Here is a 52,700-nt window from a genome sequence, read left to right as displayed (position 1 = left end):
AGCGTCAGCTTGCGCTCTGCGAGGAACTCTTCGAGCTCGGCGTCGACGATCGGGCATTTGCCCGCATTCACCATGTCGACCCGCTCTTGCGAGACATCGACGGCGGTGACCTCGTTGTTCTGCGCAAGCAGCACGGCATTCGACAGGCCCACGTAGCCCAGGCCGGCAACGGCGATCTTCATCTCGGTATTCCTCTCAAGTGCCTTGGCCCGGTGTAGAACCCTTTGAAGACCGCCTCAAGACACGGCGGACGTCATCCGGATCGAGGGGCCCCGTAAGAGCGCCCTGCCCAATTCCTGTGCATCGGGTCAGGGTGCGCCGCGTCGTTCCGCCCATTTTCGACAAAATCCCAGAAAGGCCATCTCCGGATTGCGCGGGCAATCGGTCGCCCAGTCGCGCCATTCGGCCTCGATCATCCGCACGTCCCAGCCCGGCGCGGCGGCGCGCGCCATGTCATAGACATCCGGGTCCAGCGCCGGGATGCTGATTGCCTCGGCGTAATCCGGCCCCACCGTGCCGCGCGAGCGCGCCACCAGATGATCCTTTTCATCGTCGATGCGAATTTCGTAATCGGGCATGTGGCCGAATTTCTCGTCCTCGTCGGCGATCGCCGCCACGAGGCGGCGGAATTCGCGCAAGGTCGAGCCCGATCCACATTTCTTCTGCAGCACCGCAAGGCTGACCCGCCATTCGCGCTGCCGCCCGCAATGCTTACGCGCCAGTTCGTAGATGCGCCGTTCCAGCGGCTTGCGCAGGCGGAAATATTCGCGCGACAGCGTCAGCACCTCTTGGGCGCGGATGGCGTTGAACACCCAGTCCGACAGCTTGACTTCGACCTCCTGCATGCGCCCGTCGCGGGTTTCGCGCACGATCTTGGCGCGTTCGATCAGGCCGAAGGTCTCGAAGACCTCCTGCCCGCCGGTGCTGATATTGGTCGAGATCCGCGTGCCCGCGAGCCGTTCCATCGCCGCCTTCAGCAGGGTGTAGCCGCGCCCGGTGGTCATGCGGTTGGTGGCCTTGAGCAGGTCGGCGGCCTGAAAGCGGATCACCTGCTGCGGCTCCTTGCCCTCGTTCATGCCCTTGATCAGCGCCGAGATGCAGTAGATCAGCACGTCCCGGTCATGCACCGTGGCCAGCCCGTCGATGGATGGCTTGATCTCGACGGTGATGCCGTTGTGCTCGTATTTGCGCGGCCTCGTGTCCGGCTTGGTGCTGAGCGAGAAGATCGGGTGTTCCATCGAGCCAATGTCGCCCTTGGGCGCGGCATCGAGGATGTCGCAGACGAAGAAGTCGCCCTGCGGGTGGCGGTCCGGCAGCAGCGGCGATGCAATCGTCATTCTCGGGCCCTCGCTTCGACACTTCACACACGTTCGACCGTACAACGACACTTCACACACGTCCAGCTTGGAAACGACACTTCGCACACAGTCGCTTCGACACTTCACACACGCAATCGGCTCCGAAATGGCAAAGCCAAAGGCGGAACGACCAGAGTTTTAGGACAGCGGAGTCGGTTTTCCCGCATGAGTTGCGAATCGAAGTAGAATCACCACTTTGCACACGGCGAATCACCACTTTACACACGCAGAATCACCACTTTACACACGGGGGGTGTCTGCAAGTTGTTGAAAGATAAATTAAAAACAGGCCTCAAAACGGGCGTAACACCTTATTTAACCCATATATAACACCCCTCGCGCCGCCGAATGGTCTGTCGCAGGGCAAATCCCCTGCCCCGCAAGGCTGTGAAACGACTCGGAAAACGACGGATGCCGCGCCCGGCAGGGAACGCGGCATCGCAGGCGCAGACGAGATCGCCGGTCAGCCCCGGCGCTTGCCGCGCGCCTCGAGATCCGCCGCCAGAAGCGTCACCGCGTGTTCCAGCGTCTCGCCGAGACCCCAGCCGTGGGCGTCGGCGACGGCACAGAAGGCCTCGATGGTCTCGGGTCTGGCCTTGATGTTGAACTGCGCGTTGCGTCCGGTGCGGCGGCGGCGCTGCGGGCGCGGTGCGGGCTTGGATTCTGTGTTGGGGTCTGTGTCCGGTTTCGGGGCCGCCTTGCGTCTGGAACCCCCCTCCCCTGCCCCCGGCTCGCGGGAGCGGAAGCCCGTCGCTTCGGCCAGCTGGCGCGAGGCTGCCTGGGTTTCGGGGGCCGGTTTCGGGCGGGGTTGGCGCGGCGCGCTCCATTCTGCCGGATCGAAACGGTCGAGCTCGTCGTCAAACCCCCCTGCGAAACCGAGATTGGCGCGGCCCGGTGCCTTGTCTGCCTGTCCGCTCATCAGCCCACCTCCGCCATGCGGACGGCCTTGAGCCGCGCCAGCACCTCGCCGGCAAAGGCGCGGGCGTTGGCCTGCGCTTTTGCAACATTGCTGACCAGCGCCGGATCGAGCGCCCCGAGCGTGCCGCCATAGTCGAACAGGTCGCGAAAGGCGGCGCGCTCGACGATGGGCGTGGCGAAAACCTCGATCCCGGCCTGCGACAGCTGGGCCTGCACGTTCTTCATCGCCCGCGAGGTGACCGCGGCAGAGGTGCGCGTCAGCGCCACCGCATGCGGGATGCTGCGGCGCGCCATGCGTTCCTGGTTGCGGATCAGGCGAATGGTCTTGGCGCCGCCCTTGGCATCCATCGACGAGCCTTGCAGCGGGATGACCACGAGATCGGACATGCCGATGGCATTGGCGACCATCAGGCTGGCGGTGCCCTCAAGATCGACGATGACGAATTGCGCGTCCTGCGCCGCCTCGTCGATGCGCTCGACGATGCTGTCCTCGGTGATGTCGCCAAGGATGGTGATGCCCTCGGGCTTGCCCGGCAGCCCGCCCCATTGCGAGATCCAGCGTTCGGGATCGGCATCGATGACACAGACCTGCGCCCCGCGTTCGGCAAGCTCGAGCGCGAGAAGAAGCGCGGTGGTGGTCTTGCCTGCCCCGCCCTTGGGGTTGGCGAAGGAAATGACCGGCATGAGAACTGCTCCCTCATGGATGTGGTTTTTATGATTGTGGACCAAGGATAGCCGATCCGGACCGATGCGTCATGAGCTATCGGTTAGCTATCTGGTAGCTGTGATCTTGCCGCACGCTATCCAAATGATAGCCGATAGCTAACGGCTTGCTAGAAGATATCCGATAGCTATCGGCTACTATTTGACTACCTGACAGATACTATTTGGATAGCTGTCAGGTAGTATATCTTCTGCACAGTTTCAGGCCGGGCACGGTGGATTGGACCGCGCTTCGAAGAGAGGATCTTCGGGCTGATTTAGATGTTGCCATTACACCTCAGAGGGTATTTTTCCGCAAAAGCAACTGGTTTAAGGAGCACAACCCGCTTGTTCGAGCCTGTGTCTGACGGTAGTAACGTTTTCCAAACACACTCGCAGTAGAGACAATCCCGCGGTCCCGGTCGGGTGTCTTGAAAATCGAATACCCCGGGGGAAGACACTGTAAAATGACATCCCCCCGCATCAATACACGTCTCTGCCTAGTTGCATATTGCATGATGCATCCCTCCAGAGCCCTCCCGATGCGCAAACCGATCTGCGCCTGCTGATGCCCCGCCGCGTTCTCATCGTCGTCGAAAACCTGCCCTTGCCGCTTGACCGGCGTGTCTGGCTCGAGGCGTCAACGCTGGTTCAGGCCGGCTACGAGGTCTCGGTGATCTGCCCGCAGGGGCGCGGCTGGGATGCGCCCTACGAAGAGATCGACGGGGTGCATATCTACCGTCACCCCGAGCTGCCCGAGGCCCATTCCGGGGCAATCGCCTATGCCCGCGAATATCTTCTGGCGATCCGCTACTGGTTCCGGCTGGCGCGGGTGATCCGGCGCGAGCGTGGTTTCGATGTGATCCACGGCTGCAACCCGCCGGACCTGATCTTCCTTCTGGCGCTGCGCTACAAGATGTCCGGCGTCCGGTACCTGTTCGACCACCACGATGTCTGCCCCGAACTGTTCGAGGCCAAGTTCGGTCGCCGCGGGCTGCTGTGGCGGGTGATGCTGTTGTTCGAACGGCTGACCTTTGCCGTGGCTGACGTGTCGATTTCGACCAACGAGAGCTTTCGCCAGATCGCCATCAACCGCGGTCGCATGTCTCCAGAGGACGTGTTCACCGTGCGCTCGGCGCCGCGCATCGACAAGTTCCAGCCGGGGCCGGGCGACACCAGCATCCGGCAGGGCGCAAAGACGGTGCTGGGCTATGTCGGCGTGATCGGCCAGCAAGAGGGCATGGACCTGCTGGTCGAGGCGCTGGACATTCTTGGTCGTGAGATGGGCCATGACGACGTGCGGCTGGTGATCGTGGGCTTCGGGCCGCATGTGGCCACGGTTCAGGCGGATGTCGCGGCGCGCGGGCTGAGCGAGCGGGTGACCTTTGCCGGGGCGCGCTATGGCGAGGAGCTGCTGGCGATCCTCAATGAAATCGACATCGGCGTCGCGCCCGATCCCAAGAACGCGATGAACGACATCTCGACCATGAACAAGGTCATGGAATACATGACCCTGGAAAAGCCGCTGGTGCAGTTCGATCTGACCGAGGGGCGCGCCAGTGCCGCCGATGCGGCGCTGTATGCCGAGGCCAATGATCCGCGCGATTTCGCCCGCCAGATCGCCCGGCTGATCGAAGACCCGGAGATGGCCGCCGAACTGGGCCGCAAGGGCCGGGACCGAGTGCTGGAATCGCTGTCGTGGAGCGCATCGGCCCCGCATTTGCTGGCTGCGTATGACCGTGTCTTCGGCAAGTTGCATCCCGGCAAGACCGGCACCGTGCCGCAGAAGTCGTCGGACCCGCACGCATCGACTCCCTGAAGCCGACTGTCAAGGGGGCTGTTGTGCGAATGCCTGTTTTTTAGGAATCTCCTAGTAGTTGTGCGCAGGAGATTGTCCCTTCTGTGTCTACAATGCTGCAGATGCAGAATATCCTCGATTTGGGTTGATTTGGATCGGGCGGCTCCGCTAGCTCTCGTCATGGGTGTATTCCTGGACGACAGTTCGGGTGGCACCATGGCCGGGCGAATTTCACCAGGCTGAGGACGGCACAAAAGGCGGACGAAACTTGGAAATCTGGAATATTTTCCTAGTGTTATACGCGATTGTGACATTTTCGGCGTTGTTCCTGACCTTTCGGGAGCATCGCAGCAGGGGTGCGAAAAGTTTGCTGCATCTGTTTGGGGGATATCTGCTGTGCACGGTGTGGCCGGCAGTGGTGGCGGTCATGGTGATCTGTTACCGCTCGAAGCCTCAGGACAGCTGAAGCCGCGATTTCCCCCGTGTTGACGATTTTGGGTTTTTGCCCGCAACAACCTTGCATTGCAGGAGTGTACTGGCATGGCGATGGAATGCGACACGCCGGGGCTCGCCCCGGCGACCACAGATCTACGGCGCGGCGGCATTTACCGCAGGGGCGGAAAACGGGCGCTGGATCTTTGCCTCGTGCTGCTGGCGGCTCCGGCAATTCTGATTGTGCTGCTGCCGCTGATGATCGCGGTGGCCTGCGATGGCGGCTCGCCGTTCTACACGCAGTTGCGGGTCGGGCAGGGAGGGCGGCTGTATCGGATGTGGAAACTGCGCTCGATGCAGCCCGATGCCGATCGGCTGCTGGCCGAGCATCTTGCCGCCAATGCCGAGGCGCGGGCGGAATGGGAACATAGCCAGAAGCTGAGCCATGATCCGCGCATCACCGCGGTCGGGCGGATCATCCGCAAGACCTCGATGGATGAATTGCCGCAGCTGTGGAACGTGCTGCGCGGCGACATGAGCCTTGTCGGCCCGCGCCCGATGATGGACAGCCAGCGCGCGCTGTATCAGGGGCGCGCCTATTACCGCCTGCGCCCCGGCGTCACCGGCCTGTGGCAGGTCGCGGCCCGCAATCAAAGCAGCTTTGCCGCCCGCGCCAGTTTCGACACGCTGTACCACCGGCGCCTGTCGCTGCGTCAGGATCTGGCGTTGCTGGCCGCGACGGTGGCGGTGGTGTGCCGCTGCACGGGGCGCTAGGGCAGGGGCCTTAGCACCGTAAGCGCCAGCGCAGCGGCAACAAAGCCGCCCAGATGGGTTTCCCAGGCCAGCCCGCCCGCCTCGAACCAGGTGGCGACAAGGTTCAGCGCCAGCACCGCAGCGCTGCGGCTGGCGCACATGCGCAGGATGCGGGCGCGGGGCTGGCCGTCGCGCGCCATCTGGTGGGCTTCGGCGGCGATCCATGCGGCAACCATCCCGAGGATCGCGCCCGAGGCGCCCACCATCGGGCGCGGGCTCGTGGCCAGCAGGCCAAAGGCCAGCCCGCCGCCAAGCGCCGAGATCGCCAGCAGGGCCGCCAGCCGCGCCGCGCCAAAGCTGCGCCCGAGCTGCTCGCCCAGCCAGCCGAACACCAGCAAATTGCCAAGCAGATGCTGCCAGCCGGCGTGCAGGCACGGGTAGGTCACGAACATCGCCAGCGGCTGCATGGGATAATTGGCCTGCCAGCCGTGCAGCAGCCCGGCCCAGAACCCGCCGTATTGATAGGCCAGAGGACGCCACAGCGGGCTGCCCCACAGCCCGGCATCCGCCCCCGACAGCGTTGCCTCGACCAGCACGAAGACGGCAGCAAGGCCGATCCAGACCCCGCGCGCCGCGCGCATGCTGGCCGGGCCTGTCGCGGGGGGGCGGCGGGTCATGTCATTCGGGGATGTAGCGCGGCAAGCCCGGCAGCAGCTCGGCCATGAAGCCCTGCAGGCGGGCCTCGGCCGAGGCGTCGGACTCGCCGCGGGCCATGGGGGTGACAAACCGCACCAGCGCGCCATCGGCCCGCCCGCGTGTCAGCCCGTCCCAGACCACGCTGGCCTTGACCGCGTAATCATTGGTCATCCGCTGGCCGCGCTGTTCGAACCAGTAATAGACCATCTGTTTCGTCAGCCCCTTCTGGATCACCGCGCGGTTGACCATGAAATCGCCATAGGGGGTGTCCGGCATGCTCACCGGCACCGTGTCCAGAGAGAACATCTCCCAGCCGCCGACCGGCAGGCAGACCTCGGGGGAATGGATGCCCGCGCCTTCGGTCTGGGTGGTATAATAGGCGGCGAAGAAATTCACCGGCTGCGCCACGTCTGGCGACGAATAGGTGACGTTGATGTAATCAGAGGCCTTGAGCACATCGCGCGTTTCCTGATCGAGCGACGAGAACAGCCCCTGCCAATCCCCGATGGCGCGGGGGAAATGGACAAAGTTTTCCCGCACGATGCGCTCGCGCTCGGGGGTGGGGGCCAGCAGCCAGCTGCCCGCGATGGCCACCGACAGCAGCGTTGCCGCCACCAGCCCCTTGCTCAGCGGGATGCGCAGCACGCGGGCGGCCTCTCCGCCAAGCCCGTCGAAATCCAGATCGATGGTGTCGGCCAGCGTCTTGGGGTTGCGCGTGGTGTGTTGCAGGATCACCGCCAGCAGGAACAGCAGCGCCACGCAGGCGCCAAAGATCACCCAGCCCTCAAAGACATGAAGGAAGCCTTCGGCCTGTGCGATGCCGAAATGATTGACCAGAATGCCGATCACCCCGATGCGAAAGGCGTTCATGAACACCGTCAGCGGCGCCGCCGTGAGGAACAGCAGCGCCTTGTGCCAGAACGGGCCGCGATACAGGATTGCCGTCAGGTAGCTGAAGCTCAGGATCGGGAACAGGTAGCGCAGCCCGGAACACGCCTCGGCCACCTGCAGCTTGTAGACCCCAAGGTCGATCACGTTGCCCTCAAGGAACACCGGGATCTGGGCAAGGCGAATGAACCACACCCCCAGTTCAGAGCTGATCAGCTGCAACGCGATGGTCATGTGCCAGTAGAGGAACTGCGGCAGCGGCAGCATGAACACCAGATGCAGCACCGGCAGCTGGTGTTTGCGCCCGCGCTGCCAGCCCATCACCGTCAGCACCAGTCCGCCCACCCAGAGGATGAAGCCATAGGTCACCACGTCGGGGATGCGCACCAGATTGCCGAGAATGCCGATGCCCAGCCCCAGCGCGATCACCACAAGCCCCGGCCAGCGTGTCACCGGCGCCGCCGCATCACGCGGCGGCGCGTGGCGCAATTCGCGCAGGAACAGGTAGAGCGAGATCAGCGGGATCAGCGGCCCGTGGCTGTATTCCGGCGTCGACCAGGCCGAGGCCAGCGATTGAAAGCCCAGCCAGAACACCGGCAGCGACGCGATGACAAGCAAGGCAAAGGTGGCAAGCCCGGCAGGGTTGAGGCCTCGGGCGGGCAGGGCCCCGAAGGTGGTGGCAGAGCTGGGCACGGCAAAACCTCTGTCGTCTCGAAAAGGGGATGGTGTCGGGCGTGGGTCAGCCGATACAGGCCGGATTTCAGGGGAGTTTAGCCGCTTGCGCCCTCTGGTGCGAGGGGGCAAACGCCCTGTGCGCCGCAACTTGGGTCACGGTCTCGCGGGGTGGGCGCCTCTGCGCGCTTGTCGGTCAGTAGCGCACCGAGAACGCCCGGCCGATGCTGAGATACAGGCTGTCGGATTGCGCCCAGTCCTCGTCGTCCTCGCGGCGGTGGGTGTGGCGGTAGCCGGCACCAAGGGTCCAGTCCTGATCCAGAGCATGGCTGATGCCGGCATCAAAGCTGCCCTGGCTGGTGGTGCTGTCGCTGTCCTCGACCACGTTGCGCACATAGCCAATCCCAAGGGTCAGATCTGTCAGCGGCGTCAGCTGGCGGGACAGCGAGGCCGAGGCATTGGTAAACCGGGTTTCCTCATCGTCGCTGTTGGCCGCGAACCCATGGCGTAGCGAGGTTTCGATGCGGCTGTTCGGCAGATCCCGGGACCATGACAGCCCCCCGGTCAGGCCGATGTTGCCGCTGGTGGGACGGGTGAGGCCAAGATTGACCTCCAGCGCGCCTTGCGGCAGGGCCTGCGACCAGCCCAGACCCACCGAACTGCGGGTGCCTTCTTCGATCCGGGTCACGCCGAATGTGCCGCTCAGCGTGCCATGTGCCTGCTGCGAGGCCAGCGCGCTGGACAGCGTCCAGGTGTCGCGTGTGGCGCTGCCGTCTTCCTTGAACTGGCTGTAGCCCAGCCCGCCCGACAGCGTGACAGCAGGGGTCAGCGCCAGCGACCAGCTGCCGCGCAGCCCGTAGCTGTCGCTGTCGCTGTCGTCATAGCTGGACCCGGCGTCGGTATAGCGGATGGACCGGGCGTTGACAGAGACCCCCAGCTCGGTCGGCCCGCCCACGCCAAAGCTCAGCCCGGCGTGGGCGCCAAGCCGGGTTCGGGTGCCGAAGCTGTAGTCGTCGTAGATGTCGATGACCGGGCTGTCGGTGTCGTCAGTGTTGTCGATGTCGTCGGTTTCGCTCACCGATTGCAGGTACGAGATATCCGATTCCACAAAGGTGATCCCGGCGTTCAGGCTGTTGGTGCCGACGCTGCGGGCATAGCTCAGGCTGGCCGAGGGCGATTTGAGGCCGAAGGACACATCATCCTCGGCATCCGGGGCTTCGACATGGCGCAGGCTGCCCCCCAGCGTCAGGGTCAGCTCGTCGGTGTGGGTGGCGCTCGACAGGCTGAACCCGAGGTTGGTGTTGCTGCTGAAGGCGCTCTGGTCTTCTTCGCCCGGGTTCAGATCGGGGTTGGTCAGGCTTTGCACACGCTGCGACAGGGTGAATTGCATCAACACGCCGCCCGTGTCCTGCGCGGCCAGCGGCAGCCCAAAGGCCAGCGACAGGGCGGCAAGTGCTGTCGCGTTTCGCCAAAGACGCGGGTGTTTCATGCCAGGGGCCTATTCGAACAGGCGGCGTTGGGGCACCACGATCACGTCGCCATCGACCAGACGCACCAGCCCGTTGGGGCTGCGCCCGGCCTGAATGTCCTTGTAGTTCAGCTTGTAGATGGTTTCGGTCCCGGTGGCGGGATCGGTGCGGCGCAGCTGGATGCGCTTGAGCGCGGCAAAGTTGGTGAACCCGCCGGCCTGCGCGAACAGTTGCAGCACCGTCGTATCGGGCCTGACCGCGATCATGCCGGGGGCGTTCGCCTCGCCAAGCACATAGACAGTCAGCGGTTCGAAGCCTTGTTCAGGGGTCTCGGCCAGCGCGTTGATGCCGACATAGACGGTGGGCGCAAGGGCAAAGCTGCCGGCCAGCGCCGTGGCAATGCTGCGCTGCACCTCGGTGACGGTCCGCCCGGCGGCGGGGATCGGGCCGGCCATCGGCACCGACACGCGCCCGTCCGGCAGCACCAGCAGGTTGCGGTTCAGGCTTTCGTCTTCAAGCACCTCGACGCGCAGCGTGTCGCCGGGGCGGATGGCGTAATTGCCCTGCTGGGCCTTGGCCGGGGCGGCCAGCGCCAGCGCCGAAAGGCTCAGTACGATCAGGGCGCGAACTATCGGCATCTGGAAATCTTTCTTGTTCGAGTGGCTTGGGCGCGAGACTAAAGCAGAATGAGTGTCCTGCCGATGAGGCCAATATGTCAGGCCTTCTGCCCGTGCCCGCTGTGCCACAGGGCAGCGGGCACGGGCAGAGCAGGGCGGGGGGCTAGAGCTGTTCCAGCGCCTCCATCGCGCGGGTCTTCCACACGGCGTCGGTGTCTTTGGCCATGTCCAGCGCGCGTTGCAAGCTATCCCGCGCGTCCTCGGTGCGCCCGGCGGCGGCCAGCGCGACCCCAAGATGGGCGATGACGCTGGCTTCTTCGGGCATGGCCTCTGCGGCCGGTTGCAGATGTTCTAGGCCTGCTTGGGTATCGCCGCGCAGGAACAGGATCCAGCCCAGCGTGTCGCGAAACGCCGGCACTTGGGTGCCGGTCAGCCGCCGGGCGATGGCATAGGCGCGGTCCAGATCCTCGGGGGTGTCACGGTAGTTCGACAGCATCGAGGCGAGGTTGTTGGCAACCACCACATCCGAGCTTTGTTCTTCGTAAAGCTGTTCGTAAAGCGCGATCGCCTTCTCATACTGTTCGGTTTGCTCAAGACGATTTGCCTCGAGAAGCCGCAGGCGGCGCGAGCCGGGCAGCACCTTGATGCTGTCCGTGACCAGCGTCTCGGCTTCGGCGCTGCGGTCGGTGGCGCGCAGCAGCGCCTGCAATTGCAGGATCGCCGGTTCGATGTCGGGCTGGCGCGACAGCAGATCGCGGTAGATGGTTTCGGCCCGGGTCAGATCGCCCTGCAAGGCGAAGATATTGGCGTTCAGCAGCTGCAGCGGGATGCTGTCGGGGGTTTTGGCCAGTTCCGCGTCGATGAAGCCGAGGGCTTCGTCGAAACGCCCGGTGATGACCTGCGTGCGCACCAGCTGGATCACCGCGCCAAGATTGCCGCCATTCTCGGCATCGATCTGGGCGCGCAGATAATCGAGCCCCTCGTCGATGCGGTTCTGCCCCAGAAGGATGCCGCTTTGATAGACGCGGGACAGCTCGACCGCCTGCGGCGTGGCAATGTCGCGCAGCGCGTCGATCACGCCTTGCGCCTGCGGCCATTTTTGCTGGCGCAGATAGATATCGCCCAGCAGGCGCAGCACCTCGATGTTCTGCGGGGCGCGCTGGCGGGCGCTGGTCAGCACGGTTTCGGCCTGTTGCAGCCGGTTGCGCGCGATCAGAAAGCGCGCATAGGTCACGGATTCCTGCGCGCCGTTTTCCGAGACCTGCACCGCCATCGACAGGCGTTCCTGTGCCAGCGCCTCTGACCCGTCGCGCAAAAAGGCATCGGCCATCAGCATCAGGATCGAACTGTCGCGCGGGGCCTGATCCAATGCGGTGCGCAGATCGATCACCGCATCGCCCGGGCGGTCATCGGCCACCAGCCATGCGGCGCGCATTTTCAGGGCATCGACGTTGCCGTGATCTTCGGCAAGCACCTGTTCAACCTGCTCGCGCGCGCCGACAGGGTTGCCGGTGACGGCCAGCATCCGTGCCAGAATGATGCGGATGCGGTGGGTCTGGTCATTGGCCTCGGCCCCGTCCAGCACCGCGCGAATGGCGGCGATGGCGCTGTCGCGGCTGCCACTGTCAAAGTCAATCGAGGCGCGCATGGCGCGGTACAGATCTGCCGGGGCGCTCTCGCCCGCAGCCTCGATCAGCCTGTCCAGTTCGGCGGCGGCGGCCTCGGAGCCTTGGGTGCGGCGCAGCAGGTCGACCACGGTCAGATTGCCGGTGGTATCCTCGTCTGGCGCGCCCGCTTCCGAGCGCAAAAAGCCTTCGGCCCCGTCGAAATCCTGCGTGTTGAGATACCAGCGGATCAGGTCGGCGCGGATCGCCTCGTTTTCGGGGAACAGCTCGTAGAGCTTGCGCAGCTGGTCCCCCAGGGCCTCGGCGCGGTTCAGTTGCGCCAGAAGCTGGCCGCGCAACATGTTGAATTCGCCGGAATTTGGGGTGTATTCCAGCACCTTGTCGACCTGTGTCAGCGCCGCCTCGGCGTCGTTTTCCATCAGCAGCGCGTCGATCACCACCCGGCGGGCCGCCGACTGAGAGGGGTCTTCATCCAGCACCGCCTTGGCAGCGGCCACGGCAGTGGCCTGCGCTTCGGGGTCGCGCGCCAGCGTGGCGCTGCGGTACTGCAGCGCGGTGGCAATGGCGCGGGTGCCGATGCGGGTGGGATCAAGCGCGATGGCGGCTTCGCCGTGGCGCGTGGCCTCGTCCCAGTTGCGCCGCTCCAGAGCCATGCCGGCCAGCGCCTCGCGCGCTTCGACGATGTCGGGGTATTGTTCGATCAGGCGCAGATACTGACCATAGGCCTCGGTGGTGTTGCCCCGCTCCTGTTGCAGCCGGGCATAAAGCATGCGGGCGTCTTTATGGTGACCATCATGGATGAACACGTTGCGCAGCTCGATCAGCGAGCGCTCGACATCTTGCTGTTCAAGATAGGTCAGGGCGGATTGGTAAAACTCTTCGGCCTTTTCCTCTTCGCTCTGGCAACCTGCAAGCAGGAGCATGGACAAGCCAAGAACTGGGATCAGGCGAACTATTTTGGTCATGAGCAATCTTGAAATATGGGCCCCAGAGAATGGGCGGCGGACTAAAGTGTCGGAGAAGAGCGGGGCTTTGTCTTCTGCCGTCCGCAATGTGATTTACAGGAGTTATCGCAGGTGTGTCGAGCCAAGCCTAGGCCGCCGCAGGCTATTTTCTAGGCGGATCTGTCAGAAGATGCCTGCACTGCAGTACATTGTGGCATAACGATTTCGCGACCAAGAGACAAAGATGGCTCTGGTTCGTGATGAGTACGGGTGTCGCGTTGCCTCGGTGATGACCACCCGCTAAGAAGACGCCGCGAGGCATCACGCCCGCCGCAAACCTTCGCGGACGGGCTGATCATGGTGCATCCGAACCTCAGGTGACGTGATGAGCGATTTGCAGCATTATCTTCAGCATTTCAGCCTGAAGACCCGGCCTTTTTCGTTGGCGCCAGATCCGGGCTGCATGTACTGGTCACCGGCGCACCGCCGCGCCTGGGCGATGCTGGAATACGGGGTGATGACCTGTGCGCCGGTGACGCTGATCACCGGCGATGTGGGCGCGGGAAAGACCACCTTGCTGCGTCATCTGATCGAAACGGCGGGAGCGGATCTGACCATCGGCCTTGTGAGCAATGCCCATGGCAGCCGCGGGGAGCTGCTGCAATGGGTGCTGCAGGCGCTCGGGCTGGCGATCGGAGAGGGCGAAGGCTACGTCACCCAGTTTGACCGGCTGCAAAGCTTCCTGATCGCTGAATACGCCGCCGGGCGCCGGGTGGTGCTGATTTTCGACGAAGCGCAAAACCTCAGCCGCGAGGCGCTCGAAGAGTTGCGGATGCTGACCAACATCAATTCGGGGCCGGACGAGCTGTTGCAGCTGATCCTCGCCGGTCAGCCCGAGCTGCGCGACATGGTGCGCCGCCCCGACATGACGCAATTCGCCCAGCGGGTGGTGGCGTCGGCCCATCTTGGCCCGATGCCGCCCGACGAGGTGCGCGCCTACATTCGCCACCGCGCCGAGCTGGCCGGGGGCGAGGCCGCGCTGTTTGATGACGCGGCAATCGACCTGATCGCCAAGGCCACCCAAGGTGTGCCGCGACTGGTCAATCAACTATCTGAAATGGCGCTGCTTTATGCCTTTACGGATGGGGTGAATGCGGTCACCCGTGACAACGTGCAAACGATTTTGGACGATGACATGTTCTTTGGCGGGGAAACCCTGCCGCCGCAGCCGCTGGTCGAATCCGGCGCGGCGCGGGGTGACGGCGAGAAGTGGGCGGATTGATGGACCTGAGTTTCTACTTGCGCCGCTTTGTACGGCGCTTGCACTGGCTGGTTTTGTTTGTCTTGCTCGGGGCCTCGCTGGGGCTGTATTTCGCGATAACGCTTCCACCGGTTTATGGGTCCAGCGCCCGGCTGATTGTCGAGGCCGAGCAGATCCCCGACGATCTTGCGGCCTCGACGGTGCGCACCTCGGCTGGCGAGCAGATCTCGATCATCGAACAGCGCATCCTGACCCGCGAAGTGCTGCTTGAGCTTGCCAACCGGATGGCCATCTACACCGGAGAGGACGCGCAGCTTCCGGCTTCGGCAAAGGTTGCAGATCTGCGCGACAGGATCTCGATCGAGCTGACCGGGGGCGGGCGCAACGCCTTGCTGGTCAATGTCAGATTTCGCGATTCCGATGCCCAACGGGTGGCGCGGGTCACCAATGAGATCGTCACGCTGATCCTGAGCGAGAACGTGCGGATGCGGACCACCGTGTCCGGACAGACGCTGGAATTCTTCACCCAGGAAGTCGACCGGCTGGAGCAGGAGATTTCGAGCCTGTCGGCGCGGATGCTGTCGTTTCAGGAACAGAACCTTGATGCCTTGCCCGACAGTCTGGATTTCCGCCGCTCGCAGCAGGCCGGCTTGCAGGAACGGCTGATACAGCTCGGCCGCGACGAGCAAAGCCTCGAGGAGCGCCGCACCCGGCTGGTCGAACTGTTCGAGAACACCGGCAGGGTGCCGGATGTCGAAGTCAGCGGGGCGCTCAGCGCCGACATGCAGCAGCTGATGCAGCTGCGGCGCGATTACGCCAGCGCGCGGGTGGTGCTGGCCGAAACCAACCCACGGCTTGAGCTGATGCAGGCGCGGATCGCGGCGCTGGAAAAAACGGTGGCGGAACAGCAGGCCGCCGCCGACCGGCTGAGCGAAAACGCCCCTGAAGGCAGCGCGGCACCCAGTGCCTTCGAGATCCAGCTTGCCGATATCGAAAGCCAGCTCGCCGATATCCAGAGCCGCCGCCAGGAGCTTAGATCCCGGATGGAAGAGCTGGCCGACAGCATCGCGCGCACGCCGGGAAATTCCGTCACCTTGGATGCAATGCAGCGCGACTATGACAACCTGCAGGCCCAGTACAACCGGGCGGTGTCAAACCAGTCGCGGGCCGAAACCGGCGACATGATCGAGGCTCTGTCCAAGGGGCAGCGCATCAGTCTTGTCGAGCCGGCCATCGCTCCGCGCAACCCGATGAGCCCGAACCGAAAGGTTCTGGCCGCAGGCGGCGTGGCGGGCGGGCTGCTGCTGGGAATGGGGCTGATCGCAGTGATCGAGCTGTTGAACAGCACCGTGCGGCGCCCGTCCGAGATCACTGCGAAACTTGGCATCGAGGCCTTGGCGACGGTGCCCTACATCCATACCGCTGATCAACTCCGCAATCAGCGCAAGCGCCGCAAGCTGCTTGTGGGGGCCGTCCTGGCGGGCGTGCTGCTGCTGGGCGGCGGGCTATGGTTGGTCGACAGCCAGATCATGCCGCTTGGCGAGGCGGTCGAGATGGCCATCGCCCGTGCCCGCAACGCGCTTGGCGCACCGCAATCCTGAAGGAGCCCGCATGGAACGTATCCAGGCCGCGATTGCCAAGGCGCGCGCTTCGCGCAATGCGTCGCCCCCCGTCATATCCCGCCGCCAGCTGGTCGGCGCCGCTTTCTGGGAAGCGCTGCCCCGCCATACGCCGGACCGCGCGCTGATGGAGCGCATGCGGCTTTGCGGCGGCGAAAGCAATCTCAAGACAGGCGATTTTGCCGCCTTTGATGTGCTGCGCACGCGGGTTTTGAAACTGATGCGGGCCAATGGCTGGAAACGGCTGGCGATCACCTCGCCGACGGCTGGCTGCGGCAAGAGCACCACGGCGCTCAATCTTGGATTCAGCATGACCCGGCGCGAAGATGTCTCGGCGATCCTGATCGAAGCGGACCTGCGCCGCCCGAGCCTGGCGAGCAAGATCGGGCTGAAACAGCCTCAGGATGTCTGCGCGGTGCTGCGCGGCGACGCGGATCTGTCGGCCAACGCCTGTCGGCTGAATGACCGCTTTGCCGTGGCGAGCAGTGACGGGCCGCGCCAGAACCCGTCGGACCTGCTGCAATCGCCGCGTTGCGCAGAGGCGCTGGACAGGATCGAGAAAACCTATGCGCCGACGCTCATGCTGTTTGATACGCCGCCGTTGCAGGTCGCAGACGACACCATCAGCTTTCTGCAGCATGTGGATTGCGTCATCCTTGTCGCGGCGGCGGAACACACGACGATCAAGGAAATAGATGCGTCTGAGCGCGAAATTTCATCTTATACCAATGTGTTAGGCGTCGTTCTTAACAAGTGCAATTACCCCGAGGAAGAATACGGGTACGCCGATTACCCCTGAGGCGCTGCGCTTAGTCGGCTGCGGGGCGGCCCCCCCATGAAAACCGCAACGCATGAAAAAGGGGCCATTCGGCCCCTTTCCTGTATCCGGGTGGCTGAGAGGTTCAGGCGGCCTTGCGGAACCGGCGACGCGCGGCCATGCCGCCAAGCGCGCCGAGCAGCAGCATGCCACCTGCGGGCAGCGGCACCGGCGAGATGATTTCCTGATACCCGATTTCACTGGCCTGGAACGACACCGAACCTTCGGGATCGTTGCCGTCATAGACGCCCAGAAGGTAGCTGCCAGCGCTCAAATTATAAGCGGCGGTAACCGTGTCGGGCATGATCTTTTCGTAGGGAATGCTCGCATCGTTGGAGATCAGGTTACAGCTGCCGCGGATGGCTTCAGCGGTCCGTGTCTTGCCGCACCAGGTGACGTCGTTGGTCAGGCGGGTCGATGTGGTCTGGTTGATCAGAACATACCCGGACAGTTCATCTGTATTGGTGCCACCGGAATAATCCGAAAGATACAGGCTGAACGCGCTGTCGGAGGTGATCGTGACATACCCGGTGTAAGGGATGTCTGCCCAGTTGAATGTCACGTTGGCGAATTGCCCGTAGTTGCTGACACTGCCGCCACCGGTCGCGGTGTAGTTTGCAAAATCAAGCGTTGTCAGTGCCTGCGCGCTGCCAGCCGCGATCGCGGCTGCGGCCGCAATTGCAATAAGACCTGTCTTCATAAGGGTCGAACTCTCAAAAAATTGCCTGAACGACGTCAAGCGGTACTGGTTACAGCGACCAACCTAGCACAGGTCACGATCCCTCAGGCCAGCGTTTGTTGACGCCGGCCCCGGAATTTTCAAATTTCGGTGTGAACTCGCCGATACCGCCAGAGTATTGATCGGATATGCGTCAAATTCGAGCAGTTCATCGGGTGGACCGTCGATCTTCGGGTTTTTAGCAGGGCTTTTCCCGATTTCGGACAGGCTTGCCTGCCTGGGTCAGCATCCAGAACCCCCGTGCGATTCGCAATCTGAACAGGGTCGCCGCGGCGCGGGCCTTTTCGCGGGGGCTGCGCAGGCGGGGGGATCGCAAGACCTTTGGCAGATGGGCCAGCGCCGACAACGGCATCGCCAGCGCGCGCAGCGCCCAAAGGCTGCGGGCCCGCAGGCCGCGCCCCTGCAATCCCCAGGCCTCGTCGGTCAGCCGGCGCCATTTGCGCGCCAGCGCTGGCCAGTTCGACCGCGAGGGATGCGCCACATGCAGCCCATCGTCATAGACCAGCGGTGCGCCCGCCGCCGTGGCCCTGCGGCACCAGTCCAGATCCTCGGACAGGCCGGGCCTGAACCCACCCACACGCTCAAAGACCGCGCGCGGGGCGAGCAGATTGGCGGTCACCGAAAACCCCTTGCGTTCGATGTAGGCGCGGTTGTCGAAGGCAAAGACCGCCTCGAAGGCTTCTGCCCCCGAGCGCGGCGGCGGGGTTTCGTCAAAGACCGACACCCGCCCGCCGACCAGCGCGCCGGGATGGGCGCGCGCCGCGTCAAGGGCGCGTTGCAGCCAGCCCGGATCGGGCAGGCAGTCGCAATCCAGAAACACCAGCAGCGGCGCGCTGGTTTCGGCGACGCCGCGATTGCGGGCATGGGCCGCCCCCGCGGCAGGTTCGACCACAAAGCGCAGGGCGGCAAAGCGCGTCCTCAGCGCCTCGGGCAGCGGCTCTGCCGGCGCGTTGTCCACCACCACCGCCTCGATCTCGGGGCCAAGCTGGGGGGCGAGCGCCGCAAGGCAGCGCTCCAGCCGCACAAGGTCGGCGTGGTGGGGGATGATGATCGCGGCGCTTGGCGTCATCGCGCCGGAATCCGGGCGATCAGGGCGCGCAGGGCGGTCTCGTAGCTGTCCAGCCGGGCCAGCCCGCGCGGCAGCGCCGTCGCCACGTCTTGCGCAAGGGTCTCGCGGGCATCCCAGCCTTGGGTGACGGCGGCAAACACCGCATCGGCGCTGCTGCCGGTGCAATCCACCGTGCGATCATAGCCCAGCGTGCCGAACAGCCCGGCGAACTTGCGGCTATAGGCCATGGGCACCACCGGCACCCCCGAGGAAAACGCGGCGATGCAGGCGTGCATCCGCGCCCCGGCAAAGAAATCCATCCCCGCGATGTAGCTTTTCGCCTCGGAGGGCGAGGCAAAGGCGGGGGCCAGCACCACATCGGGAAATTCCCCGGCAAGGGCGGCGCTGGCGCGCTGGTCGTCTTCGACCTGCATCGGGCCTTCGGCGACGATGACATGGGGCACGAGGTGCAGCTCGATGCCGGGCAGGGTCTGGGTGAAATGGCGGATCAGGCGGCGGATCAGATCGGGGTAATCGCCCCCGCCCAGCTTGTCGCCATCGGCATAGCCCCCCGCCATCAGCAATCCCGACACGTTCAGCCCGACCCGCAGCGGCGCGCCCTCGGGGCGGGGGGCGGGGGGCGTGTAGGGCAGGCGCAGCGCCACGTCCGAGGCCTCGATAGCCTCGCCGGAAAAGCCCATGTCGCGCAGCGCCTGCGTCGACAGCGCATCGCGCGTCGCCACCACCGCCGAGCGCCGGATCGAGGCCAGCGCCGCGCGCGTTGTCCATCCGCCGGTGAAGGGGCCGATGGTTTGCGGCGCCAGCACCAGCGGCGTGCCCGCCAGATGGGTCAGCGCCTTGAGCAGCAGCATCTTCTTCAGCCGCGCGCTGCCGTAGATGTCGGCAAAGCTGTCCCCGGCGCCGATATCGACCACCATGTCCGACGCCCGCGCCAGCGCAAGATAGCCGCTAGGCCGGGTCATGAAGCGGCGGTCAAGATCGACGATGCGGATGTCATCGCCCGTCACATAGGGGGTGCGGGCATCCTTGAAGTCGACGATGGTGATCTGGGCCGTGCGCCCGGCCTCGCTTGCGAGGCGGCGCAGGATATCGACCTCGGCCACGGTCAGGGCCCCGACCCCAAGATTGTCGGAACGGGTCGAATGCATGATGAGCGTGATGCGCAGAGGGGCCATGGGCGTTCCTTGTCTTGGCCTGTTGTCCGGCCTTTTGGTTGGGCCGCTAGGACGCGCGCGCGCGCAGGGCACGGCGCAGCATCCCGAGGAAATTCTTGGCGTTCCGGCGCAGCGGGTTCTGCCGCGCCGCCGCGACAAGGCGCAGCCCCCGGTAGCGGGGGGCTGGGCGTCCGGCCAGCATCAGCGCTGCCAGCCGCGCCGCCAGCGCCCGGCGCCGTTCGCGCTGGCCGGGCTGGATCGCGGCCAGCGTCGTCGCATCGAAGGGCGCGGCGGCGATGGCCCCGGCGGCAATGGCCTCGCTCAACAGGCGCTGCCCGGTGTCGCTGCGCACCACGATCAGGCTTTGTCCCGGCGCTTCGGAGAACAGCGGATAGCCGTCCGCATCCGCCTCCCACGCATCGGCGCAGGCAATATCGGCGGCGGTGCCGGTGCCATCGGCGCAGACCTTGCAGCGGTGCTGCACGTGTTTGGACAGGATGCCGCCCCAGCTGTCATGGTAGCTCATGGAGCGGGTGCTGCCGTCGTCGAGCTGCGCCGTGGCTTGGCCCGGCCAGCCGTTGCCGCGATAGCGAAAGCTGCGCACCCGGTCCTCGGGGGCGTCCAGCGCGGCCAGCAGGGCGCGCGCCCCGTCCTGCGACGGAACCCCGGCGCAAAAGAACGACAGCAGCACCGGGATGGCGGCGCGCAATTCGGGATCGCGGGCCTGCATCGCGCGCAGGGCCGCGACATCGCAGGGCTTGCCGACAAAGGCAAAGCGCCGCCCGCTGGCGCGGTGATCGGCCAGCGCATCGGGCAGCGCCGCCAGTGGTGCGGACGGCGCATAGCGCGACCCGGCGGCAGCGCGGATGTCGTCGCGGCTGCGGGCCAGCACGGTGTCATTGGCCACCGGCACCTGATCGGATGCGGCGGTTTCGATCACCGCGTCCACGGTGCCGCTTGCCAGCAGATGCGCCAGCAGCCCCGACAGCGCCCCGCCCGAGGCCCCGGCATGGCGCAGCGCGGGATCGCTGGCATGGCCCATGTGCATCTCGATCCACGGGCCCCACAGCGCATCGTCGCGGCGCGCCCCGGCCTCGACCGTCTGGCCAAGGCCGGGGCAGGCGGCGGCGATGGCCGCTTCGGCATCGGGGGGCAGCGGGGCGCTCTGGTCCGGGCGCAGGAAGCCGGGCGGGGTCATGCGCATCGCCACCGCCTTTGGGGCCAGCGCCGCACAGGCACCGCAGCCCGAACACAGGTTGCCGCGCAGGACCTTGTTCAGGGCCGGGCTGGCGGGGGGCTGGGTCATCGCGCGACCCTCACAGGTAATCCTGCACGATGCGCTTGACCACGACCTTGGCGTTCAGGCGGTCGATGTCGGTCACCCGGCCCATGTTGCGCCCGCTCATGGCGCCGTACAGGATCGCGGTTTCGGCAAAGGTGGAATGGCGCGAGCACACCAGATGGGCGGAGCGCGACAGCAGCAGGATGTCGATCAGCGCGTTTTCCGCCTCGGTCTGTTTGGTGACGCCATCGGGGCCGCTGAACATCTCGTGCAGGCGCGCGCCATCGGCGGCCAGATATTTATCGGTGCTGTGCATCCGCTCGCCGTAGCGTTGGGCGAAGCGCTTTTCGATCTCGGCGCTGTCGGTGGCCAGAAAGATCGCCGCATCGGGCTGATCCTTCAGCTTGCGGTCCAGCGCGGCCTCGATGCGGTGGACCGGCACCTTGCGGTCGGTGTAGCGCACATGCACGCCAAGGTGCGGCCGGCCCATGGCGGCGATCTCGGATTCAACTGCGGCGCGCACCCGGGCATTGGGGGTGAAATAGCGGCCAAGGTAGTCTTCGATGATGGCGTTGCGCGTGCGCCCGGCAAAGCGCGGATCGCGCCGCAGATGCGGGGCGAGGCGGGCGAATTTCGGCAGGTAGCACCAGAACACCGCCAGCGCCTCGGGGGCATCCAGCCGCGACAGGTCGGTGCAGAACCGCCGGTAGATCCGGGCGCTGGAATGGGCCGAGGGGTCGTGGCGATGCACCATGCGGGCGGCGGGCACATCAAGGCTGCCTTGCCATGTGGCGGGCGACACGGCGCCCTGCCAGTCGTCGAACGCATCGGGTGCGGCCATGTCGGCGGGGGTGTCGAACAGCAGCGGATAGGCGTTTTCGCCCTCGGGGGCGTAGCTGCCGTCGCGCCAGTCGATCACCGGGCGCCGGCCCGTCAGGTCTGCGAACAGCAGCCCGCAGATCGCCGAAAGCATGCGGTTGCCAAGCCCGCCCTTGGCCTTGATGAGCAAGGTCCTGTCGCTGTGAAGAGCGTCCATGCCGGGCCCAATATCCTGTGCTGCTACGTGCATCAGTCGATTCCGATCTCGTGCTTGATGTCCAGATAGGTGCGCGCGAGATCGGGGCGCGGCGCGGCGAAAAGCCGGTTGATCGCGGACCAGGCGGCCTTCATGCCGCGCAGATCCTCGGCGGCACCGTTGTCGCCGCGCATGGCCCGGATCCGGGCCGCAAGCATCCGCAGCCGGGCGTAGCTGCGGGTCTTGCGCAGGGCCTCGCGGCGCTGCGCCGCTGTCAGGCCGCGATCGGCGCTGTGCTTGGCCATCAGATAGGCAAGATTGGCCAGCCCCATCGCCCCGAGCCCGTAGCGATCGGCCCGCCCCGAGGGAAAGCGGTGGTGATAGACCTGCCCTCGCCGGGTGCCCAGCACGCAGCCGAAATCGGTCACCGCCCAGGACGCGTCGGTATCCTCGAACAGGGAATAGCCGCCGAACACCGGCTCGAACCCGGCGGCGCGCAGCGCCTCGGTGCGGAAGGTCATGCGAAAGCCGGTCATCCATTCCACATGGGTGGAGTCCAGTTCTGCCATCCATGGCAGGTCGGGGGCGCGATCCACCAGAATGCGACCGATGACAAAGCGCGGGTTGATGTCGGGCAGCATCCGGCCCAGCCGGGTGCGCCAGCCGACGGTGCGCGCCTCGCGGGTATGGGCCTGCGACATGGCATAGGCGGCGCCGTCCAGCGCGCCCTCGGGCGGGACCAGCGACACCGCCGGGTTCACCGCGGCGACCTTACGGTCGGTGTCGCGCTCGTAGATGTCCATGATGGCGGCGCTGGTGCCGGGAAAGAACAGCGTGTCGTCGTCGGGAAAGAACACCACGTCGGCGCTCACGTGGCTCAGGGCGCGGTTGCGTTGGCGGGTCAGCCCCTTTTCGGTATGCTCGACGATCACCTCGATGCCCTGCCCTGCGGTGGTGTCCGCCACCACCTGCGCCACCGGGGCGTGGTCGTCCGAACTGTCGATGACGATCAGCTTTTCGGGCCGCCGCGATTGACCCAGCAGCAGCGGGATCGTCAGCGCCAGTGCATCGGGACGGTTGCGGGTGGCGATGGCCACGTCAAAGGTCAGGGCGTGGGTCTGATGGGGCATTCCAAAGTCCTTGAGGAAATACGGTCAGGTCAAAGGGCGTGCAAATCGATGTGTGGGGCGATGCTGTGGCGGCCCCCGATTTTCCCGATGCCGTGATCCGTGTTCCGATCCGTCATGTTTGTCCGTGTGTTAATCGGCCCGGGGCGGGGGCTCCACCGCAAAACCGCATGAGAAGGGACAGAACCGTCTAAACCGGCGGTCTCCGGCGCTGTGTCGCATGATTGGGGGCAAACCGCGTGTAGCGGGGCGGTGCACGCCGGTCGCTGGTGCCCGGCGTCTGGCCAGAGCGGGGGGCGGCGGTGTCATCGGCGGGTTGCCCGGGGCCAGACGTTGAAACGGCGCCTTGATCAGAGCCGGGGGCCTGCACCTCGGTCCGGGCCATCCACATCCCCGCTCCGAACATGAAGAAGACGAAGGAAAAGATGTTTCCCCAGATATGTACGGTCGACAAGGTGAAGCTGAGGCAGACAAAGGTCAGCACCCAGGCCAGGCGCAGCTGCCCCAGTCTCGGATCGGCGCGGAAATCGCGGAAGATGATCCGCAGCAGCGGCACGAAGACGCCAAGGGCCAGACACAGGAACGCCGGGATGCCGTAGCGCACGGCGATGACCAGCCAGAAATTGTCCATACTGCCCGAGATCATGTAGATCGGGCGTTTCCAGTCGTTGAATCCCAGCCCCAGCAACGGGTTTTCCCAGACGTTGATCATGCCCCATTCGAAGATGATGGCACGCCAGTAGGCGGTATGCGCCGACATGGTGGCATAGCTCAGGAACACCCGCATGGGCGAGCGGTTCGACAGCAGGTCGATCGCCACATAGGCCAGTGCCATCATCGCCAGCAGCAGCCACCATTTCCAGCTCAGGCGCTGAAAGATCCACGCCCAGGTCACCAGAGCGATCAGCAGGGCCATGGCCAGCAGCGCGCCGCTGGACAGGGCCAGACAGCCGGTGATGATCATCAGCGCCGCCACCAGAAAGCGCAGCGGCGGGGCCATCTGGCCCTTCATCGCGACAAAGACCATCGACACGGCGACCGAACAGAACAGGCCGAAATGGATCGGGTGGGCAAAGACCGTCTGCACCCGGTCAAGCCCCAGCCGGGTGCCGCCGACGTTCCGTGTCTCGGACCCGAGACCGGGCAGTTTCGACAGTATCTCGCCGAGCAGCAGCCGGCCGGTGGCGGCCTCGATAAACGCGACGGGCATCAGCAGGCACACGATCAGCGCCAGCCAGCGACACAGTTGCAGGAACTGGCCCGACGTGCGCACATAGGCGCGCCCGCACAGATAGCCTCCCAGAAACTCGATCCCCGTCGAGCCGGTGTTTTCGATCGCCATCTCCGGGTTGTTGCGGATCAGCGACAGCATCGTCCACAGGATGAAGAGCGGGAACAGCAGGTCCGGCAGCACGAGCTTGCCGAAATGCCCCAGATACAGCCGCACCAGCAGCGGCACGACGATCACGATCAGCAGCAGCCGCAGGTTGCCCATGCCCAGCGGCCCCAGCTTGAAGAACACCGGCAGCATGATGCACAGCAGATAGGCCACGGCGACACGGCTCAGGCGCGCGCCCGGGACGGCGCTGGCGCTGTCATCGGCGGGGGCGGGCAGGGGCTGCATGGCTCTGGGGGACGTTTCACTCATGGCCATGAGGTTATCCCGCTGTGTCCAGCCAGCTCGCGCCCAGCCCGGCCCCGGCCAAGGGGCCGTCCTGCCGGTAGCGGAAGGACGCCAGATCCTGCGGATTGCCGCCCCGCGCGTTCACGAACAGCTTGTCGTAATGGGTCGACAGGCCCATGCGGCGGTCTTGAATCGGTACGTTATCGGCGATCTCCCAGCCAGCGGCGAGCTGGGGCTTGGGCACCAGATAGGCAAGGTTGCGCAGGATCCGGACCTGTTCCGAGCGTTCCTTGACGGTGATGCGCGGGGTGTAAAGATCGGGATTATCCGCCGCCCCGTCCGAGCGCGCATTGTGGATCAGGGTGTTGTTGCGGATCGTCAGCCCCAGCGTTTCCCCCACGGTGATGCCGTGCAGATGGGCGTTGATGATCACGTTCTCTTCGATCAGCAGGTCGCGGTAGAACATCTCGCGCCCGGCGGCGCCGGTATCGACCTCTTCGTTGCGCATGAAGATCGATTGCGTCAGGGGCCCCAGCCCGGAATTGAGCAGGTTGCGCCGGATCGTCACGCGCTCGGTGGGGGCGGTGGTGCGGCGGGTCCAGAACTGCATCATGTCCGGATGGCCCTTGTCTTCGGGCGCGCGGCGGAAATCATGGATATGGTTGTTTTCCAGCAGCATGTCCGAGACGCGGGCAAAATTCATCCCGTCCAGTCGCATGTCGTGCAGGTCATTGCCGGTGATGGTCAGATCGTGGCAATCGGCGACCACCAGCCCACGGCCAAAGCCGCGGATTTCGCTGTCGCGCAAGGTGATGCCGCGCGCGCTCGTCAGGCTTAGCCCCAGCGCCCAGCCATAGCCATGATAGGCAGTGTCCGCCGGGTCCGAGCGCATGGTATCGCCATCGAACAGGCACCCCGTGACGGTCACGTTCTCGCAGGCCCGCACGGTGAAGGGGCGAAAGGTCATCTTGTGCGAGGCATCGAAGTGATAATCAAAGACAAGCCCGTCCAGAACCACATGGGCGCACTCATCCATCAGCATATAGCCCAGCCGGGCCGGGCTTGCCGGGTCGGCAGAGACCAGCGTGATCGGCTGCCCGGCGCTGCCCTTGGCGCCGCGTGGCTTGAACGCGCCATAGCGGCCCGGCGCAAGGCGCAGCGTGGTGCCGGGGGCGGCGCTCTGGGCGGCCTCCAGCAGCGCGTCGGCATCGGCAACGTCGATCACCGGACCGGATGGGGCGGCGGACAGCGGGGCGGCGCAGATCGCCGCAAGGCCGCCCAGCACGTGGCGGCGGCCCGGATGGCAGGCGGCGGGGCGATGTCCGGGCAGGGCGGATCTGGACATGGCGCTGGACATGGCGGGACAGTCCTCGGTCTGGTCGCGGGCCGGGTCGGCGACAGGGGCAAAGATCATTCTAGGGGCTTTCACCCAGCGTCGCCAGAGAGCGTCGGCGCGCGCAGCAGATCCAGAAGCGGTGCGGTGAGCGCCCCGACCACGGCGCTGCGTCCAAGGCTGTTGAAATGGCAGGTGTCCCAGCGGTAATCATTGCCGAAGTCGTCGGTGTTCAGCCCGGCGATGATCCGCGGGCTGGCCTCGGCCACGGCGCGCTGCACCGCGCGCATCGCCTCGACCCCTTCGGCGCGGCGCGGGCCGATGCATTTCGAGGCCTGAAACATGTAAAGCTGCGCCGACGGTGCTGCCGCCAGCAGCTGCGCGCTCAGCGCGTCCAGCTGCGCGCGCATGGCGGCGTGGCCTTCGGCGGTATCGGGCATCACATTCGCATCGCTTTCCCCCTGATGCCACAGGATCAGCTCTGGCGCGTAGCCCTGTGCCTGCGCCGCCGAGATCCGTTCCAGCAGCGCATCGAGATAGCCCGAGCGCCGGTCCAGCCAGTCCCCCACCTGCGAGCCGCCGACCGCGCCATTGATGAACAGCACCGGCTGGCCCAGATCCTGCGTGAGCGCGGCCCCCAGCAAGGGCCACAGGCTGCCGCCCTTGCCGGTGGCTCCGGGCATCGGGTCCTCGCCGCGCCAGCAGGCGCCGTTGAACCATGCGTAGACCTCTGCATCCGCGGGCAGGCTGGCGGCTTTGGTGTTGGTGTTGGCGGCGTTCGATTGCCCGCCGGTCACCAGCACGCGGGTGGTGGAGGGATCGGGGCAGGCCACGGGGCTGCGCGTGCCCGTCGATCCGGGGCCGGGCAGGCGCAGCCAGAATTTTTCCAGACCAAGGGCCAACCGGGTTTCGCGGCGCAGCTTGATATAGGCGCCGTGGGTCCAGCCGCTCAGCGTGCCATAAGCGGTGCCGGCCAGCGCCGCGCACAGCACCAGAGCCATCACCAGAGGCCAGGAGGGTCGTTTCATTGTGGATCGTCCTTCAGAGAAGCGCCTTGGATCTGCCGTTGCGAGACCACCCGCGCCGGGCTGCCCACCGCGATGGCCATGGCCGGGATGTCGCCGCGCACCACCGAATGGGCGCCGATGATGGCGCCATCCCCGATGCGCGCACCGGGCAGCACGGTGACGCGGGTGCCAAGCCAGACATCATTGCCGATCACCACATCGGCCTCGTCGCTGGCCTGATCGGTGATCGGCGCGCCGTCATTGTAGCGATAGCCCGAGGCGGTGATCATCACCTCGGGGCCCAGCAGCACATCATCGCCAAGGATGACCCGGCCCTTGCCCGGACCGGCCCAGATCACGCAGCGAAAGCCGATGCGCACCCGCGCGCCGATGCGGATGCGTTCGGGATAGGAAAACGCCGCCGTCGGGCTGATCGACGGGTTTGCCCCCAGCCGGATCTGCCGCAGCGGCGCAACATGGGTGTAATTGTAGAAATTCACCATCTTGATCAGATGCGCCCAGGCGCGCGGATCAAGGCTGGCTTTCAGCAGCCGCCACAGCCGCTGGGGGCGGCTCAGGCGCAGCTTGTGGGCGGGGGCGTCTTGCTGGGCGTGGGGGTCTTTGTCGATCATCGGGGCGTCTCTCATGGGTCGGGCTTTGCGTAGCCAGCCAGCCAGTCGGCCCGCGTGGCCCAGACGCTGCGCCATTTCTCGGCCGCAGCCCCGCCGCGCAGCCCCGAGGCCACCCGCCGCAGCGCCGCCCAGAGCCACATCATCGCCAGCCCGAAGGGTTGCTGCCACGCTGGCCAGTGATCGCGGATCAGCGTTGCGCGCGCCTTGGCCACCATGCGCAGCTTGTCGGCGCGCTTGCCCGAGGCCGCGCCCACCAGATGCATGATCTGCGCCTTTGGGATGATCGCGGGGCGATAGCCCAGTGCCCGGGCGCGCAGGCACAGGTCGGCCTCTTCGCCATACATGAAATATTTCAGATCGAACCCGCCCAGCTTGTCCCACAGCGATTTGCGGATCATCAGGAAGCAGCCGACCACGATGTCGACCTCGCGCACATTGTCGCGCGCCCAGGATCCCATGCCCTCGGGGTTGAACGCCGCGCTGCCCCGGAACGCCGCCGTCAGCCCGGTGGCCATGCAGAACGCCGACCATGGTGTGATGCGCATCCAGCAGGAGGCGATGTTCAGGCTGCCATCGGGAAACACCGTGCGCCCGCCGGTGATGCCCGCCTCGGGGCGCGCCTTGGAAAAGGCCAGCAGCGTGTCGATGGCGCCGTCATGCACTTCGGTATCGGGGTTGAGCAGCAGCAGCCAGTCGGTGCGCGCCGCCTGTGCCACCACGTTGTTGGCGCGGGCAAAGCCGAGGTTCTCGGCGCTGGCGATCAGCTCGACCTGCGGAAAGGCCGCGGCCACCGCGTCGGCGGAGCCATCCGATGAGGCATTGTCGAACACCACCACATGGGCGCGCGCGCTGTGGGTGGCGGCAAACAGCGTGCGCAGGCAGGCAAGGGTCAGATCACGGGTGTTGTAGCTGACCACGATGACGGTCAGCTCTGCCGCAGCGCTAGGCGCGCCGGTCAGCGCGACAGGCGCACCGCGCGTGGGATCCGGTGCGACCGGGGGGGCGGGGCGGTTCCGGAAGGCCGATGTCATAGCAGGTGGGGTACTCTTGGGTCGGGGGCGATTTCAGGGAGGGCGGCGGGGCCAGACGCCACGGGGGCCGGGGAAGTCCGGTTTGAACCGCAGCTGTCATATTGCTGTTTTGCCTTGATTATAGACATGCGCCCTGTGTGTGCCCAACACCGCGCCGGGACAAGTACAAATCTGCCGGGGTTCTCTGGCTTTCCGGTGGTAATCTTCCTAAAGGTGCAAAAACCTGCGGAAGTGCGCGCGGGACAGCAATACCTGATCCTGACGCAGTATTGGTGTGATTGGCATTAGGTAATCGGAGAATAGATTCATGGCGACCTCGAGGGATGATAGCGCAAACGGCAAGGCGGAGCGTGTGCTGATCGTCTCGCTCAACTATGCGCCGGAAATGATTGCCATCGGGGTCTATTCCTCGGGCATGGCCGAGTATCTGTCGCGCAACGGGGTCGAAACGGATGTCATCGCGGCGCGCCCCTATTACCCGGCCTGGCGCACCTATGAAGGCTGGCGCCGCCCGTGGTGGACGCGGCGTCGCGGCCCCGAGGGCACCCGCGCGGTGCATTGCCCGATCTACGTGCCAAGCAAGCCGAGCGGGTCGCGCCGCATCCTGCATCACATCAGCTTTGCGCTCAGCGCCCTGCCGGTGCTGCTGTGGAAGGCGCTGGTACACCGCCCCGATGTGATCTTGCTGGTGGCACCGTCGCTGATCTCGGCGCCCGGCGTGCTGGCGGCGGCGCGGCTCAGCGGGGCCGCGACCTGGCTGCATGTTCAGGATTTCGAAGTCGAGGCCGCCTTTGCCACCGGCCTGCTGAATCAGAAAAGCCTGATCGGGCGCCTTGCAGAGCGTTTCGAACACGCGGTGCTGGGCAGTTTCGACCGGGTCAGTTCGATCTCGGGGCCGATGCTGTCGCGCCTGCGCCGCAAGGATGTTGCGGAATGGCGGATCACCGAATTCCGCAACTGGTCGGATATCTCGAAGGTGCAGCCGGTCGAAGGGGTCTCGCCGCTCAAGGCCGAGCTGGGCATCGATACGCCGCATGTGGCGCTGTATTCGGGCAATCTTGCCAACAAGCAGGGGCTTGAGATCCTGCCCGAAATGGCCCGGCACCTGCGCCACCGCACCGACCTGACCATCGCTGTCTGCGGCGATGGGCCGATGCGCGAGGTTCTGCAGGAACAGGCGCAGGATCTGCCGATGATCCGGTTCTTTCCGTTGCAGCCGATCGACCGTCTGAGCGATCTTCTGGGGATGGCCGATCTGCATCTGCTGCCACAGATCGCCGGGGCGGCGGATCTGGTGCTGCCGTCAAAGCTGACCAACATGCTGGCGTCGGGTCGCCCGGTGCTGGCCACCGCCGATCCCGACACCGCGCTGGGGCAAGAGGTCGAGGGCTGTGGCCGGCTTGTGCCGCCCGGCGATGCCGCCGCCCTCGCGCGCGAGCTGGAAACGCTTCTGGATGACGCCCCGGAACGGGTCCGGCTGGGCGCCGCGGCGCGGGCGCGGGCGCTTGAGCGCTGGGACATGACGTCGATTCTGGCCCGCTTCAAGAGCCAGATCAGCGCGGTGATCCGCGACCCGCGCCCCGCCGCCGAAGGGCAGCGGGACCTGAGGACCTGAACCGCGCCTGACGGTCGCCCCTCAGGCGACCGCCAGCCAGTCCGCGCTCTCGTTCATCGAGAAATGCGTGATGTCGGCATCCAGCCCGTCGCCGACGCCCGATCCGATGGTCAGACCCCAATATTGCTCTTCCGTGGTCAGCCCGGTGGCGTAGGTCTCATCGACAACCACGCCATCGACCATCATCGCCAGACTTCCAAGCGAGGAATCATAGCCCAGTTTGACCTCGTGGAAGTCGCCATCGGCCAGCACATCGGAATTGCTCTGCAACGAGACCGTCTCGTCGCCCAGCTCCATCGTGAAGTAGAAATCGTCATCATTGATGCTCAGCGCCATCGAGTCGTAGATCTCGAAGACCGCTTCCCAGTCGCTGTTGTCGTCATCCCGGATGGACACCACGAATTCGAAGGTATCGCGGGAGTGCAGCTCTTCGACGTAGCGCGACACGCTGACCGTCGTGCTGCCATCGAATTCGGCCCAGGTGTCGTCTGCATCGCTGGCATAGGTCAGGGTGCCGGTGCTGACCTCGGGCATGGCGGCTGATGCCACCTCGTTGGTCACGGTGTCGTTGAAATCAAGAAAGATCAGCGCGTCCGCGTCATATCCTGTCGGGGTTGGATCCGAGATGATCGTGCCGTCGGAAATCTCCAGCGAGGTAATGCCCATATCCGGCTCGTCCCCGGCCCAGGGATGGCCGATGGTCAGGCCCCAGGATTGCGCCACCGCGGTCAGCCCGGTCTGTTCGGCCTGGGCGACCACCTCGCCATCCACCGCGATCTGCATCACACCGGCTTCGGAATCATAGCCGATGCTGATCTCATGCGCAGCGCCGTCGGCCAGCGGCATCTCCGGAGTCCGGAGGAGCTGGGTGCCCTCATCGGTGGTCAGGCTGAAGAGCAGCCGCCCGTCGGAACGGACCGAAAGCGACAGCGTCTCGTGCAGATACAAGATCGTGCCTTCGGTCGTGGTGTCGAAATGCTGTGCGGTGAAGGTGATTTCAAACGAGCCGGTGTCGTAAAGATACCCGGTATCCCGGTTCACTTCGACGTCGCCGCCCGCGACCATCACGCCGGTCTCGCCGCTCGGCATGGTCACGATATCCTCTTCGGATATGGTCATGCCCGCGATATCCGCGCTCGAGAAATCGGTCTCGAACAGGGTTTCTATGACCACGACCGAGGCCGTGTTGTCCTCGGCAGTGGCTGCCGCGCTGATCTCCTCGGCGCTGGAGGCTTCGGACTTGATCGAAATGTTCGACAGCGAGGCGTCGACGCTGGCCTTCCAGGGGTTGCCAAAGGTCAGCCCCCAGTATTGCGCGGACTGGGTCGACCCGCTTGCCGCGGTCTCGGCCACGAGCTCGCCATCGGCGTAAAGGCTCAGCATCGCGCCATCGTAGACAAAGCTGAGATCCACGGGGCCGTCATTCAGCAGCCCGCTGGCCGAGCGGACGCTGAACCATGTGTCTCCGTTCGAGAACTTGAACGAGATCGAGCCATCCGTCTGGACGGTGGCTTCGAGCGATTGATAGATCATGAACAGGGTGCCCGATGAGCCCTCGTCGATATCCAGCGTCATCGAGAAATCAAAGGAGCTGAGGTTGAAGATGTCGCCCACCGTGCGGGCAATCTCGACCATCGCGCCTTCGCCGATGCGCAGGCTGTCGCCATCAAGCGTGGCGCTGGACAGATTCGTCAGCGTGACCCCATCCGGGGCGACATTGGTCAGCACGCCGTCGACCAGTTCCAGATCGACCAGAAGCGGGTCCTCGATTTCGACGGTGCGGGTGATGGTGTCGCTGCTGCCGTCGGGCTGGGTGACGGTCAGCGTGTAGCTGTGCAGGCCGGGGGTCTCGAAATCCACCTCGATCTGGGATCCGGTGAAGCTGCGCCCGTCATCCAGCGTCCAGGTGACGATCGTGTTCTCGTCGATCAACCCGTCCGGGCCGCGCGACAGGCCCGCATCCAGCGTATAGACCGACAGGTCCGACACGCTGACCGACGCGCGCGCAACCGCCAGCAGCGTGTCCGGGGTTTCATCGAACCACAACAGGCTTGATCCGTAGACCCCGTTCAGCGCGCTGTCGGGCAGCAGGGTGATGTCGCGCAGATCACCGCTCTCGCCCACGGTCAGGTTGGTGTACTGGTTCAGCTGGTCCAGCTCGCTATCGGTGCCATGACTCAGTGTCATGTTATCGCCATCATCCAGAATCCGCAGGCCGACGTTTTTCTCGACAACGGGGTTGGTTCCGTCAATGTCGATCCAGCCGGGGCTCTTCAGGGTGGTTTGGGTGCCGTCCGCGTTCAGGTAATATGCATCCTCGATGTAGATAAGTGTATTGTTGGTCACCACCATATTCGATGTATCTGACACGGAAATGCCATGATAGGCGCTTCCCCAGATCACATTGTTATCGACCACGATATTTTCGAAAAGATATCCGTTCTCCTCGTAATCCTCGTTCTGGCCGAATATTACCTGATATGCCGCACCAGTAGAATTGTCGAAGAAATTTGACTGAATGGTAATATCTTCATTATTCAGCCAGATATTCGCGCCCCATAGTTGAATAAAATCGGAATGATTGTATTCGTAGGTCGATCCGAGGAAATCATGGAACCAGTTGTCGGCGATCAGCGCATCCTGCACCCCGCCCAGCCGTACCCCGTCGCCCTGCAGGGCATAGAGTTCGTTGTCGGTGTAGGTCAGGCCGACGACTTCGCGAAAAGTGGCCCCGTGAAAGAGATTGTGCAGCTCGTTGCCGATGAAGCTGAAGTTCTCAACCTCGACGATATCGGCGCCGGTGGCCCCGATCGTGTAGCCGCCAGCCTCTTCGTTCAGGCCAGCGGCGCCCTCGGCGATGGACGAGATTTCGCTTTCGTAAATACCTGAATTATCAGTATCTTTAACCGTGATAAGCGTGCCGCTGTCACCCTCGATCTTCACGTCCGACAGGTGAAAATTTTCGTGGTTGCGCATGTAGACCGACGACACGACCGCGGGATCTTCCGGGGTCAGCGAGGTGATCATGACAGGCGCATCGATCTGTGCGTTTTGGACGTCGTAATGGGAAAGCGTATAAGGGCCGCCCGCAGTGTCCAGCAGGATGACACCGCCCGCCCCGGCAGCGAGTGCCGTGTAAGCGGCATCGAATTCCGCCTGGGATGTGACGATGCGCACATCGTCTTCAAAGCGGACATCTTCAATGCTTTGCGAGGATATATCTACGAAATCCGACAGGTAATAGCTTTGATCACCATTCGTTCCTGAAGAAGCCTCAGCTGCTTCGGTTGTGCTCGTCATTTGCGTATTCCGTTGCCGATATATTTGATTTCCTGAGTCGCTATTATTCCACGAAAAAATGAATGGAGCCTGTGTGTCCGGGATGATTATCATCTCGGTTTACATACTCTACGTGGATTACAGGATACCGCACAAACGCAACCATACGGTGATTTTGAATTGTGGAATTTTTGGGGCGAAAAGATGTCATCTTTAAGGCGTTATTAAAAAACAGATATTGAGAACGAGATATAAAAATGAGTTATTTAATTGGGATACCAGTTACTGTTATTCGCTTGATCAATATCTCGCATTCGTTTGGTTAATGCTGCGTATTCGCCAGACAAATACCGGTCTTCGGATTGCATGGCCGAGTCAGTAAATGATAAACAACATAATGCACATTATTGGATGTTTTGGTGCTGCAACCAGGGTGAGATGCCCTCGGCTGGGCAAAGCAGAAATGTCTCACCGAGGGTGGAGAAGCTTTTCATGGCCGAGCAGGGCGAAGCCCCCACATATCGCCGCCCTGATCGGCCATGCGTTCAGAGCCGGAGCTTGCCGGGCTCCTTTGCGCTGTAGACGGCGCGGAAACCTTGCTCATCGAGGAGCGTCTCGAAGGCCCGTCAGGCAAGATCGTCGGCGAAATATGGAGGGATGTCTTCGCTTCCCCTGCCATGATGGTTGGGCCGCTGGCGGGGTCCAAAGCGAATCGCACCTGATCCGGGGCGAACATGTCTTCGATCTCTGGGCCCGGCACATGACGGGCACATAAAGAGGCGGCATCCCAGACGCCAACCCGGTCCGGGCGTAAAATTTGGGCGTCACCAAAACGCCAGGCAAGCCGTTACAGCCAAGGCGGCCTTGCAGGCCTTGCGCATGTGATGTTCGCCAGCCTGCCGCACAATGCGCCGTTTTGCACGTGGGATGGGCATCAGCGCCCGGCCCGTACTGGCATGCACGGTCAATCATGATAGGGTGCAGTCGCATCGCCGACTGTCTCGACTGTGCGACGCGACCTTTCCGCCCCAGACATCCGAGCCCCGATGATCCCCTTTTATCTTCTGAATTGTCTTGGCCTCGTGATTGTCTTCGATGCCGGAGACGCGCATCCCTTCGCCTCGGTGCTGCTTGCAATCAGTTTTCTGGTGTCGCTGACCTGCTTCACCTACGCGGTGTTTTCCCGCAGCCTTTCGGCGACCAGCTTTGCCTATCTGCTCTATGCCACCTACGGGTTCATCCTTGCCGGGCTGATGCAGGTACGCAGCGACAGGTTCTACTGGATCAACAACGCGGTGCAGCGCGAATACATCCCCGATGCGGCGGTGATCGTGCTGCTGTCGACGCTGGCCTTTGCTCTGGGCTATTTCTGCCGGGTCGCCAGTCGGCCCACCCCCATCGAAAGGCCTTTGACCGAGGTGCCGCAGGGGCAGCGAAACCGCATCGCGCGGGCGACCTTTGTCGTCTGCCTTCTGACCTTTGCCTATCTGCTGATGGCGGTCGCCACCTATGGGATTGCCGCCTTCATCGGCACCCGCCACACCACCGGGATCGCGCTGCTCGCCAGTGGTGGCAGCACCGCGACCTACGGGCTGATCTTCACGCTGACCCGCGGCATGGCCATCGCCTCGATGGTGATCGCGGGCTATGTGCTGTTGCGGATGCGCATCCGCAACAACTGGACCTTGGCCGCCATGGTGCTGGCCTGCCTGACGCTGTGCATTGCCAATTTCCCACCTGCCCTGCCCCGGTTCTGGCTGATCGCCACGATCCTTGCGGTGCTGATGAGCACCGCCAAAGGCTGGTTCCTGCGCTGGAAGACGGCGCTGTTCGCCGCCGCGCCGCTGCTGATGTTCGGCCTGTTCCCGGCCTTGCAGGCCTATAACCGCCGGAGCGAGAGCGTTAATCTGAACGTGTCGTTCACCTCGCCGCTCGAAGGCATGATGCATGGCGATTACGATGGCGTGCAGGCGATGGTGAACGTTTTTGGAATGGTCAGCCAAGAAGGCGTGACGCTGGGCAGCCGCCTGCTGTCGGCGCTGCTGTTCTTCGTGCCGCGCTCGATCTGGGGCGGCAAGCACGAGCCGACCGGCTCGGAAGCCGCCGAAATCGCCGGCTTCAATTTCCTCAACATCAGCGCGCCGGTTCCGGGCGAGCTGTTCGCCGATTTCCACTATGTCGGAGCGATCGGCGGCATGGTGCTGTTTGGCTGGCTGATCCGCGCGCTGGACGATGGCTATGACGAGGCGCGCCGCCCGGTGATCAGCATGATGGCGGTAATCCTTGCGGGCTTTGCGCCGATCATCGGACGCGGGCCATTGCTGGGGGTGATCGCGGCCCCGGCCTCGGCGCTGTTTCTGGTGGGGCTGTGGTGGGGCCTGTCGCGGATCGTTCTGGCGCGCCAGCCCCGCGCCGCCAGCCGTGCCCGCCCTCGCCATGGGCCCACGCGGCCGGCGGACCGACATTCATGAAGCGGCGCAACCTGCTTCTGGGGGGGGTGCTGCTGCCGCTGGGCCATGGCGGCGCGGCGCAACAGGCCAGCCGGGAGGCGCTGTCTGACACCCCGCCTCCGCAAACCGCAAACGAGCTGCGGCAGACGCCCGATCTTGCGGCCCGTCTGGCGGATCTGGGCTTGGCGCCGGGGGATTGCTTTGCGCTGATGGATGGCAGCCGCTACGCGCTGCTGCCGCCCGAAGCGACGGATCACGACCTGCCCCTGCCCGGAGACGCGCTGAATCAGAAGCTGCGGGTGCTGCCATCCGACGGGCGCATTCTTTTGGCGTCGTGGGGGATCGCGCCGCTGTCGCCTGCCCGCGGTGGGCCCGATCCGGCCAGCGCGCCAGATATCTCCGAGGCGCTGACGCGCGCGGTGATCCGGGCCATGACAAACCATGCCGAACTGGTGCTGCCCCCGGGGATGATGCGGGTCACCCGACCCGGCGCGCTGCTGGCCCGCGATCTGGCGGGCCGCCACGACGGTCTGCGCATCAGCGGTGCAGGACAGCAATCGACCGTGCTGGTCTATGACCCCGTAGATGCCTCTGAACCCTTGCTCTGGAACAACAATTCGGTGCTGGGGCTGCGCCTTGCCCGGCTGACGCTTTACACCGATGTGCCGGGGGCGGTGTTTGCCCGCTGCTATGGCAGCGGTATTTCGCAGGATCACCAGTTCATTGACATCGCCTTTCGCGGCCGCTGGGGCATTGGCATCGAAATGGTGCCCGACCCTGAGACCGGCGCCGCTGGCAACAACAATTCCGAATTCCTGTTCGATCGGGTGCACAGCGCGGTCTATCTCGACCCGTTTACGCTGTTGCTGGGCCGCTCGTCCGATCAGAATCTGAATTACTGGTTCCGCAACTGCAAGCTCTGGGGCTGGGTGACCATTGCCCGGCTGCACAAGGGCGGGCATCTGCATATCTCGGATTGCGACGTGTCGGGTTATGCGCCCAAGGCCGCCAATTATCTGGTCGAGCTGCTGGGCGACAATCATGCGCGCGGCGTCTGTGCCTGCAGCATCCGCAACCTTCGGGTCGAGCTGAAAACCGAGCAGGCGCTGCTGCTGCGCTCGGAATGGCCATCTGGCACCATCGACATCTCCGGGCTTGATCTGTCCTCGCAGACCTACCGCATGACCCCCGCCGCCCCGGTGATCGAGCTGATCCTTGGCGAAGGGCGCGGGCCGATCCTGTCGGTGTCGGACTCGCAATTCGCCGGGCAGCTGCGGGTGGACAACCACGGCCAGAAGGGGTCGGATCAGGCGCTGATCGCCTTTACCCGCTGCAGCTTCTTTCATGGCGCTGGCCCCGACGAGGTGGTGATCTATGACGGTTCCAAGGCGCCGCGGCGCATCCCCGACATGATCTTTCGCGACTGCCGCGGCACGGCGCGGCGCGACCGCGGCCTGTGGGATTGCAACCTCGGCGCGCTGCTGGGAGGGGCCTGCCGCATCGAAAGCCATCAGGCGCTGCTGCCCGCTGACGGCAGCGCGCAGCGCCTGCCCAAAGGCGCCCGGATCGAGGCGCTGGTCGACCCCGCGACCATGACCCCGGTGCCCGGCCTGCGGCTGTGGTCCGCTGGCCACGATGTGACCCCCGTGCCGGGCCGACCGCTGCCGGTGTCGGACGGCACGCCAGTGGCGTTGCGCCCCGAACCGGGCGCAACCTTTCCGGGCATGTGCCTTTTGCATTATCGCGCATGACGCAAGCGGCGCATGGCCCACCGCGCCAAGAATATGCGGAAAAAAGCAACGGCTCGGAAGTGTTGCAGGTTTTCTGCAGTGCGGCAGCTTTTTCCTTGCGCAGCCTCGGGTGTTGGCACTAGGCGGGTAAGGCAGGGCAACCGCAGGGCGCCCGCCTGATCAGGATTTCCAGTCACGGATGCCATGACCTTACTGCCTATCGATACGTCTTCCCCGCACGCCCGCCGTTACCGCAACCAATCCAGAAGGGTCTGGGCATGAGCCTGAAATCCACGCTGAACCGTTTGCGGCGAACACGACCCGTCCGCATCGCGCTGTGCTGGGTCAAGGCGATCCGCTGGTGCCGCTATTATGTGCAGCATTCCGGGGCTTTCCCGCGCAGCTATAACGCCACCGCGTCCCGCGCCTGGATCATGCGCGAAGCCCATACCGTCGAAAAGGGCCTGTCGCTGCCGCAGGTCCGCCGGTTCTTTGGCAAGGCCAAGACCGACCACCTGCGCCGCGAAATGACCGCCAGCTTGGCCGTTCCCGGCAACGCTCCGGCGATCGCCGTCGGGCAAAGCGTTCTGGCCAGCTACGTGGACTGGCACCGCGATCAGGGGGCCACCGACCCGGTGGTCGACAATATCGCTGCCGAGGTTGCGGGCTATGAGGCGAGCCGCCCGGATCTGGGCGGCACCATCCCCAACCGCCCCGATGTAAGCGATGACGAACGCGCGCTGTATGACCGGCTGGTCAGCACCCGCCGGTCGGTGCGCAACTACGCCCCCGGCCCCGTCGACCCGGCGCTTTTGCAAGAGGCGATCGACCTTGCCAATCTCAGCCCCTCGGTCTGCAACCGGCAGCCCTGGGCGGTGGCGGTGGTACAGGACCCGGACATGCTGCGCCGGATGCTGTCGCTGCAGGCGGGCAACAAGGGGTTCGATCACACCATCCACAATCTTTTGGTGGTGCTGGCCGACACAACCGCCTTTGTCGAGGAATACGAGTTGTTCGAACCCTTCGTGGATGCGGGCATCTTTTCCGGCGCGCTGGTGAATGCGCTCAACGCGCGCAACATCGGCTCGTGCTGCCTGAACCTGTGCGTATCGCACAAGATGGCGCGCAAGGTGATCGGGGCGCTGGGAATAGACCCGCGCTTTTACCCTGTCATGATGATTTCCTGCGGACCCGCCGCCGAAGATTGCACGGTGCCGATTTCGGCCCGGCTTCAGGCGCAGACCTTTCATTTCTGACCCCGGCCGGTCTGCGCATTGCGTCGCGTACCGGCCCCGAAAACAGACGAGCCCATGTCCAGCACTGACCAGATGACCGCGCCAGATCCCGTAGCAACCGCCCCGGCAGGGCCGTCCAAACGGATCGTTTTTTCCTTTCAACTGCTGACCAATATCGGCTGCGAGATCATCATCCGCGGGTCCATCGCCTTTTTGAAACGGGCCTATCCCGATCACGACCTGACCTTCGTGGTGTCAAGCTACCACCCGGAGCGCGACCGGGCGTTGCTGGCCGATGTGTCCGGCGTGCGCGTGGTGCCGATGCTGGAACGCAAGCGCTATGTGCGCGGCGTGCTGCGCAAGACCGGGCTGTTCATCTCGCACTGGACCCCGCGCTTTGCCAGCAGCGAATTCAAGTCGGCAGACCTGTTCTGTTCGGTGGGCGGCGACATCTACACCATGTTCGGCGATGCCCTGCCCGAGGATTGGCTGGGCTATGAATCCTATGCCACCCGCCACGGCATTCCCGCCATCATGTTCGGCGCCAACATGGAACGCTTCGAGGTGCTGTCAGAGGCGCACCGCGCCCAGCTGCTGGATCACCTGAAGCGGTTCCGCCTGCTGGTGGCCCGCGACAAGGGCACCGCCGATTACCTCGCCGGCCATGGCATCGCCGACAATGTCGCCATTTTCCCCGACCCGATCTTTTCGCTGCGCCCGAAAACCGTGTTCGAGCGCCGCAAGGTGCATCGGATCGGCATCAACTTCACCCCCTTCCTGCTGGAGAAATTCGGCGATGGCATCGTCGAGCGCTACGCCCGCATCACCGAAGGGCTGGTGCGGCAGGGCTACGAGGTCAGCCTCGTGCCGCATGTTTCCTCGCCCGACGGGCGCGGAACCCAGCATGATCCGCGCACGCTGGACCAGCTGCATGCGGCGCTGGCCCCCGACATCGCCGCCAAGGTGCAGGTGTGGCGCGGCGAGATGTCCTTTGCCTCGATCTCGCAGATGCTGTCCGAGCTGGACATGTTCGTGGGCGCGCGGATGCATGGCTGCCTCAGCTCGCTGACGCTGGGCAAGCCGGTGTTCTTCGTGGGCTACAGCCGCAAGGCCAAGACCATGGTGGATTGGCTCAAATCCGCCTCGCCCTTTGCCGACATGGCGCAAAGCTTTTGCGTCAAGGATGGCGACAAGGTCGAGCTGAGCGATATCGAGGCGCTGATCGCCGATCACGATGCCTGGGCCGCCGCCGGTGACACCCCGGTCACAGTCGATACCCGCGGCTGGCTGGACGGGCTGCCGCTGTGGCAGAAGATGCCCGATCTGAACAAGGCCTGAGCCACATCATGACCGACACACCCGGCGTTTCCGACCCGGTCGCAGGTAAAACCACCGGCGCCTCATCCGCGGGCGTACAATCGTCGGGGCGCACCGCCGCGCGCGGCATGGCCTGGACGGCGCTGTCGCTGGTGGTGTCCAAGCTGCTGTCCTTTGGCAGTCAGGTGGCGCTTGGCTACCTGCTGGCGGTGGACACCTATGCCATCTTCGCACTGCTCACCACGGCGATGATCTTTGTCAACGGCTTCCAGAATCCGGGCGTGTCGAAGATGCTGATCCAGCAGCATGACCGGCTGGACGAGATCCTGCCCGATTATTCCGCCTTTGCGCTATGGCTGGGCTCGATCGGGCTGGTGCTGTTTCTCGTGGTCGGCATCGGGTTCGAGATGACCTATGACGTGCGCCCGCTGTTCTGGGTGATCGCGCTGGCCGGGCTGAGCATCCCGCTCAAGGCGGCGACGACGGTCTACATGGCGGTGATGAGCGTCAATTATGATTTCCGCGCCATCAGCATGGCCGAGATGAAACGCTCGCTGTTCTATTACGTGGTGCTTGTCGGGGCGGCGGCGCTGGGGGCGGCGGGCTATACCATGGCGCTGGCGCTGGCGGCGGCGACGCTGTTTCATGTGGCCTTGCTGAAACGGGCGACGCCGGGGCTGCGGCTGTCGTGGAAGCTGACGCCGCGCCGGTTCTGGCAGATGACGGTGGAAATGCGCTGGGTGCTGCTGTCGTCCTTTCTGTTCGCGCTTGGGATGAACGGCGATTACCTGCTGCTGGGCGAAATGCTCAGCGCCGAGGAGCTGGGCTATTATTTCTTCGGCTTCACGCTGGTGGCCAACCTGACGGTGATGATCTCGATGGGGATCAATCAGGCGCTGCTGCCGCTGTTTTCCAAGCTCAAGCACGATCTGGCGCAGCTGCGGCGGCAATATCTGCGCATCAGCGGCGCGGTCACCCTGATGATCAGCATCCTGTGCATCGGGCTGGTCGGGATCGGCCCGATGCTGGTGCATCTGGTGTGGGGCGGCAAATGGGACCCGGCGATCGTCGTGGTGGTCAGCATCGCCGCGGTCCTGCCGGTGCGGCTGACGGCGAACCTTGCCGGGGTGGTGTTCGAAAGCCAGGGCGCGTGGGGTTGGCGGCTGATGACGCTGATCTGGGATGCCGGGTTCATCCTGATCTGTGCCTTTGTCGGCGCAACGCTGGACGGGTTCAACGGTGCAACCATCGCGGTGGCGCTGCAACGGCTGGTCAGCGGCTTGCTGACCTTTCCGCTGGCCGCAAACATGATCGGCATCGCGCCGCGCCGCACCGTCGGCTTTTTCGCGCGCTGCTTTACCGTCTACGGGGCCGTGGTGGTGGCGATGTTGCTTGCCGACCCATGGCGCGGAGTCAGCGTCCATGACAGCACGCTGATCCTGCGCCCGATGCTGGAAACCGCGGCGGCGCTGGCGGTATTTCTGGCCTATAATCTGGCCTTCAACCGTGAACTGATGGTGGCCATGCTGGGCATCCTGCGCCGAAAGAAAACCCCATGACAACAGCCGCTTCGCATCTGCTGTTCATTCTGGAAGGCGGCGAGGGCTACGGCGTGATGCGGGTCTGGGACACGCTGCTGCGCGGGTTGCCGGCGCGGGGGCACCGGGTGTCGGTGCTGCTGCTGCGCGACAATGCCACGCTGCGCGCGCGGCTGGAAACGCAGGGCATCGACGTGCTGCACCTGCCGGTCGCATCGCCCTCGCCGCGCGGCAGCGGGAGGGCGCAAAAGGTTTGGGCATTGGGGCGTCGGGGGGTCGCGCAGCTGGGTCTTGCCCGCCGCCTTGCGCGGGAAATCCGCGCCCGCGGCATCGATACCATCCTGCTGCAAAGCCCGCTGGCCACGATGCTGGCGGCGCTGAGCGCGCGCTGGTCGGGCACCCGCGCCTTTTGGATGATGCCCAATTCGGTCAGCTCGGGCTATCCGCTGGATCTGAACCGGCGGGTTTACCGGGCGCTGTTCCGCGCCGGACCGCTGATCCCGGTGGCCAATTCGCACCATACCGATGGCACTTTGGGGCCGGGGCACTATCGCCGCCACGTGCTGCATCTGGGCATCGATACCGACACCTTCTGCCCGGGCGCCGGGGCGGGCCTGCAATCAAGGGCCGCGCTTGGCATTCCCGAAGAGGCGCCTCTGCTGGGGCTGATGGCACGCATCACCCCCGAAAAGGGGCAGGCCGAGCTGATCGAAGCCATGAGCCTTGCTGGCGCAGACGCCCATCTGCTGCTGTGCGGCGGGCCGCTGGAAAGCCGCTTTGCCGGCGCGCTGCGCGAGCAGGTGGCGCAGGCCGGGCTGCAAGACCGGGTGCATTTCGCCGGGCCGCAGGCGGATGTGATCCTGTGGTACGCCCTGTGCGACGTGGTGCTGAACACCCGCACCGATCCCGAACCCTTTGGCTTGTCGGTGATCGAGGCGATGGCCATGGGCAAGCCGGTGCTGGCCCACGGAGCGGGCGGGCCGTCAGAAACGGTGATCGACGGGGAAACCGGCTGGCTGATGTCCGCCCCGACCGCCGCCGCCTATGCCGAGGGGATCGCACGCGCGCTGGCCGACCAGCCCCGCTGGGCAGAGATGGGCGCGGCGGCCACCGCCCATGCCCGGGCGCATTTTTCCGAAAACACCATGCTGGATGGGCTTGGGGCGCTGCTCAGTCGCTGACAGCGGCGGCGCGCGGCCCGAGATCCCGCAGCGGGTTACCGGCGCAGATCCGTGCCGGCGGCACGTCGCGCAGGATCAACGAGCGCGCACCGATCACCGCGCCCTCCCCGATGCTGACCCCCGGCCCGACGAAACAGCCCGCGGCCAGCCAGCTTTCGGCCCCGATGCGGACAGGGCGGCAATCATAGCGAAAATCGATCTGCCGGTGATCGTGCGAGCCGGTGCAGACATAGCAATCCTGCGACACGCAGGCGTTGTCACCGATGTCGATCTCGGCCAGAGAATACAGCTCGGCCCGATCGCCAATCCAGACATTGTCTCCGATGGTCACCCGCCAGGGATAGGTGATGCGCGCCGACGGGCGGATCTTGACCCCCCGCCCCACGCGCGCGCCAAACGCCCGCAGCACCATGGCGCGCCAGCCATGCAGCGGCTGCGGCGACAGCCCGATCAGCACCGCTTGGACAATCCACCACAGTTGGACGTAAAGGCCCGAGCGCCCGCGGAATCCCGCCGGCACCCGGAACAGCCCAAGATCCTGATATGTCGCCATTTTGCTCCCCGTATTCGTCGCGACACCCAGCTTAACAGATCCCCCCCCGCGCACCAGCGGGAGCGGGCTCAGACGATGAATTCCACCTCTACGAAGATCGAGGTGCCCTGTTGGTTGGCAACGCCGTTGGCGTCACGCAGCACCAGCGTTTCATTTCCCAAGGGCACGAGAAAGCTGACCGGCAGATCGATGTTCAGCACAGAGTTCAGTGGATGATCGCCACTTTGCGCAATCAGCGTACCAGCGCCGTCCTCGAGCCGGAAGTTTACGGTATTGATGCTGCTCAGCAGGCCCGAGTTGCGAAAGGCCACACGGGTGATCACCGCCCGCGCCGGAAGCTGCGCGGTAAAGGTTCCGGTGGTCAGCGGGGTGCCGCGCCCGGTCACATCGCGGAACACGAAAGACCGTTTGCCGAAATGGCCGTTCTTGGCAAGGCGTGAGCCAAGCACCACATCCCAGACCACCAACGAGGTGGAGCTGCTGGGGGTGGCCGACCGACAGCGATCAAGTTCGACCAGCCAGCTGCCACCAACGTTCGTCGTGCGGTTGAAGGTCAGGAAATCATCCGGGCTGTTTTGCCGGATCGTACACATCCGATAGGCGGCATTGTGTTCATAGACATACGCCCCGGTGCCGTTCGAATAGACATGAGTGCCGATCAGATCGCACCCTTCGAACAGAACGGTCGGCCCCTGGGTATTGCCGCAACTGAAATGGGTATTGATGACGGTGTCGTACCCGCTGGGTGTGACCGCGCCGCAATCCAGATCACGGAACGCGACGGTGCCGTAATTCCATTCGCAGTAGATGAGCTTGGAGGCGACATTCTTGTGCTCCACCCGTCCGCCGGTGACGGTAAAGCTACACACGCCGCGCGCATGATCATCGCCCAGCAGCTCGAACAGCGGCGCGCCTCTGCTCGACTGGTTCTGCGTCATGCCGGGGGCCAGCCCGGACCAGTCGCAATTGACGAAATGGAAATGTCCGCCCTTGCGGGCCCGCAGGAACTGGCCGTCGTACAGCCAGAATTTGCAGTTGGTGGCCCAGTAGTTGAGAAACTGGTCCGACCCTTCGCTGGGAATGTCCAGAACGGTGTCGCGAATGGTCGCGGTGATCGCGCAATTCGACCAGCGCCATTCGGAATTGTTGTTGCCACCTTCCAGACGGTACAACTTCTGCCAGGTGCCGTTCCAGTTACAGTTCTCGAACAGGACATCCTGAGCGCCGCCGCTGGCGTTTACGAACATGAACCGCGCAGTGTCGCTGCTGGCGGTGAACCGCAGGTTTCGGAACCGCACAAAGAGGAACTCATTGGGATTGTAGCAAAGATAGTCTTCGCCATCGTGGCCGAAATGAATGGTGGTGCCGGTGGCGTCGCCTTCATAGGTCAGCCCCATCGCGCGGCCCACGCCCAGCGTGTCCATCAGGCTGCGCGGACTGTTCACCAGATATTGCCCGCCGGGCAAGAACACCGCGTGCTGGACGATCTCGTTGCTGCCGATGGTCGGTGCCTGTTTGCTGGACACGGCCGCGCGAAAGGCGGTTCTGATCGCGGCGCTGTCATCGGTCACGCTGTCGCCCTGCGCGCCAAAGGCGCGAACGTCGAAGCCGCGCGGGCCCGGTTCGACGTACAGTTTCGCCCCCCCGGCGGTGGTCACGTGGTGATCGCTCGCATCGCTGGCGGCAACGCGATAGACATAGGTTTCGGCCTGGGTCATCAGGCGCATCCCCGCCGTGAAAAACTCTGGCGGGCGGGTGTCGCTTATCAGCGTGTCGACATCCGGAACCGGGCTGTCCGCCGCGAGCATCGCCAGCATCCCGTCTTGCGTCATGCTCACGACCGTCGCGCTGGGGGCAGCGGACACCCCCGAGAAGATCTCGTAAACGCCTTGGGGCGTCAGGCATCGGTCGCCATCGACGAAGCCGGACAATGCGCTCATCTCGCTGGTCGAGGCCAGCTTGACCGGCATACGTTGCCGGATCTCCTCAAGGGTGGTTTTCAACCGGCTTCCGGTCATCGGAAGCGAAGGGATTACGAGTGCCATGTAGCATGTCTCCGGTAGAATGGACTCAGGTCGTGCTCGTCACCCGGTTCCGGGGGGAGGCCCAACGCGGGGCCGCTCGACCTATACAAAGATGGTATCTGCCGTGATGAGGTCGTCGGCATGCAGCAGCGAGATCGTCGTCCCCCCCGATGCAGAGACGACGATCGGCTGCGACCCCGAGAACAAAAGCCCGAGGCCGAGCATCAATAAAGCCCGACAAGGGCGCCAGCACTGGTGCCCGTCGCCCACACCCGCTTGACGCGCAGCGGAAAGATCCCCCCGGCCTGAAGGAACAGCGTCGCTTCGCTATCGTCGAGCAGCGTCACGTGAACGTCGCCGGATACCCCGACGTTCAGGGCACGGGTGACCGTCGACAGATCGGTTGCGTCGCTGGGCGTGATATCGAACCCACCATAGGGCGGCGAGTTGAGGCCATGCGTGAACTGGCTGTACTTGTCTGACATCTCTTGTTTCTCCGGCAGTGAACAACTTTGCTCCGGCACGGGCGGGCGCATCTGCCATCCCGGTTCGGTTGCTGAAGAATCCTTCTGTTTCGTTAAAAAACCGGCTCGGCACCGCGCGCGGTTCCGGCCTTGCTGCAACACCTGCGGGCAGACCCGACATTTGCGCCGCTTTGCAGCCGTCTCAAGCCGCACCCCGTGTTGCACCCGGTCTCGCGATCAGCGTAACGATAGCCCAAGATCCGCCGCGTTGGCCCCCGGTGCGCAAACTGTGCGTAAACGGAGCGCATGACCGGCACCCACAGACAGGCCGCAATGCGCCCCCGGCAGGAGAACCGCCCGTGACAGATAGCAGGTCTTTTCTTGCCCCCGGCACACAGGCAGACCCGACGCGGCTGGTCTTTGTGTGGAACAATTTCGGCCCGATGCACGCCGACCGGCTGGAAGCCGTGGCCCAGCGGTTTCCCGCAGCGCAGGTACACGGGATCGAGTTGTTCGACCGTGACGTCACCTATGACTGGGTCGGGGATGACAGGCCGGGCTTTGACAAGATCACCCTGTTCGCGATGGACGAGGCCCCCGGCCTTGCGCGCCGCACCCTGCGTTTGCTGCGCGCGGCCTGGGGGTTGCGCCGGGCACAGTGGTTCCTGTGCCATTACGAACGCCCCGAGGTTCTGGCCACGGCGGTGGTTCTGCGGCTGTGCGGGGCGCGGGTGTTTACCATGGGCTGTTCGAAATTTGACGACAAGCCGCGCCGCGCGCGCGGCGAATGGCTCAAAAGTCTGGCTCTGCGCCCCTATTACGGGGCCATCGGCACGCAGGAGAGATCGACCGATTATTTCCGCTTTCTCGGCCTGCGCCGCGTTGCCAGCCCCTACAACACCCTGTCCATCGACCGGATGCGCGCGCAGGCGGCGGATGTGCCCCGCCCTACCTTTGCCGACAGGCCGTGGACCATCGTCGCCCGGCTGGTCGACAAGAAGAACCTCGCCATGGCGCTTGAGGCCTTCGCGCTCTATCGCGCAGCCGGTGGGCAGCGCCTGCTGAACCTGTGCGGCAATGGCCCGCTTGAGCAGGCATTGAAAAAACAGGCCGATGATCTGGGCATCGTCGATGCGGTGATCTTTCACGGCTTCGTGCAGACCGCCGAGATTTCCCGGATTCTCGCAAGCAGCCTCGCGCTGATCCTGCCCAGCCTCGAAGAACAGTTCGGCAATGTGGTGATCGAGGCGCAGGCGCTGGATCTGCCGGTGCTGCTGTCGGATCGCTGCGGCGCGCGCGAGATGCTGGTGCAGGATTGGGTGACCGGCTTCAGCTTTCCCCATGACAGCGCCGAAAGCCTTGCAGGATACATGACGCTGCTGGACGCCGACGAAGCGCTCTGCGCGCGGCTTGCCACGGGCGCGCGCGCCAGTGCCCCGCGCGGCGATGTCGCCGCCTTTGCCGAAGCCGTGGCCACGCTGGCCTGCCCCGACTAAGCCCCCAAACCCAGAGGTACGACTTTGAAAGTTCTGCACCTTCTCCAGTCCATCGACAGTCGCGAGGGCGGGGTTGCCAACTACGCCCAGACCATCGCGCATGAACTGCGCCAGCAGGGGATCGACAGCGTCTTTGTCACGCTCGATACGCCCGGCGCCGCCCATCTGGCCGAGTTTCCCTTTGAAACCTACGCCTGCGGGCCTGCGGGCCGCGCCCCCCTTGCCCCAGCCATCGGCGCGGCGGTGGCGCAGCTTGCGCCGGGCTGCGATGCGGCGGTGGTGCATGGCTTGTGGAACCCCGCCGCGATCGGGGGCTATGGGGCATTGCAGGCAGCGGGCCTGCCTTGGGTGCTGTTCCCGCATGGCATGCTCGACCCCTATTTCCGGCGCATCAAGCCGGTGAAACACGTGATCAAGCAGGGCTACTGGTGGCTATGGCAGGGGCGGATGCTGACCGGCGCCGCGCGCGTGCTGTTCACCTGCGAAGAAGAGATGAACCTCGCAAAGGGTGCTTTTGTTGGGCATCAGGGCTATCACGGCCAGCCGGTGGCCTTTTGCGCGGGCGATCTGCGCCTGCCCGAGGCCGAGATGGCGCAGGGCCGCGCCGCATGGCAAGCACGTCTGCCAGAGCTGGAGGCGCGCGACTATTTCCTGTTTCTCAGCCGCATTCACCCCAAAAAGGCATGCGACGATCTGATCCGCGCCTTTGCCAAGGTCGCCCCGGCGCAGCCGGCGCTGGATCTGGTGATCGCCGGTCCCGATCAGGTCGGCTGGCAGGCCGAGCTGCAGGCGCTGGCGCAAGATCTGGGCATCGCAGCGCGGGTGCATTGGCCCGGCATGATCGAGGGGGCCGAGAAATCCGCCGCCTTTGCCGGGGCGCTGGCCTTTACCCTGCCCTCGCATCAGGAAAATTTCGGCATCGTGGTGGCCGAGGCCCTGTCGGTGGATGTGCCGGTGCTGATCTCGAAACAGGTCAATATCTGGCGCGAGATCGATCGCGACGGGGCCGGCATTGCCTGTAACGACACTGTCGAGGACAGCACTGCCATGCTCGAACGCTTCCTTGCGCTGCCCGCCGCGGAACAAGGCGCAATGCGGATCGCCGCACGGCGCTGCTACGAGACGCGGTTCTCGGTCGCAGGAGCAGGGGCGGCGCTGGCCGACGTTCTGTCGCAGATCCAAGCGCCGGACCGCACCCCCTAGCTGGTGTAATAGCCGCGCCCGTAGGCCCCGTAGCCATAGCCGTTGCCGTAGCGTTTCATGCCGCGCTGATCGATGTTGTTCAGCAGCACGCCGTTGAGCTGCACATTGACGCTTTCGAACATTGCCAGCGCTTCGGAAACCATCTTGCGCGGGGTGCTGTCCCAGCGCACCACGAAGATGCCCGCGTCCACATGCTGCGCGATGATGCGCGCATCGGGCACCACCATCACCGGCGGCGTGTCGATGATGATATGGTCATACTTCTGGCGCACCTCGGCGAGCAGCTCGGCAAAGCGTTCCGAGGCAAAGATATCGGCGGCATTGGCCTTGGTCGCTTCGCCGAACAGCACGTCGATTCCGACCGTCGGATCATGCACGACGATCTCGGAAAAGGCCTGCTTGCCGGTCAGCACCGAAATCATCCCCCCCTGCGCCTTGGTGTCGAAATAGGTCGACATGACGCGGCGGCGCAGGTCGCCTTCGATCAGCAGCACCCGGCGGCCCATGCCGGCCAGGTTTTGCGCCAGACTCAGCGACACGGTGGTCTTGCCCTCGCCCGGGATCGACGACGACACCATGATCACCTGCGGCGGGTTGTCGATGTTGGACAACAGCACCGAGGTGCGCAGGTTGCGCACCGCCTCGGCCCCGGCCGAGGTCGGATTTTCGGAGAAATAGGTCAGCACGCCCTTGCGCTTGCGGGGTGGAAGCCGGGGAATTTCGCCGATGACGGCGTATCCTGTGGCGGCCTCCAGCGATTGTGCATCGCGGAAACTGTCGCTCATCCCCTCGCGCAGCAGCACCAGCGCCGCCCCGGCCATCAGGCCCAGAACGCCGTACATCATCAGGATCCGCGACTTGCGCGGCTCGGACGGAACGACCGGAATGACCGCATGCGACAGCACCCGGCTGTCGGCTTGCTGGACCCCCTGCTGCGCCGAGGTTTCCTTGAGTCGCGCCAGAAAATGCTCATAGAGCAGACGGCTGGCCTCGGCCTCCCGGGTGAATTGCTGCAGGGTGATCAGGTCGCTGTTCTGCTTTTGCACGCGGGCTTCGAACTCGCCCAGCGAGGTCGACAGCACCCGTACCTGATTTTCAAGCCGCGCAACCTCCTGCTCAGCCTGTTGCACCAGCCCGTCGAAGCGCAGTCCGAAACGGGTGGCGACTTCGGCCTGCCCGATATCGGGCAGCATCGTCCGGAGCCGCGCGTCGTTGCTTGCCTCGACCTGTGCCTGCGGCGTCTGCGCGCCCGCAAGCGCGGCCACACGCTCCTGCGCGGCCTGCAGGCGGATTTCCGTATCGGCGGTGCGGTCGCGCAGATCCTTGAGCTGGCGTTCGGCGGCCTCAAGCCCTTCGGGGCTGACAAGATCGATGCTGGTGCTGAATTCCTGAGCGCGGGTTTCGGCGGCCTCAAGCTCGATCTGCAACTCGGAGACCCGTTCGGACAGCCAGCTTGCGGCCTGTTCCGTGGCCTCGAATTTCACCTCGAGCTGGTTTTCGATATACATCGCAACCAGCGCATCGGCGAGACGGGTGGCCTTGCGGGAGTCTTCGGATTCGACCGTGACCTGAAACACCAGGCTGTCGGGCACGTTGCGCACCGAGACCGCCCTGCGCAGCGCGTCGATCACCGACTGGCGCGTAAGCCGGGCCGCGTCATCCGAGACAACATCCGAGGCGGGCGGGGCCATCCCCAGCAGGGATTTCACCTTCGCCTTGGCCTGCGCTATCGCCGAGGGCGGATTGAGCGAGCCGTTGAATTCCGGGTCCGAAATCAGATCCTGGCTGTCGACGAGCTTGCCCAGAAGATCGCGGCTGCGCAGCACCTCGACCTCGGTGTTGACGACCGAGCTGTCGCGGCCAAGCCCGCCCACCACGCTGTCAAGGTTGACCACCTGCTGATCGCGGTTGTTCAGCATCACGACCACTTCGGAGCGGTACAGCGGCGTAGCCACCGCATAGGCGTAATAGCCCCCCAGCAGCACCGCTACGGTGGTGATCGCAAAGATGATGAGCCGGCCACGCCAAAGCGTTTGCAACATGGCCCGCAGGTCGATCACGCCGGCATCCCCCGATACCGGGCTTGCCTGCAGCCTGTCACGTATCCCCGTTCCGGGCCGACTCGAAAAAGAAGAAGTGTTCATGGTATCCCGTCATGCCTGGGCCATCCCGCGGATCCGGATTTCGTGGCCAGTTTTCCGTCGAGCATCTTACCGCGCTCTTACCCACTCACGCGCATCATATCCAGCAATGCGCGCCACCCACCGGAGCGATCTGCCCCGGCTGCCTTATCCTCAAGCGTCCGAGGCCGGTTTCCCGGTGTCGTAATGATCCTGATACCAGCGCACGAACTGCGCCACGCCGGTGGCAACGTCGGTGCTAGGCACATAGCCCGTCAGCCGGTGCAGCAACGAGGCATCCGCCCAGGTGGCCGGCACATCGCCGGGCTGCATCGGCATCATGTTGCGGATCGCCGTCCGGTTCAGGGCGGTTTCGATGGCGGCGATGAAATCGGTCAGCTGCACCGCATCGGAATTGCCGATGTTCACCACCCGGAACGGCGCCACCGGCGACAGGCTGTCGCCCTCGGGCACGATGCCGTCTTCGGGGCGCAGCGGGACCGCATCCATCAGGCGGCGGATGCCGGTCACCAGATCGTCGATATAGGTGAAGTCGCGCTTCATGTCGCCGTGGTTGTACACGTCGATGGGCTCGCCGTTCAGGATCGCCTTGGTGAATTTGAACAGCGCCATGTCGGGCCGCCCCCATGGCCCGTAGACGGTGAAGAAGCGGAACATCGTCACCGGCAGGCCGAACAGGTGGGCATAGGAATGCGCCATGTTTTCGCCCGCCTTCTTGGTGGCGGCATAGAACGACATCTGGTGATCGGCCTTGTCGGTCTCGCGGTAGGGCATCTCGGTGTTGGCGCCATAGGCCGACGAGGTCGAGGCCAGCAGCATGTGGCGCGGCGGATAGGCCCGCGCGGCTTCGAGGATCTCGAAGCTGCCGGCGATATTGCTTTCCAGATAGCTGCGCGGGTTTTCGATGGAATAGCGCACCCCCGCCTGCGCCGCGAGATGGATGACGTAATCGGGCCGGTGCTCTTCGAACAGCCCCATCACCAGACCCGGCGTTTCGACCCGGCCGGTGATCTGCACGAAGGCGTTGGATTGCGGCAGCTGGTCGAGCCGCGCCTGTTTCAGCGCCACGTCGTAGTAATCGGTCATGGCATCCAGCCCGATCACCCGGAAGCCCTCTGCCAGCAAACGCTGGCAGAGGTGAAAGCCGATGAACCCTGCCGAGCCGGTGACGAGAACGGTTTGCATCGCGCGGCTCAGTCTGCGCCGAACAGATCGCGGGTGAAGACCTTGTCGGTCACGTCGCGCAGATCGTCGGTGATGCGGTTGGCGACGATCAGGTCGCTCTGCGCCTTGAAGGCCTCCAGATCGTTGACCACGCGGCTGCGGAAGAAGTCGGCTTCTTCCAGCACCGGCTCATGCACGATGACCTCGACGCCCTTGGCCTTGAGCCGCTTCATGATGCCCTGGATCGAGCTCTGGCGGAAATTGTCCGAGCCCGCCTTCATCACAAGGCGGTAGATGCCCACCACCTTGGGCCCGCGCATCAGGATCTGATCGGACAGGAAATCCTTGCGGGTGCGGTTGGCATCGACGATGGCGCGGATCAGGTTCTGCGGCACGTGGGAATAGTTGGCCAGCAGCTGCTTGGTGTCCTTGGGCAGGCAGTAGCCGCCATAGCCGAAGGACGGGTTGTTGTAATGCGCCCCGATGCGCGGATCGAGGCTGACGCCTTCGATGATCTGGCGGCTGTCCATGCCACCGGCCAGCGAATAGCTGTCGAGCTCGTTGAAGAAGGCGACGCGCATCGCAAGATAGGTGTTGGCAAACAGCTTGATCGCCTCGGCCTCGTCGGGGTCGGTGAACAGCGTGGGCACCTCGGTTTCCTCGGAGCCCTGCAGCAGCAGCCGCGCGAAGGTTTCGGCCCGTTCGGACCGCTCGCCCACGATGATCCG

General features: G+C 64.6%; 40 protein-coding genes and 1 pseudogene. 14 read left to right on the top strand and 27 right to left on the bottom strand.

Annotated elements, in window-relative coordinates; translation table 11 throughout:
* The 4 genes and pseudogenes from KO516_RS04295 to KO516_RS04280 form a co-directional block, all read right to left on the bottom strand.
* A pseudogene (locus KO516_RS04295) lies at positions 1 to 182 on the bottom strand (UDP-glucose 6-dehydrogenase); the annotation flags it as partial.
* Positions 183 to 308: 126 nt separating this feature from the next.
* Positions 309 to 1,337 carry a replication initiator protein A gene (locus KO516_RS04290; RefSeq protein WP_216002576.1) on the bottom strand — a complete coding sequence of 343 codons (1,029 nt, stop codon included), beginning with the start codon at positions 1,335 to 1,337 and terminating at the stop codon, positions 309 to 311.
* A 484-nt stretch (positions 1,338 to 1,821) separates the two neighbouring features.
* Positions 1,822 to 2,277, bottom strand: a complete 456-nt coding sequence (locus KO516_RS04285; RefSeq protein ID WP_216002575.1) for a hypothetical protein — start codon at positions 2,275 to 2,277, stop codon at positions 1,822 to 1,824.
* Positions 2,277 to 2,960, bottom strand: a complete 684-nt coding sequence (locus tag KO516_RS04280) for a ParA family protein (RefSeq protein WP_216002574.1) — start codon at positions 2,958 to 2,960, stop codon at positions 2,277 to 2,279. The genes KO516_RS04285 and KO516_RS04280 overlap by 1 nt, the downstream gene beginning before the upstream one ends.
* A gap of 586 nt (positions 2,961 to 3,546) precedes the next feature.
* Here KO516_RS04280 and KO516_RS04275 point away from each other — a divergent pair.
* Positions 3,547 to 4,797, top strand: a complete 1,251-nt coding sequence (locus KO516_RS04275; protein WP_216002573.1) for a glycosyltransferase family 4 protein — start codon at positions 3,547 to 3,549, stop codon at positions 4,795 to 4,797.
* 519 nt (positions 4,798 to 5,316) lie between these two features.
* The gene (locus KO516_RS04270; RefSeq protein WP_216002572.1) at positions 5,317 to 5,982 is read left to right on the top strand and encodes a sugar transferase; all 666 of its coding nucleotides are present in this window, start codon (positions 5,317 to 5,319) and stop codon (positions 5,980 to 5,982) included.
* Here the strand turns inward: KO516_RS04270 and KO516_RS04265 are convergent.
* From KO516_RS04265 to KO516_RS04245, 5 genes are all read right to left on the bottom strand, one after another.
* Positions 5,979 to 6,638: a rhomboid family intramembrane serine protease gene (locus KO516_RS04265; protein ID WP_216002571.1), complete on the bottom strand. Its 660-nt coding sequence runs from the start codon at positions 6,636 to 6,638 to the stop codon at positions 5,979 to 5,981. The two genes, KO516_RS04270 and KO516_RS04265, sit on opposite strands and share 4 nt — an antisense overlap.
* A 1-nt stretch (position 6,639) precedes the next feature.
* Positions 6,640 to 8,238, bottom strand: coding sequence for a VPLPA-CTERM-specific exosortase XrtD (gene xrtD / locus KO516_RS04260; protein ID WP_216002570.1), 1,599 nt, complete (start codon positions 8,236 to 8,238; stop codon positions 6,640 to 6,642).
* A gap of 175 nt (positions 8,239 to 8,413) precedes the next feature.
* Positions 8,414 to 9,706 (bottom strand): outer membrane beta-barrel protein, encoded by a 1,293-nt coding sequence (locus tag KO516_RS04255; protein ID WP_216002569.1) that lies wholly within the window; start codon positions 9,704 to 9,706, stop codon positions 8,414 to 8,416.
* Positions 9,707 to 9,715: 9 nt separating this feature from the next.
* Positions 9,716 to 10,324, bottom strand: coding sequence for a polysaccharide biosynthesis/export family protein (locus KO516_RS04250; RefSeq protein WP_216002568.1), 609 nt, complete (start codon positions 10,322 to 10,324; stop codon positions 9,716 to 9,718).
* Between the two features lie 142 nt (positions 10,325 to 10,466).
* A complete protein-coding gene (locus KO516_RS04245; protein ID WP_216002567.1) occupies positions 10,467 to 12,851 on the bottom strand; it encodes a tetratricopeptide repeat protein in 2,385 nt (794 codons plus the stop codon).
* Positions 12,852 to 13,257: 406 nt separating this feature from the next.
* On the opposite strand from KO516_RS04245, the gene KO516_RS04240 reads away from it, so the two are divergent.
* The 3 genes from KO516_RS04240 to KO516_RS04230 are packed head-to-tail and all read left to right on the top strand — an operon-like array spanning position 13,258 to position 16,551.
* Positions 13,258 to 14,154 (top strand): ExeA family protein, encoded by an 897-nt coding sequence (locus KO516_RS04240; protein ID WP_216002566.1) that lies wholly within the window; start codon positions 13,258 to 13,260, stop codon positions 14,152 to 14,154.
* Positions 14,154 to 15,734, top strand: a complete 1,581-nt coding sequence (locus tag KO516_RS04235) for a Wzz/FepE/Etk N-terminal domain-containing protein (RefSeq protein ID WP_216002565.1) — start codon at positions 14,154 to 14,156, stop codon at positions 15,732 to 15,734. The genes KO516_RS04240 and KO516_RS04235 overlap by 1 nt, the downstream gene beginning before the upstream one ends.
* A 10-nt stretch (positions 15,735 to 15,744) precedes the next feature.
* Complete coding sequence (locus tag KO516_RS04230) at positions 15,745 to 16,551, top strand: CpsD/CapB family tyrosine-protein kinase (RefSeq protein WP_216002564.1); 807 nt, start codon at positions 15,745 to 15,747, stop codon at positions 16,549 to 16,551.
* A gap of 103 nt (positions 16,552 to 16,654) precedes the next feature.
* Here KO516_RS04230 and KO516_RS04225 read toward each other — a convergent pair whose 3' ends face one another.
* The 11 genes from KO516_RS04225 to KO516_RS04175 all read right to left on the bottom strand — a co-directional run bounded on the left by KO516_RS04225 (position 16,655) and on the right by KO516_RS04175 (position 28,582).
* Positions 16,655 to 17,308: a VPLPA-CTERM sorting domain-containing protein gene (locus tag KO516_RS04225; RefSeq protein ID WP_252737389.1), complete on the bottom strand. Its 654-nt coding sequence runs from the start codon at positions 17,306 to 17,308 to the stop codon at positions 16,655 to 16,657.
* A 178-nt stretch (positions 17,309 to 17,486) separates the two neighbouring features.
* Positions 17,487 to 18,377: a glycosyltransferase family 2 protein gene (locus tag KO516_RS04220; RefSeq protein ID WP_216002563.1), complete on the bottom strand. Its 891-nt coding sequence runs from the start codon at positions 18,375 to 18,377 to the stop codon at positions 17,487 to 17,489.
* Positions 18,374 to 19,552, bottom strand: a complete 1,179-nt coding sequence (locus KO516_RS04215) for a polysaccharide pyruvyl transferase family protein (RefSeq protein WP_216002562.1) — start codon at positions 19,550 to 19,552, stop codon at positions 18,374 to 18,376. The genes KO516_RS04220 and KO516_RS04215 overlap by 4 nt, the downstream gene beginning before the upstream one ends.
* Before the next feature lie 46 nt (positions 19,553 to 19,598).
* Complete coding sequence (locus tag KO516_RS04210) at positions 19,599 to 20,837, bottom strand: Coenzyme F420 hydrogenase/dehydrogenase, beta subunit C-terminal domain (protein ID WP_216002561.1); 1,239 nt, start codon at positions 20,835 to 20,837, stop codon at positions 19,599 to 19,601.
* Positions 20,838 to 20,847: 10 nt separating this feature from the next.
* Positions 20,848 to 21,849, bottom strand: coding sequence for a hypothetical protein (locus tag KO516_RS04205; RefSeq protein ID WP_216002560.1), 1,002 nt, complete (start codon positions 21,847 to 21,849; stop codon positions 20,848 to 20,850).
* A gap of 32 nt (positions 21,850 to 21,881) precedes the next feature.
* Positions 21,882 to 22,958: a glycosyltransferase gene (locus KO516_RS04200; RefSeq protein WP_216002559.1), complete on the bottom strand. Its 1,077-nt coding sequence runs from the start codon at positions 22,956 to 22,958 to the stop codon at positions 21,882 to 21,884.
* Between the two features lie 187 nt (positions 22,959 to 23,145).
* Positions 23,146 to 24,603, bottom strand: coding sequence for an O-antigen ligase (locus KO516_RS04195; protein WP_216002558.1), 1,458 nt, complete (start codon positions 24,601 to 24,603; stop codon positions 23,146 to 23,148).
* Positions 24,604 to 24,613: 10 nt separating this feature from the next.
* A complete protein-coding gene (locus KO516_RS04190) occupies positions 24,614 to 25,993 on the bottom strand; it encodes a right-handed parallel beta-helix repeat-containing protein (protein WP_216002557.1) in 1,380 nt (459 codons plus the stop codon).
* 11 nt (positions 25,994 to 26,004) lie between these two features.
* Positions 26,005 to 26,940: a sialate O-acetylesterase gene (locus KO516_RS04185; protein WP_216002556.1), complete on the bottom strand. Its 936-nt coding sequence runs from the start codon at positions 26,938 to 26,940 to the stop codon at positions 26,005 to 26,007.
* Positions 26,937 to 27,551 carry a DapH/DapD/GlmU-related protein gene (locus tag KO516_RS04180; protein WP_216002555.1) on the bottom strand — a complete coding sequence of 205 codons (615 nt, stop codon included), beginning with the start codon at positions 27,549 to 27,551 and terminating at the stop codon, positions 26,937 to 26,939. The genes KO516_RS04185 and KO516_RS04180 overlap by 4 nt, the downstream gene beginning before the upstream one ends.
* An 11-nt stretch (positions 27,552 to 27,562) precedes the next feature.
* Entirely contained in the window at positions 27,563 to 28,582 is a 1,020-nt protein-coding gene (locus KO516_RS04175; protein WP_252737388.1) for a glycosyltransferase family 2 protein, read from the bottom strand.
* Positions 28,583 to 28,889: 307 nt separating this feature from the next.
* On the opposite strand from KO516_RS04175, the gene KO516_RS04170 reads away from it, so the two are divergent.
* Positions 28,890 to 30,197 carry a WcaI family glycosyltransferase gene (locus KO516_RS04170; protein ID WP_216002554.1) on the top strand — a complete coding sequence of 436 codons (1,308 nt, stop codon included), beginning with the start codon at positions 28,890 to 28,892 and terminating at the stop codon, positions 30,195 to 30,197.
* 21 nt (positions 30,198 to 30,218) lie between these two features.
* On the opposite strand, the gene KO516_RS04165 is transcribed toward KO516_RS04170, so the two are convergent.
* The gene (locus tag KO516_RS04165) at positions 30,219 to 33,497 is read right to left on the bottom strand and encodes a LamG domain-containing protein (protein ID WP_216002553.1); all 3,279 of its coding nucleotides are present in this window, start codon (positions 33,495 to 33,497) and stop codon (positions 30,219 to 30,221) included.
* Positions 33,498 to 34,522: 1,025 nt separating this feature from the next.
* On the opposite strand from KO516_RS04165, the gene KO516_RS04160 reads away from it, so the two are divergent.
* From KO516_RS04160 to KO516_RS04135, 6 genes are all read left to right on the top strand, one after another.
* Positions 34,523 to 35,947 carry a hypothetical protein gene (locus tag KO516_RS04160; RefSeq protein WP_216002552.1) on the top strand — a complete coding sequence of 475 codons (1,425 nt, stop codon included), beginning with the start codon at positions 34,523 to 34,525 and terminating at the stop codon, positions 35,945 to 35,947.
* Positions 35,944 to 37,677 (top strand): hypothetical protein, encoded by a 1,734-nt coding sequence (locus KO516_RS04155; RefSeq protein ID WP_216002551.1) that lies wholly within the window; start codon positions 35,944 to 35,946, stop codon positions 37,675 to 37,677. Before KO516_RS04160 ends, KO516_RS04155 begins: the two co-directional genes overlap by 4 nt.
* Positions 37,678 to 37,934: 257 nt before the next feature.
* On the top strand, positions 37,935 to 38,912 hold the full coding sequence (locus KO516_RS04150) for a nitroreductase family protein (RefSeq protein ID WP_216002550.1): 978 nt from the start codon (positions 37,935 to 37,937) through the stop codon (positions 38,910 to 38,912).
* A 54-nt stretch (positions 38,913 to 38,966) separates the two neighbouring features.
* Positions 38,967 to 40,229, top strand: coding sequence for a polysaccharide pyruvyl transferase family protein (locus KO516_RS04145; RefSeq protein WP_216002549.1), 1,263 nt, complete (start codon positions 38,967 to 38,969; stop codon positions 40,227 to 40,229).
* 8 nt (positions 40,230 to 40,237) lie between these two features.
* A complete protein-coding gene (locus KO516_RS04140) occupies positions 40,238 to 41,767 on the top strand; it encodes an oligosaccharide flippase family protein (protein WP_216002548.1) in 1,530 nt (509 codons plus the stop codon).
* On the top strand, positions 41,764 to 42,927 hold the full coding sequence (locus KO516_RS04135) for a glycosyltransferase family 4 protein (protein ID WP_216002547.1): 1,164 nt from the start codon (positions 41,764 to 41,766) through the stop codon (positions 42,925 to 42,927). The genes KO516_RS04140 and KO516_RS04135 overlap by 4 nt, the downstream gene beginning before the upstream one ends.
* Here KO516_RS04135 and KO516_RS04130 read toward each other — a convergent pair.
* The 3 genes from KO516_RS04130 to KO516_RS04120 all read right to left on the bottom strand — a co-directional run bounded on the left by KO516_RS04130 (position 42,917) and on the right by KO516_RS04120 (position 45,989).
* A complete protein-coding gene (locus tag KO516_RS04130) occupies positions 42,917 to 43,480 on the bottom strand; it encodes a WcaF family extracellular polysaccharide biosynthesis acetyltransferase (RefSeq protein ID WP_216002546.1) in 564 nt (187 codons plus the stop codon). The genes KO516_RS04135 and KO516_RS04130 overlap by 11 nt on opposite strands.
* Before the next feature lie 68 nt (positions 43,481 to 43,548).
* Entirely contained in the window at positions 43,549 to 45,525 is a 1,977-nt protein-coding gene (locus KO516_RS04125) for a glycoside hydrolase family 55 protein (protein ID WP_216002545.1), read from the bottom strand.
* A gap of 203 nt (positions 45,526 to 45,728) precedes the next feature.
* Complete coding sequence (locus KO516_RS04120; RefSeq protein WP_216002544.1) at positions 45,729 to 45,989, bottom strand: hypothetical protein; 261 nt, start codon at positions 45,987 to 45,989, stop codon at positions 45,729 to 45,731.
* A 338-nt stretch (positions 45,990 to 46,327) separates the two neighbouring features.
* On the opposite strand from KO516_RS04120, the gene KO516_RS24685 reads away from it, so the two are divergent.
* The gene (locus tag KO516_RS24685) at positions 46,328 to 47,464 is read left to right on the top strand and encodes a glycosyltransferase (RefSeq protein WP_216002543.1); all 1,137 of its coding nucleotides are present in this window, start codon (positions 46,328 to 46,330) and stop codon (positions 47,462 to 47,464) included.
* 24 nt (positions 47,465 to 47,488) lie between these two features.
* Positions 47,489 to 48,667 carry a glycosyltransferase gene (locus KO516_RS24030; protein WP_252737387.1) on the top strand — a complete coding sequence of 393 codons (1,179 nt, stop codon included), beginning with the start codon at positions 47,489 to 47,491 and terminating at the stop codon, positions 48,665 to 48,667.
* On the opposite strand, the gene KO516_RS04105 is transcribed toward KO516_RS24030, so the two are convergent.
* The 3 genes from KO516_RS04105 to KO516_RS04095 all read right to left on the bottom strand — a co-directional run.
* Positions 48,664 to 50,727, bottom strand: a complete 2,064-nt coding sequence (locus KO516_RS04105) for a GumC family protein (protein WP_371742027.1) — start codon at positions 50,725 to 50,727, stop codon at positions 48,664 to 48,666. The genes KO516_RS24030 and KO516_RS04105 overlap by 4 nt on opposite strands.
* 234 nt (positions 50,728 to 50,961) lie before the next feature.
* Positions 50,962 to 51,993, bottom strand: coding sequence for an NAD-dependent epimerase/dehydratase family protein (locus KO516_RS04100; protein WP_216002542.1), 1,032 nt, complete (start codon positions 51,991 to 51,993; stop codon positions 50,962 to 50,964).
* A gap of 8 nt (positions 51,994 to 52,001) precedes the next feature.
* A partial coding sequence (locus tag KO516_RS04095; protein WP_305833011.1) for a UDP binding domain-containing protein occupies positions 52,002 to 52,700 on the bottom strand: 699 nt, incomplete at its 5' end.

Origin of the sequence: Citreicella sp. C3M06 (genome assembly GCF_018860705.1) — a bacterium.
Classification (GTDB): domain Bacteria; phylum Pseudomonadota; class Alphaproteobacteria; order Rhodobacterales; family Rhodobacteraceae; genus Salipiger.
This window is presented reverse-complemented; position numbering and strand designations above follow the sequence as displayed.

What these genes read in the sequence shown, in the direction of transcription:
- KO516_RS04290 (WP_216002576.1), bottom strand. Translation starts at nt 1,337, where the DNA reads ATGACGATTGCATCGCCGCTGCTGCCGGACCGCCACCCGCAGGGCGAC.
- KO516_RS04285 (WP_216002575.1), bottom strand. Translation starts at nt 2,277, where the DNA reads ATGAGCGGACAGGCAGACAAGGCACCGGGCCGCGCCAATCTCGGTTTC.
- KO516_RS04280 (WP_216002574.1), bottom strand. Translation starts at nt 2,960, where the DNA reads ATGCCGGTCATTTCCTTCGCCAACCCCAAGGGCGGGGCAGGCAAGACC.
- KO516_RS04275 (WP_216002573.1), top strand. Translation starts at nt 3,547, where the DNA reads ATGCCCCGCCGCGTTCTCATCGTCGTCGAAAACCTGCCCTTGCCGCTT.
- KO516_RS04270 (WP_216002572.1), top strand. Translation starts at nt 5,317, where the DNA reads ATGGCGATGGAATGCGACACGCCGGGGCTCGCCCCGGCGACCACAGAT.
- KO516_RS04265 (WP_216002571.1), bottom strand. Translation starts at nt 6,638, where the DNA reads ATGACCCGCCGCCCCCCCGCGACAGGCCCGGCCAGCATGCGCGCGGCG.
- KO516_RS04255 (WP_216002569.1), bottom strand. Translation starts at nt 9,706, where the DNA reads ATGAAACACCCGCGTCTTTGGCGAAACGCGACAGCACTTGCCGCCCTG.
- KO516_RS04250 (WP_216002568.1), bottom strand. Translation starts at nt 10,324, where the DNA reads ATGCCGATAGTTCGCGCCCTGATCGTACTGAGCCTTTCGGCGCTGGCG.
- KO516_RS04245 (WP_216002567.1), bottom strand. Translation starts at nt 12,851, where the DNA reads ATGCTCCTGCTTGCAGGTTGCCAGAGCGAAGAGGAAAAGGCCGAAGAG.
- KO516_RS04240 (WP_216002566.1), top strand. Translation starts at nt 13,258, where the DNA reads ATGAGCGATTTGCAGCATTATCTTCAGCATTTCAGCCTGAAGACCCGG.
- KO516_RS04235 (WP_216002565.1), top strand. Translation starts at nt 14,154, where the DNA reads ATGGACCTGAGTTTCTACTTGCGCCGCTTTGTACGGCGCTTGCACTGG.
- KO516_RS04230 (WP_216002564.1), top strand. Translation starts at nt 15,745, where the DNA reads ATGGAACGTATCCAGGCCGCGATTGCCAAGGCGCGCGCTTCGCGCAAT.
- KO516_RS04220 (WP_216002563.1), bottom strand. Translation starts at nt 18,377, where the DNA reads ATGACGCCAAGCGCCGCGATCATCATCCCCCACCACGCCGACCTTGTG.
- KO516_RS04215 (WP_216002562.1), bottom strand. Translation starts at nt 19,552, where the DNA reads ATGGCCCCTCTGCGCATCACGCTCATCATGCATTCGACCCGTTCCGAC.
- KO516_RS04210 (WP_216002561.1), bottom strand. Translation starts at nt 20,837, where the DNA reads ATGACCCAGCCCCCCGCCAGCCCGGCCCTGAACAAGGTCCTGCGCGGC.
- KO516_RS04205 (WP_216002560.1), bottom strand. Translation starts at nt 21,849, where the DNA reads ATGGACGCTCTTCACAGCGACAGGACCTTGCTCATCAAGGCCAAGGGC.
- KO516_RS04200 (WP_216002559.1), bottom strand. Translation starts at nt 22,958, where the DNA reads ATGCCCCATCAGACCCACGCCCTGACCTTTGACGTGGCCATCGCCACC.
- KO516_RS04195 (WP_216002558.1), bottom strand. Translation starts at nt 24,603, where the DNA reads ATGAGTGAAACGTCCCCCAGAGCCATGCAGCCCCTGCCCGCCCCCGCC.
- KO516_RS04190 (WP_216002557.1), bottom strand. Translation starts at nt 25,993, where the DNA reads ATGATCTTTGCCCCTGTCGCCGACCCGGCCCGCGACCAGACCGAGGAC.
- KO516_RS04185 (WP_216002556.1), bottom strand. Translation starts at nt 26,940, where the DNA reads ATGAAACGACCCTCCTGGCCTCTGGTGATGGCTCTGGTGCTGTGCGCG.
- KO516_RS04180 (WP_216002555.1), bottom strand. Translation starts at nt 27,551, where the DNA reads ATGATCGACAAAGACCCCCACGCCCAGCAAGACGCCCCCGCCCACAAG.
- KO516_RS04175 (WP_252737388.1), bottom strand. Translation starts at nt 28,582, where the DNA reads ATGACATCGGCCTTCCGGAACCGCCCCGCCCCCCCGGTCGCACCGGAT.
- KO516_RS04170 (WP_216002554.1), top strand. Translation starts at nt 28,890, where the DNA reads ATGGCGACCTCGAGGGATGATAGCGCAAACGGCAAGGCGGAGCGTGTG.
- KO516_RS04165 (WP_216002553.1), bottom strand. Translation starts at nt 33,497, where the DNA reads ATGACGAGCACAACCGAAGCAGCTGAGGCTTCTTCAGGAACGAATGGT.
- KO516_RS04160 (WP_216002552.1), top strand. Translation starts at nt 34,523, where the DNA reads ATGATCCCCTTTTATCTTCTGAATTGTCTTGGCCTCGTGATTGTCTTC.
- KO516_RS04155 (WP_216002551.1), top strand. Translation starts at nt 35,944, where the DNA reads ATGAAGCGGCGCAACCTGCTTCTGGGGGGGGTGCTGCTGCCGCTGGGC.
- KO516_RS04150 (WP_216002550.1), top strand. Translation starts at nt 37,935, where the DNA reads ATGAGCCTGAAATCCACGCTGAACCGTTTGCGGCGAACACGACCCGTC.
- KO516_RS04145 (WP_216002549.1), top strand. Translation starts at nt 38,967, where the DNA reads ATGTCCAGCACTGACCAGATGACCGCGCCAGATCCCGTAGCAACCGCC.
- KO516_RS04140 (WP_216002548.1), top strand. Translation starts at nt 40,238, where the DNA reads ATGACCGACACACCCGGCGTTTCCGACCCGGTCGCAGGTAAAACCACC.
- KO516_RS04135 (WP_216002547.1), top strand. Translation starts at nt 41,764, where the DNA reads ATGACAACAGCCGCTTCGCATCTGCTGTTCATTCTGGAAGGCGGCGAG.
- KO516_RS04130 (WP_216002546.1), bottom strand. Translation starts at nt 43,480, where the DNA reads ATGGCGACATATCAGGATCTTGGGCTGTTCCGGGTGCCGGCGGGATTC.
- KO516_RS04125 (WP_216002545.1), bottom strand. Translation starts at nt 45,525, where the DNA reads ATGGCACTCGTAATCCCTTCGCTTCCGATGACCGGAAGCCGGTTGAAA.
- KO516_RS04120 (WP_216002544.1), bottom strand. Translation starts at nt 45,989, where the DNA reads ATGTCAGACAAGTACAGCCAGTTCACGCATGGCCTCAACTCGCCGCCC.
- KO516_RS04100 (WP_216002542.1), bottom strand. Translation starts at nt 51,993, where the DNA reads ATGCAAACCGTTCTCGTCACCGGCTCGGCAGGGTTCATCGGCTTTCAC.